50 protein-coding genes and 2 tRNA genes (1 of these 52 running past the window's edge) are annotated in these 57,671 nt (G+C 34.1%); 11 read left to right on the top strand and 41 right to left on the bottom strand.

Going from position 1 to position 57,671, the window contains the following annotated elements:
- The 6 genes from DW114_RS11450 to DW114_RS11430 all read right to left on the bottom strand — a co-directional run.
- Positions 1–341: the 5' portion of a DNA alkylation repair protein gene (locus DW114_RS11450; protein ID WP_233509456.1), read on the bottom strand. 733 nt of this gene lie to the left of the window's left edge; the window shows 341 of its 1,074 coding nt (coding positions 1–341); its start codon is at positions 339–341; its stop codon lies beyond the left edge, outside the window.
- 27 nt (positions 342–368) lie between these two features.
- Positions 369–698, bottom strand: a complete 330-nt coding sequence (locus tag DW114_RS11445) for a hypothetical protein (RefSeq protein WP_199483570.1) — start codon at positions 696–698, stop codon at positions 369–371.
- A 225-nt stretch (positions 699–923) separates the two neighbouring features.
- The gene (locus tag DW114_RS11440) at positions 924–1,430 is read right to left on the bottom strand and encodes a permease (RefSeq protein WP_199483572.1); all 507 of its coding nucleotides are present in this window, start codon (positions 1,428–1,430) and stop codon (positions 924–926) included.
- Between the two features lie 11 nt (positions 1,431–1,441).
- Positions 1,442–1,612: a hypothetical protein gene (locus DW114_RS21515; RefSeq protein WP_199483574.1), complete on the bottom strand. Its 171-nt coding sequence runs from the start codon at positions 1,610–1,612 to the stop codon at positions 1,442–1,444.
- 15 nt (positions 1,613–1,627) lie between these two features.
- Positions 1,628–1,939, bottom strand: coding sequence for a hypothetical protein (locus DW114_RS21510; RefSeq protein ID WP_199483576.1), 312 nt, complete (start codon positions 1,937–1,939; stop codon positions 1,628–1,630).
- A gap of 4 nt (positions 1,940–1,943) precedes the next feature.
- Entirely contained in the window at positions 1,944–2,471 is a 528-nt protein-coding gene (locus DW114_RS11430; protein WP_117453883.1) for an ECF transporter S component, read from the bottom strand.
- Positions 2,472–2,567: 96 nt separating this feature from the next.
- Between DW114_RS11430 and DW114_RS11425 the strand changes: the two genes are divergently transcribed.
- A complete protein-coding gene (locus DW114_RS11425) occupies positions 2,568–3,227 on the top strand; it encodes a Crp/Fnr family transcriptional regulator (RefSeq protein WP_117453882.1) in 660 nt (219 codons plus the stop codon).
- A gap of 8 nt (positions 3,228–3,235) precedes the next feature.
- Here the strand turns inward: DW114_RS11425 and DW114_RS11420 are convergent, their stop codons facing one another.
- From DW114_RS11420 to DW114_RS11380, 8 genes are all read right to left on the bottom strand, one after another.
- A complete protein-coding gene (locus DW114_RS11420; RefSeq protein WP_117453881.1) occupies positions 3,236–3,655 on the bottom strand; it encodes a DUF3788 domain-containing protein in 420 nt (139 codons plus the stop codon).
- Positions 3,656–3,681: 26 nt separating this feature from the next.
- Complete coding sequence (locus DW114_RS11415) at positions 3,682–3,996, bottom strand: hypothetical protein (RefSeq protein ID WP_117453880.1); 315 nt, start codon at positions 3,994–3,996, stop codon at positions 3,682–3,684.
- A gap of 17 nt (positions 3,997–4,013) precedes the next feature.
- Positions 4,014–4,487: a hypothetical protein gene (locus tag DW114_RS11410; RefSeq protein ID WP_199483578.1), complete on the bottom strand. Its 474-nt coding sequence runs from the start codon at positions 4,485–4,487 to the stop codon at positions 4,014–4,016.
- A gap of 18 nt (positions 4,488–4,505) precedes the next feature.
- The gene (locus DW114_RS21690; RefSeq protein ID WP_233509453.1) at positions 4,506–5,213 is read right to left on the bottom strand and encodes a hypothetical protein; all 708 of its coding nucleotides are present in this window, start codon (positions 5,211–5,213) and stop codon (positions 4,506–4,508) included.
- A gap of 51 nt (positions 5,214–5,264) precedes the next feature.
- Positions 5,265–5,624, bottom strand: coding sequence for a hypothetical protein (locus DW114_RS11395; protein WP_117453944.1), 360 nt, complete (start codon positions 5,622–5,624; stop codon positions 5,265–5,267).
- A 112-nt stretch (positions 5,625–5,736) separates the two neighbouring features.
- Positions 5,737–7,320: an ABC transporter permease subunit gene (locus DW114_RS11390; protein ID WP_117453879.1), complete on the bottom strand. Its 1,584-nt coding sequence runs from the start codon at positions 7,318–7,320 to the stop codon at positions 5,737–5,739.
- Complete coding sequence (locus DW114_RS11385) at positions 7,310–8,095, bottom strand: ABC transporter ATP-binding protein (protein ID WP_117453878.1); 786 nt, start codon at positions 8,093–8,095, stop codon at positions 7,310–7,312. The genes DW114_RS11390 and DW114_RS11385 overlap by 11 nt, the downstream gene beginning before the upstream one ends.
- Positions 8,083–9,060, bottom strand: coding sequence for an extracellular solute-binding protein (locus tag DW114_RS11380; protein WP_117453877.1), 978 nt, complete (start codon positions 9,058–9,060; stop codon positions 8,083–8,085). The genes DW114_RS11385 and DW114_RS11380 overlap by 13 nt, the downstream gene beginning before the upstream one ends.
- Before the next feature lie 189 nt (positions 9,061–9,249).
- On the opposite strand from DW114_RS11380, the gene DW114_RS11375 reads away from it, so the two are divergent.
- On the top strand, positions 9,250–9,792 hold the full coding sequence (locus DW114_RS11375) for a hypothetical protein (RefSeq protein ID WP_117453876.1): 543 nt from the start codon (positions 9,250–9,252) through the stop codon (positions 9,790–9,792).
- Here the strand turns inward: DW114_RS11375 and DW114_RS11370 are convergent.
- Both DW114_RS11370 and DW114_RS11365 read right to left on the bottom strand, forming a co-directional pair.
- Positions 9,781–10,494 carry an NTP transferase domain-containing protein gene (locus tag DW114_RS11370; protein WP_117453875.1) on the bottom strand — a complete coding sequence of 238 codons (714 nt, stop codon included), beginning with the start codon at positions 10,492–10,494 and terminating at the stop codon, positions 9,781–9,783. The genes DW114_RS11375 and DW114_RS11370 overlap by 12 nt on opposite strands.
- The gene (locus DW114_RS11365; RefSeq protein ID WP_117453874.1) at positions 10,491–11,549 is read right to left on the bottom strand and encodes a pyridoxal-phosphate-dependent aminotransferase family protein; all 1,059 of its coding nucleotides are present in this window, start codon (positions 11,547–11,549) and stop codon (positions 10,491–10,493) included. Before DW114_RS11365 ends, DW114_RS11370 begins: the two co-directional genes overlap by 4 nt.
- 261 nt (positions 11,550–11,810) lie before the next feature.
- Between DW114_RS11365 and DW114_RS11360 the strand changes: the two genes are divergently transcribed.
- Together DW114_RS11360 and DW114_RS11355 are read left to right on the top strand one after the other, a co-directional pair.
- A tRNA-Cys gene (locus tag DW114_RS11360) sits at positions 11,811–11,884 on the top strand.
- A gap of 8 nt (positions 11,885–11,892) precedes the next feature.
- Positions 11,893–11,980: transfer RNA gene (locus DW114_RS11355), tRNA-Leu, on the top strand.
- A gap of 107 nt (positions 11,981–12,087) precedes the next feature.
- Here the strand turns inward: DW114_RS11355 and DW114_RS11350 are convergent.
- The 7 genes from DW114_RS11350 to DW114_RS11320 form a co-directional block, all read right to left on the bottom strand.
- Positions 12,088–14,202 carry a hypothetical protein gene (locus DW114_RS11350; RefSeq protein WP_117453873.1) on the bottom strand — a complete coding sequence of 705 codons (2,115 nt, stop codon included), beginning with the start codon at positions 14,200–14,202 and terminating at the stop codon, positions 12,088–12,090.
- Positions 14,159–15,340: a hypothetical protein gene (locus DW114_RS11345; RefSeq protein ID WP_117453872.1), complete on the bottom strand. Its 1,182-nt coding sequence runs from the start codon at positions 15,338–15,340 to the stop codon at positions 14,159–14,161. Before DW114_RS11345 ends, DW114_RS11350 begins: the two co-directional genes overlap by 44 nt.
- Positions 15,337–16,200 (bottom strand): ATP-binding cassette domain-containing protein, encoded by an 864-nt coding sequence (locus tag DW114_RS11340; RefSeq protein WP_117453871.1) that lies wholly within the window; start codon positions 16,198–16,200, stop codon positions 15,337–15,339. The genes DW114_RS11345 and DW114_RS11340 overlap by 4 nt, the downstream gene beginning before the upstream one ends.
- Before the next feature lie 10 nt (positions 16,201–16,210).
- Positions 16,211–17,317 carry a hypothetical protein gene (locus DW114_RS11335; RefSeq protein WP_117453870.1) on the bottom strand — a complete coding sequence of 369 codons (1,107 nt, stop codon included), beginning with the start codon at positions 17,315–17,317 and terminating at the stop codon, positions 16,211–16,213.
- Positions 17,310–18,245, bottom strand: a complete 936-nt coding sequence (locus DW114_RS11330) for a membrane lipoprotein lipid attachment site-containing protein (protein WP_117453869.1) — start codon at positions 18,243–18,245, stop codon at positions 17,310–17,312. The genes DW114_RS11335 and DW114_RS11330 overlap by 8 nt, the downstream gene beginning before the upstream one ends.
- Before the next feature lie 531 nt (positions 18,246–18,776).
- On the bottom strand, positions 18,777–19,481 hold the full coding sequence (locus tag DW114_RS11325) for a LytR/AlgR family response regulator transcription factor (RefSeq protein WP_117453868.1): 705 nt from the start codon (positions 19,479–19,481) through the stop codon (positions 18,777–18,779).
- Between the two features lie 99 nt (positions 19,482–19,580).
- Complete coding sequence (locus DW114_RS11320) at positions 19,581–25,403, bottom strand: endo-alpha-N-acetylgalactosaminidase family protein (protein ID WP_117453867.1); 5,823 nt, start codon at positions 25,401–25,403, stop codon at positions 19,581–19,583.
- 562 nt (positions 25,404–25,965) lie between these two features.
- Here DW114_RS11320 and DW114_RS11315 point away from each other — a divergent pair.
- Positions 25,966–26,535, top strand: a complete 570-nt coding sequence (locus DW114_RS11315) for a DUF6434 domain-containing protein (protein WP_117453866.1) — start codon at positions 25,966–25,968, stop codon at positions 26,533–26,535.
- Positions 26,536–26,571: 36 nt separating this feature from the next.
- Here DW114_RS11315 and DW114_RS11310 read toward each other — a convergent pair whose 3' ends face one another.
- The 5 genes from DW114_RS11310 to DW114_RS11290 form a co-directional block, all read right to left on the bottom strand.
- Positions 26,572–27,549, bottom strand: coding sequence for a carbohydrate kinase family protein (locus DW114_RS11310; RefSeq protein WP_178695237.1), 978 nt, complete (start codon positions 27,547–27,549; stop codon positions 26,572–26,574).
- 10 nt (positions 27,550–27,559) lie between these two features.
- A complete protein-coding gene (locus DW114_RS11305; protein ID WP_233511365.1) occupies positions 27,560–29,041 on the bottom strand; it encodes a glycoside hydrolase family 32 protein in 1,482 nt (493 codons plus the stop codon).
- Positions 29,010–30,953, bottom strand: a complete 1,944-nt coding sequence (locus DW114_RS11300; RefSeq protein WP_117453864.1) for a sucrose-specific PTS transporter subunit IIBC — start codon at positions 30,951–30,953, stop codon at positions 29,010–29,012. Before DW114_RS11300 ends, DW114_RS11305 begins: the two co-directional genes overlap by 32 nt.
- A gap of 244 nt (positions 30,954–31,197) precedes the next feature.
- Entirely contained in the window at positions 31,198–32,757 is a 1,560-nt protein-coding gene (locus tag DW114_RS11295; RefSeq protein ID WP_117453863.1) for a GGDEF domain-containing protein, read from the bottom strand.
- A gap of 18 nt (positions 32,758–32,775) precedes the next feature.
- Positions 32,776–33,765: a LacI family DNA-binding transcriptional regulator gene (locus DW114_RS11290; protein ID WP_117453862.1), complete on the bottom strand. Its 990-nt coding sequence runs from the start codon at positions 33,763–33,765 to the stop codon at positions 32,776–32,778.
- Positions 33,766–33,886: 121 nt separating this feature from the next.
- Between DW114_RS11290 and DW114_RS11285 the strand changes: the two genes are divergently transcribed.
- Complete coding sequence (locus DW114_RS11285; RefSeq protein WP_158552242.1) at positions 33,887–34,372, top strand: GNAT family N-acetyltransferase; 486 nt, start codon at positions 33,887–33,889, stop codon at positions 34,370–34,372.
- A gap of 883 nt (positions 34,373–35,255) precedes the next feature.
- Here the strand turns inward: DW114_RS11285 and DW114_RS11275 are convergent.
- Positions 35,256–35,855 (bottom strand): TetR/AcrR family transcriptional regulator, encoded by a 600-nt coding sequence (locus tag DW114_RS11275; protein ID WP_117453860.1) that lies wholly within the window; start codon positions 35,853–35,855, stop codon positions 35,256–35,258.
- Between the two features lie 124 nt (positions 35,856–35,979).
- Here DW114_RS11275 and DW114_RS11270 point away from each other — a divergent pair, with 124 nt between their 5' ends.
- On the top strand, positions 35,980–37,974 hold the full coding sequence (locus DW114_RS11270; protein WP_117453859.1) for an FAD-dependent oxidoreductase: 1,995 nt from the start codon (positions 35,980–35,982) through the stop codon (positions 37,972–37,974).
- Between the two features lie 79 nt (positions 37,975–38,053).
- Entirely contained in the window at positions 38,054–39,148 is a 1,095-nt protein-coding gene (locus tag DW114_RS11265; RefSeq protein ID WP_117453858.1) for a DUF2974 domain-containing protein, read from the top strand.
- Positions 39,149–39,310: 162 nt separating this feature from the next.
- On the opposite strand, the gene DW114_RS11260 is transcribed toward DW114_RS11265, so the two are convergent.
- The 3 genes from DW114_RS11260 to DW114_RS11250 form a co-directional block, all read right to left on the bottom strand.
- Positions 39,311–39,865 (bottom strand): hypothetical protein, encoded by a 555-nt coding sequence (locus DW114_RS11260; protein WP_117453857.1) that lies wholly within the window; start codon positions 39,863–39,865, stop codon positions 39,311–39,313.
- 161 nt (positions 39,866–40,026) lie between these two features.
- Positions 40,027–40,788: a CPBP family intramembrane glutamic endopeptidase gene (locus tag DW114_RS11255; RefSeq protein ID WP_158552243.1), complete on the bottom strand. Its 762-nt coding sequence runs from the start codon at positions 40,786–40,788 to the stop codon at positions 40,027–40,029.
- A gap of 337 nt (positions 40,789–41,125) precedes the next feature.
- Entirely contained in the window at positions 41,126–42,190 is a 1,065-nt protein-coding gene (locus tag DW114_RS11250; protein ID WP_117453855.1) for a metallophosphoesterase, read from the bottom strand.
- 232 nt (positions 42,191–42,422) lie between these two features.
- Here DW114_RS11250 and DW114_RS11245 point away from each other — a divergent pair, with 232 nt between their 5' ends.
- Both DW114_RS11245 and DW114_RS11240 read left to right on the top strand, forming a co-directional pair.
- The gene (locus DW114_RS11245; RefSeq protein ID WP_117453854.1) at positions 42,423–43,562 is read left to right on the top strand and encodes an anaerobic ribonucleoside-triphosphate reductase activating protein; all 1,140 of its coding nucleotides are present in this window, start codon (positions 42,423–42,425) and stop codon (positions 43,560–43,562) included.
- 14 nt (positions 43,563–43,576) lie between these two features.
- A complete protein-coding gene (locus DW114_RS11240; protein ID WP_117453853.1) occupies positions 43,577–45,952 on the top strand; it encodes a ribonucleoside triphosphate reductase in 2,376 nt (791 codons plus the stop codon).
- A 54-nt stretch (positions 45,953–46,006) separates the two neighbouring features.
- Here the strand turns inward: DW114_RS11240 and DW114_RS11235 are convergent, their stop codons facing one another.
- The 9 genes from DW114_RS11235 to DW114_RS11195 form a co-directional block, all read right to left on the bottom strand.
- On the bottom strand, positions 46,007–46,645 hold the full coding sequence (locus tag DW114_RS11235; protein WP_117453852.1) for a Crp/Fnr family transcriptional regulator: 639 nt from the start codon (positions 46,643–46,645) through the stop codon (positions 46,007–46,009).
- 21 nt (positions 46,646–46,666) lie between these two features.
- Positions 46,667–48,478, bottom strand: a complete 1,812-nt coding sequence (locus tag DW114_RS11230) for an aryl-sulfate sulfotransferase (RefSeq protein ID WP_117453851.1) — start codon at positions 48,476–48,478, stop codon at positions 46,667–46,669.
- A 21-nt stretch (positions 48,479–48,499) separates the two neighbouring features.
- Complete coding sequence (locus DW114_RS11225) at positions 48,500–49,669, bottom strand: NAD(P)/FAD-dependent oxidoreductase (RefSeq protein ID WP_117453850.1); 1,170 nt, start codon at positions 49,667–49,669, stop codon at positions 48,500–48,502.
- 3 nt (positions 49,670–49,672) lie between these two features.
- Positions 49,673–51,133 carry a hypothetical protein gene (locus DW114_RS11220; RefSeq protein WP_117453849.1) on the bottom strand — a complete coding sequence of 487 codons (1,461 nt, stop codon included), beginning with the start codon at positions 51,131–51,133 and terminating at the stop codon, positions 49,673–49,675.
- 106 nt (positions 51,134–51,239) lie between these two features.
- On the bottom strand, positions 51,240–51,917 hold the full coding sequence (gene yunB / locus DW114_RS11215) for a sporulation protein YunB (RefSeq protein ID WP_117453848.1): 678 nt from the start codon (positions 51,915–51,917) through the stop codon (positions 51,240–51,242).
- A gap of 70 nt (positions 51,918–51,987) precedes the next feature.
- Complete coding sequence (locus DW114_RS11210; protein ID WP_117453847.1) at positions 51,988–52,662, bottom strand: potassium channel family protein; 675 nt, start codon at positions 52,660–52,662, stop codon at positions 51,988–51,990.
- Positions 52,663–52,680: 18 nt separating this feature from the next.
- A complete protein-coding gene (locus DW114_RS11205) occupies positions 52,681–54,084 on the bottom strand; it encodes a TrkH family potassium uptake protein (protein WP_233509448.1) in 1,404 nt (467 codons plus the stop codon).
- A 321-nt stretch (positions 54,085–54,405) separates the two neighbouring features.
- The gene (locus DW114_RS11200) at positions 54,406–55,008 is read right to left on the bottom strand and encodes a hypothetical protein (protein ID WP_147322628.1); all 603 of its coding nucleotides are present in this window, start codon (positions 55,006–55,008) and stop codon (positions 54,406–54,408) included.
- Positions 55,005–57,014 carry a hypothetical protein gene (locus DW114_RS11195; protein WP_117453845.1) on the bottom strand — a complete coding sequence of 670 codons (2,010 nt, stop codon included), beginning with the start codon at positions 57,012–57,014 and terminating at the stop codon, positions 55,005–55,007. Before DW114_RS11195 ends, DW114_RS11200 begins: the two co-directional genes overlap by 4 nt.
- 174 nt (positions 57,015–57,188) lie before the next feature.
- Between DW114_RS11195 and DW114_RS11190 the strand changes: the two genes are divergently transcribed.
- Positions 57,189–57,497: a hypothetical protein gene (locus DW114_RS11190; protein WP_117453844.1), complete on the top strand. Its 309-nt coding sequence runs from the start codon at positions 57,189–57,191 to the stop codon at positions 57,495–57,497.
- The last annotated feature ends 174 nt before the right edge of the window (positions 57,498–57,671 follow it).

Below are 57,671 nucleotides of genomic sequence, written 5' to 3'. Positions count from 1 at the left end.
TCCGATGACCAGTATTGGGTATTTCGCTCTAACACTTTAATAGATATATCCCAATCATCTAAGCCAAATACTTCTACAAAATCAGGAAAGAAAATCGCAAAAGAATAACCAGAAACCGCTTTTTCAAGGATATCTATCGCCATTTGATAGTTCGATGGCAGGCATTTTCCTAAACTTATACTTATCTTACGACATCTGGCTTTTAATTCTAATGTTTCCCATTCTTCATCAAAAACCAGTTTCAAAAATCTTTCTACTTGAAAATCTTCATCATAGGAATGCAGGGTATACGCAAATTTGCGCATGGTTTCTTCTTGAAACATATTCTTTAGTGGTTCCATCATGGTTCTCCTTTCCACAGTTTCTATTTACTGTGAAACAATGGATTCCTCCAAATAACTTATAAATTCCTCTATATTCTCAAACATCTGATATTTGGGGAATCCTTTTTCATTTTGCTTTGTATATGTTAAATGCACAATACAAAACATATCCACGCCTTCCATTTGCATTACATATAATACATCATCATTTGCATCACATTTCGCTATCGCATAGATGTCTTTCCCAAATAAGAAATGATCTTTTTGAATTTCTTTTTTTAATTCTTTATCAAATGAATTTTCAATTGGAAGAATATGCCAATTGAAATCCTCCCCATATTTCTGAATCAAACCATCAAATATTTTTTCATACATAATCGTACACCATATCCTATCATCCACATTGCAATATTAATCATATTTTATCAAAATTTCTATTCATTAAATCATGTTTTCAATATTGCAGTATGTTTTTCTTTTTCAAATGCACGCATACACTATCTCCTCATATATATCATTCATAAACTCATTATGACATCTTTCTTATGAATGCACAAGAAAAAAAAGTGTTCTACATGAACACCTGATATCATCTAAAACTTACAATTCTTCTATCCTTGTATACATTTCTTTTTTGTCTTTTCCCGTTAAAAGGAACTCTGTAAAGAATGCTATCGCTATGATGACAATGATATTCAATAACAATCGAATTAGTGTAAATTTTATTCCTAATGAAGATATCTCAAACAACAATAATGGAATACGAATACTTGCACTTGAGCATATAAAGAGTATAACATTGGATATCCCGCTTCCTTTTTTAAGTAAAACGCCTGTGACAGGCAACAACGCATATAAAGGAACTGCTGTCACCATTCCCAATAATAATGAAGTGATCATCCCTAATAAACCAGATTGTTTTCCCATTATTTTTACCATTGTTTTCTGTTTGATCCAAATATCCATAAGGCCTATGCATATAAAAACAGGAACAATCATAAATATAAAATTCAGAAAATTTTTACGTGTAAAATATAATATCGTATATTCTTTTTGTGGCTGATAAATCCATATACCAATATTGATAATCACTAATAGAATAAGCATCCCATACTTCTTTAAAAATTCCATGATAAACATAGCCCCATAATCCATGCGGTTAGAAAAGCAAACAAGAAGGATAATGTATTTCTAAGTATCGCTGTTTTTCTACCCAGATATTTGATTTCCATAGGTAAGCTTACGATTCCTACCATCGTTAACGTGGAAATAAACACTGCGATTTGCATGATACCTGCCCCATTTTATAATAATTGGGCAGTGATTGGAAATGCCACCAATACAGGAACTAAGGTAATCGCTCCTAATAATGCAGCCATAAGCATCCCCATAAAACCACTTTCTGTCCCAATGATAGAGCGTATCGTTTCTGGAGTAATCATCGCCAGCAGTAAGCCAACCACAAGTATGATGGATATAAACTGTGGGAGTACCTTCATGAACATTTTCCATGCTTTATGTATGGCTTGTTTTGTTTTTTTACGATCCTTTTGAAAAGATATCACAAGTAACATGGCACTTATCACATACATCAAAATCACAAATATCGTATTCATATCATCAATCGCCCCCCATCTTTGCTTTCTTTAATCTTGGATATACTATAAGCGCTAGAATACCACCAAGTAATGCCGTTATCAATTGAGATATAGAAAACATATTGGAAATGATAGATGCTTGTTTTTCAGGTAGTTGTAATAGCACAGGAACCGCAAATTTTACTATACTGATATATAAAACTAGATATTTCGCAAATGCCCCACTAAGCAATGTATACATGTCATGTTTTTTCTGATTTCCTAGGAAATACCAAATTAAAACCAATGTAAGATTTCCCAACGCAATCAATGGAATTATACTGATGAGTGGGCCAATGCCAAAAAATTTAGCTGCCACAGGAGAAAGTATCGCCACACATACACCTGATGACAATCCACAAACCATTACGGATATAATCAATAACATATTAACGATGGAACCTGTAATGAGGGGATTTCCTAAAGGCGTAGTGGCTGCCTGTAATACGATTAGTAAAGCTATAAAAACAGCTGTATTGCTAATCCAAAGAACACGATTGTTTGATTTCATAATTCTCACCTTATCCTTGCTTTTTATGTATCTACTATACTATAATTTAGCCAAATCTCTTGTTGCATACGCAACAAATGAAAGGCAAGGTGGCATATGAAAGACTATCTACATGATTTATCCAAGATGAAATTGTTCTCAGGTATGAAAACAAATGAAATAGAAAAACTGCTTGATTGCCTTCAAGCCAAACTTGTTCATTATGCAAGTGGTGAATTTATAATAGAAGAAGGCGATAATATCCATACATTTGGTATTATGTTATCGGGGCATGCACGTTCCATTAAATGGGATTCCTCTGATCGCATCATTATTTTAACATTGCTTGAAAAAGGTAGTGAAATTGGTATTATGCTTGCTGCACGACCTGAAAAAGAAAGTCCTGTATATGTTCAGGCACAAGAGGATGTCATAGTTCTACAGATTTCCTATGATATGATGTTCACAAATCCTGTGAAAGTCTGTTTAAAATATGAAATATTCCTACGAAATTATATTGCGATCGTCGCTGAAAAAGGCATTCTTTTACATGAGCGCATTACTTGTCTTACAAAAACAACCGTTCGTGAAAAGATATTAACTTATTTGTATGATATATCACATAAACAAAAAAACTCTGTCATCCAACTGCCACTCAATAGAAACGCGCTATCTGAATATCTTAATATTGAACGCAGCGCACTTTCAAGGGAATTATCCAATATGAAAAAAGATGGTCTGATTGACTATCATTTGAACACATTTAAATTGCTTTAAGTAGTAAATCAGCTATTCTTTCTGATTTCTATCAGACGAAATACATCATGATATATTTTGTCTTTATCTTCCATATTGATCATCAACCATCTTTGACCATTACCTTCTTTGGTTTCATGATAAATATCTTGCAGTTCCTGTGTACACATTGGTAATATAGTTTCCACTGATGCTTTTTCTCTTTGTCCCACTACTACCATCACTGTAAAATAATGTTCTCTTGGATAAATCGTACATAATGTCTTTCCTGATTTTTTAAATTTAATATTCCATCCTTTTTCCCAACTACAAGCGCTATATTCTATTTTTTCATTACATTTATATAAATTTTTCATTTCTGTACAAAATTGCATAAAACTTGCATTATTCACTAATTCTGCAATTTCATCTAACGCAGGACAGTAATTCCTATCTAATAAATCTATCATATAACTTCTCCTCATTTTTATAATTATTAAACGTTTGTTCGTGTAATATGCTGAACAAAATCTTTTTCATAACAATCCAGCTCGTCTATATTTTGAAATGTGATACCCGATCTTTGAAACATAACATCATAATCATAATTTCCACCTTCAAAATCAACCCAGTAATATCCATTGCTTTCATATAAAACAATATTTCCCAAACCTTGATCCGAATGCATTTTAATCCAATATTGATGTCCAAATTCACTTAATCCAGCTTTATCCACTTGTATTCCTAGTGTATCCCATTTTGCTTTTTTACTAAGAAACCATGTCTGGAATTGTTGAAACACTTCATCCATAAAAATCCCTCACTCCTTTACCTTTGGTTATACTTAACAAGGTCTTCACTCAATGGAAAATACGCTTTAAAGTTTTCCACCAATGCTTGTTGATCACTTATAAACAATGTCAAACAACTATCCCAGCAGACAATCTCAATACATGCTAATGGATGCTGAATAGAAACAGGATTCTCCCAAAAACCTCTGTAGCCATCGGCATATGGATGTGGATATTTTAAAACTTCTGATAGTGGGATACTTTTATCAAAACCAGATAGGACTGCCCAATCCCATTGCCAATCTTCTTCTTGAACGATTTTAGTTAATTCATCTCCTGATATCCAACAGTAATGTTTCTGATCATAAAGTGCTTCGATTTTTGAAGAGACATGATCCACATCGCTAATTAGCCAGTTATACGCACATTGTTTTTGATGGATTGCTTCAAATACTTTACTCATTCTTGTATAATAACGCTCACCTTTTTCATTAATTGCACCATATATCATAATCGTACCTCCCATCACCTACACCCTGATAAATCCATCACGCCATTTTAATTCCCCAATTTTCCATCTGGATACTGCCCATTCTGTTCGCTTATTCACCATTTTCATTTTTTCTAATTCTTGATTTGCTTTATCTTCTGTGAGAAAAAAAGAACTTTCTATGATATCTATCTCATCTAGATTATCATTCGTATTCCAGCCTTGTATAATCCAAACTGTATCTGGCTTATGATCAATACAATCAGATATTTTTTTGTATTCAATACGATATGTACAAGGATAATCACAGAATCCCTGAACATTCGCAAGATAATATTTAGCTGTTTCTATCGCTTGTTTTTCCGTTTCAAATACACCGATATCAAATTCTTCTTTATAATCATCATAAGATAATTCTGAATCTGTCATAATCAATCGATATAGCCAATATGGAAACGTATATCCATCTTCTGGTTCTCCAATCGGATAACCTAATACGACTGTGACTTTATCCTTAAATAACTGTAGCCATGTATCCCATTCTGATTGAGGCATTTCTGCATATAATTGTAAACCACTGGGTTCTAAAGAACCTTCAATGATTTTTCCACCATCTCCATACCACTTTGGACATCCATTTTCAAAACCAGTCCAACCTGGCATTTGCGTAAAGATTTCTTTTACTTTTACCCATAATTCCTGTGGTATAGTATAGTGAATATTTAAGTTAACACAAAAAGTTTCCATATTTTTCTCCTCACATAGATTTCTTACTTAGTTACACGACTCATTAAGGAATTATTCATCGTTTGCTTCAAAATCTTCATAGTATGCGATAAAAGAAGCGATGATATCCTTTCTTGAACGAACATACTCCCCTTCTATACCACCATTTTTTAAGCTATCAATCCATTCTATATCAATCATACAGTCAACATCCATATGGATATTGTATTTGGCTTTTTCAATAAGATCAATATCACTTTGATCTCCTATACAATATAAATAACCGCACAACACACGAATATATTCTGAACTGCCTTCTTGATAATGAGTAATCTCTTTTTCTATCAAGGCGCGTATTTCTTCTTTTGGTATTCTGTCAAAATCAAATCCATATGTACGTAAAAGCACTTGTGCCCTTTGTTCATTATTCATATAAACACCACTTTCCATCTATCATCTTCATTATACTATTTCCTGTACCATTTAAATATAAAAAATATAAAAAAGTGTCCATCCTTAATTCTAGGACAGACACTAGATGAAATTACATTTCTCTTGGCAGTACATATCGTTTTACTAAATAGATACCAAGTTTTAATAAGATATTGACAGCCAATATCGCAATAGAGATAAAAGCAGTTGCTTCAATTAATGATTGAGAGTCAAACTGTGGAATCAATAGGGATAATGGCATCGTTTTGAAGTTAGATAAGAAGCTGACTGCGGATATTGTTACCATACTGTTCACAAACATATAAGAGAACATTTCCACAATGGTTGCTTTCGTACAAGGGATATATACATCCTTTAACATATTTAGTTTAGATATCCCCAAAGTAATAGAAACATCTTCAAGATTTGAATTAAACTGCTGTAAAGAATTATATGCCATCAAGTATGGTGAAGCAAAGAAGTGCGTCATATTGACCAATACCAAGATTGCAATTCCACCATATAGAATGCTTCCTTTGAAAAACAAGACATAGCTTAAACCAAGTACAACACCTGGTATTGCTAAAGATACCATAGATATCAAATGTAATGCCATGGTAGAAAAACTGTTTTTACTGCGAGCTGTGATAAACGCTGTAAAATAAGTAACACAGATACCAATCAGACTTGTAAATAAGGCAATCGCCAAAGAGTTTAACAGATACATCCGCACACCTAAATCAAATGCCTGCTTGATATTATCTAATGAAAAACTCATATCACTTGGATAATGCTTCACAAATGATAAAAACGCAAAAGTCAATATAGGTAAAGAAATCATAATCACAACGGCAATACATACGATATATGCAATGCAATCACGTCTTTTGTTTTCCTGAATCACAAAGGCTTTTGTGACAGTAGATGAATTGCCTTTGTTTTCATTTTTCATATCCATAATAAATGCGATAAATGCAGGAATCAGTAAGATGATACCAATGATTGCACCTTTACTGAAATCTAACAGACCAATAACTTCACGATACATATATACAGGTAAAGTCATAGATTTTCCACCAACAACCAAAGGAACGCCATAGTCTGTAAAAATCATTGTAAAGGTCGCAAAGATTACAGAAATCAATGGTCCTTTGATATTAGGCAGCGTGATGGTCATAAATTGTTGACGTTTGGATAATCCCAAGACCGTGGCAACTTCATATGTTGTGTAATCTTCATAAGCAAAGATATCTGTCAACATTAGAAATGCTGCCGGGAATGAATACAGGATACTTCCCAGAATGATTCCATTATATCCATATAAATACATATTCACATGAAATAAATTGGTCAAAATACCATTATCTCCAAATAATAGTACCAATCCCATACCATGAGAAATACTTGGAATCAGCATGGGCAATGTAAATGCCAACGTAAATACAGAACGATAGCGAATCTTGGTACGATTCATAAACCATGCCAGCATGAGCGCTAAAGATACTGATAATATGGTGGCGATACTTGTACATACAAATGAATTTATCAGCATTGGCACAAACTGTGGTGATGCGATAATTTTACTGATATCCGCAACATCAATATTGATGAGCAATGCCACAAGCGGACAAAGCACAGATACAATCAGAAATACCGCAATCAGCAGCTTGGCTCCACGAAATCCTCTATTCTTCATAGACTTTCTTCCCTGTGCATACACAAAGACTTGCCAGCTTGCTGTCTAAATGCGCAATCACAAAATCTTTAATATACTGATTTGCCGGATGTTCATATATATTTCTTGGGGTATCAATCTGTTCGATATTTCCTTCACTCATAACCATAATACGATCAGATAAATAGAATGCTTCTTCTTGTTCATGGGTAATAAAAATCATGGTAGAATTAAATTTCTTCTGAATTTCTTTTAATTCTTTTTTCATAACTTCACGCATACTAACATCTAATGCAGAAATTGGTTCATCTAATAACACGATTTTAGGATTCAATGCCAATGTTCTTGCGATAGCTACACGCTGTTGTTGTCCACCAGATAACTGATTAGGACGCTTATTAATCTGATCATGCATACCAATGGCTTCTAATGTAGATAGTGCAATCTTTCTACTGTCTTTTTTCGTCTGTTCATGTAGTTTTAAAGCATATTCTACATTTTCAAGTACTGTCATATTTGGGAATAATGCATAGTTTTGAAAGATGATTCCCATTCCTCGTTCATCTGGTTTTAAATGTGAAATATCTTCCCCATCCATTAAAATCGTTCCACTTGTCTGTGTTTCAAGTCCAATCAGAATACGCAGCAAGGTTGTTTTTCCACAACCGCTTGGTCCCAGCACACTTAGAAATTCTCCTTCTTTTACATCAAAGGAAATCGTTTTTAATATATCTTTGTTGTCGAATTTTTTATATAGATCTTTTACAATCAATTTTGATTTATTTAATACTTCCACAAGTCCAGCAACCTTTCTTTTTCATTGATATCTTCGATTCCATGCATATCCGCATATGGAATTTCATCAGGATAATTTGGTATCGTAATCTTTTGATTTTTCAATATAATTTCTGGAGAGAAATGTTCTTTATCATATACCAGGAAATCATTGATGATAAAATCAAATACTTTGTTTACATCCTCCTTATCTGCACTATGTTTCATTAAAGCAGTTCCGGTCAGAGAATAAGGAGAACCTTCTGGTGGATAGATAATTTCAAATGGAGAGCCTTCATTGATTTGGTTCACAGCCTGAAATGTCAGTCCCAATCCAATACCGACTTCTCCCTGAATCAATAGTTTAATCGGTCCACTGCCAGATTCTGTGAATTGTTTTACATAATATTCCAGCTGATCAATATAATCCAATGCTTTTTCTTCTCCCATAGTATTCACCAGACTCTTATAGAAGAAGTATCCGGTACCACTAGATTTTGGATCTGGCATAGCGATCAGATTATAATATTCTTGTTTCAATAAATCCTGATACGTATGTGGAATCGGCAGATTATGTTTTTTCATAACATCTGTATTGATGATAAACGCTCCCGCCTGACGTTCCCATGTAACGTATTTATTTCCATGATCTTCCGGACGCAATCCATCTAAATAATCTAACGTGCTTCTGCCTTTGATATCTGCCAGCTGATCTTTGATTTTTTCCATATAGCTGCTTTCTAATCCAACAATGATATCCGCATCACTTTGATCTTTCTCCACAGATATCTTTGCGGCAGATTTTGCTGTTGGCACATACATAACCATGACATGCAAATCCGGAAATTTTTCATTCAATTGCTTCTGTAATTCTTCTCCACGAAACTGTTCCATAGAAGAATATATAATGATGGCATTTCCCTCTGAGCGTATCCCAACAAGTAATGCCATTGCCGCAACTATCAGTCCTATGACGATTTTCTTCATAGACTCACCCTCACAATCTTGTTCACTTGTTTTCCATTATAGCATTACTTGTGAACAAATAAAACCACTAATTTGATTTTTTTACTTACATTTTTGAAATATATATCCAAAATATGAACAAGTTTTATATTTTTGTATAAGAACATGAACACGCGTTATACTAAAAGCGATTAAGAAAAGGAGAAGCATATGAAAAAATATTGTATGATTATATTATGTTGTCTGATGTTATTTCTGACACCCGTTCATGCCCGTATGAAAAAAGATTTGATTTATATCACTAGTAAGGATCTTCCTTATATATACTTGATTGAAAAGGCTAATTCTAACCACCTGAATGTTTTTATTCTTCCTTCCAACCTTTATTTAAATACATTCTTGAAACAAAGTGATGTTGCCTCTGCTCGTAAATTAATAGAAGAAACTTTCCACCTGTCTACCTCAAAATACGTTTCTATTGATATGAATGCGATTGATCAAGACTTTCATATCAAGAAGAAAGATTATAACTTATCCACCATGGATGGCATTACTGCTTATTTTATGGACGCAAAAAAAGAAATCACCATATCTGATATCCTGAATTATCAGCGTTATATCGATAGTGATCTCTCTTTTTCAGATGATTATGAATTTTATAAAATGTTCTCGCATAAAGTAACGATTGATTATATTTATCTTCCTTATATGCAAGTTGATGGTATTAGTATTCCTTTGACCTTAGATATCTAAAGGATGTTTCTTTACATATGACAAAATACTTTCATAATCTTGTAAAACATCAATTTCGCTCCAATAATGACCTGCGATATCCTGAACATAAATATCACGTTCGCAAATCATAGAATATAATGTATTTTCCCACCAAAGCTGGTAATCCCCATCATGTACCAGCTTTTTTAAACGCTCATTCACCACTGGCAGCAGTTCTTTTCTAACCTTTGCTAATCCAACATATTCACTATCTCGCTCATCCTCGTGTAATTCTTTTCCATATGCCTGTAGACATTCATTTTCACATCGAAAGAAATAATCACCGCTTAACTTTCTAGAGCTGTCTGCCAATAAAACCACATCTCTTGTTTCCTGAATGAGTATATCCAGAATATCCTGTTGCCAGAATACATCCGCATTGGCAAGAATGAGATCTTCTCCCTTCAAAAGTTCTTCTCGTGCAAACCATAAAGACGCAATACTGTTTGTGACTTTATAAAACGGATTTTCATAAAAAGTAACTGGATAATCCTTTAAAGCTTCTTTGATGAGATATCCTTTAAATCCAAGACAGATGACAACATCTATATGATTTTTCAACAGTAATTCTACGGTATGTTTGATCAGTGGACCATTTCCAATATTCAGTAAACTCTTTGGTTCATTGGTTTTTGTGGATATTCTGGTGCCCATACCTGCTGCCATTAAGATTGCCTTCATGCAAGTGCCTCCTTTAGATATCGTAGTAAGATATCATAATCTTCTAAACAAAGATTTCCTAAATGCCCGATACGAAGCATTTTATATTTTAATTCTCCACCATTTGGCGTTACATAGATATTTGCCTTATCTTTTAGATATTGATAAACTTCTTCAGCATTATGATCTGGCAATATGATAGGCGTCAAGGTATGACTGAGTGGATATTTAGGAATATTCACAGGAAGTTCTTGGACTTGTTTTCGAAAATACATTGCTTTTTTCTTCGTATCTAATAACACTTGATCCACACCACATATATTTATTTGATGAATCCGTTGAGCCAGTTCCAATAATATGCCAACCGCAGGTGTATTGGGTGTCTGCCCGCGTTTCATATTTTCCACATGTGTTTTGATACTAAGATACATACATGTATCATCTTTGGGTTCTATCATTTTTTCATAAAATGTATCTGTGAATGCAAGCATAGAAATGCCAGGGCCACATGCCAGAGCTTTTTGTGAAGATAGTATGGCACAGTCAATACCATAACGTTCCATATCAAAAGGATCACTTAAGAAGGAAGATATCGCATCTACGATGAAGTATAGTCCATGTTTCTTCGCAAAAGCACTTAAGACATCTATAGGATATAACTGCCCTGTACTGGTTTCATGTATATTCACAAGCAAGGCATCATATTGTGTACCATCTATGTTTTTCAACATATCTTCAGAAAACGCCTGAGGAAATGGTACTTTGATTTCATCATATGGAATATGATAACACGCACAAAGCTTCACAAAGCGATCCCCAAAGGAGCCTCCATTGATGATCAATACTTTATGATGTGATTGAAAGCAGCATGCCACTACACTTTCCATTGCGGCACTACCACTGCCTGTCAAAAAGACAACCTTTCCCTGTTTCAGATGCAAAAGCATTTTTAACTCTTTTTCCATTAGTAACATCATATTTGAAAATTCTTGATCTCTAAAATATGGCAATTGTTTTGATGCAATATCTAAGGTTTCATCAAACATTTGAACTGGTCCAACCGTAAAAAGTTTCATAATAATCTCCTTTTTGTTCATTTTTAGTCATTATATACCCACCTTTGACACAATTCAACTATTGTTTTTATAATTTAATGTTCATTATTATAAAATTAAAAATAATTTTTGAACGATATATACACACATCAAAAAACTTTTTGCAAAAAAAATAAAAAAAATTTAAAAAATAGCTTGCATTTTTTTCAAAATGTAATATAATATCAGAGCAACAAGTTAGTGAGGACACTTGCTGGTGATGTTGGAATTAGTACTCTATATGGTTCCGTAGCCAAGTGGTAAGGCAATAGACTGCAACTCTGTGATCATCGGTTCAAGTCCGATCGGAACCTCCAAAAAATGTGGGGTCGTGGCGAAATAGGCAGACGCAACGGACTTAAAATCCGTTGGGAGTTAATCCCGTGTGGGTTCAAGTCCCACCGTCCCCACCATTGACAAATGAAAGTCTTTGAAAAAAGACTTTTTTTGTATGTTCTCTTGAACCCTAACAAAGGCATTCTCAATTTTATGAGGAATGCCTTTTACTTTAATTGTTGTATCATGCACCATCAATCGTATAACTTTTATGTTTCACATAATCGTATAAAGCTGCTTTATATTGATTGTTTTTATTTGGATACTTATAAAGAATATACTGATTATTCAAGATTTTAAATGTCGCATTATTCGATATATCTGGTATCTTAAACTTTTCATTTGTTTTCAAGTCTAAGATATACACACCTTTATTATCGTTATATGCTAATTTTTGTTCAAAAACACTAAATCGGTTTATTTTCTCATCAGATACTTTCTTCATTGATCCATCTTCAATGGAATAATAATATAGTTTCTCTTCATCATCTAAGTTTTTGAAAAACATCCCTGCAGAAGTCATTTGAAAATCATCAACCAGTTTCTTAAAAACGAAAGATGTTTTTCCCTTTACAATATCATATTTCATCATATTACTTTTAGCATCTGTATAATAAAGATTATCTCCTTGGATAGACACATTATAATAATCCTTTATGATTTTCTTTTTTGTATGGGTTCTTAAATTTACTTGATCAATAGATGAATCTCTTAGAATAAACAAATTTTCCTTATCTAAAAGAAAAGCTTCCGGATAATCCCCAGAATTCTTCATATTATATAATTTATTGAAAAACGGTACGATATTACTACTTTTTTCATGATAATCATTTTCCGAATATATCTCAGATTCATGATTTGTTTTCTTATCTCTTTTTATGATAGAAAAATTAAAATGTTCTTTCATTCTCAAATAATAAACATTTCCATTTACCGGCACCACAAATTTTATTTCACTATCATAGAAACTATGTAATATATCATGATCAAAACCTTCCATGCTATTTGTATCTATATGATAAGTATTATATGTTTGTAGCCTGCCGTTGTTTATAACTATTGGCATATATAATTCATTCTTATTGATTTCATCCTTTGTAACAGGAGTAAAATTATATAACTGCATAGCATCTGTATAATCCCCACGATTTGCCATACAACCAAACAGAGCAAAAACAATGATAAGAATAGATAATTTCTTAATCCTTGTTAAAACATTTATTCTTTTATTATTTAATAATCGTATAAACAACACAAACAATATAATTGCAAAAATGATAACTACGCATTGTTCAAAACTGGTAAATTTAGAAAACACTTGAATATCTCCGCTATTTATACTATCTCTTAGATAATTCTGTGGACATGTACTTCCCCACAAGGGAAAGAAATATATTCCTTTCTTCGCACTAAATAATACAGGAGGCAATAGAATGGCAAAAATGGATATGCCAAAAAGTGAAGATAATTTTTTAATTCTATTTGACAAAAATGAGAAAAATAAAGCAATTAAATAATAGCCTAATGTTTTCATCACAAATATAATCAGATACATTTGTCCTATATTGATGAATAAGTTACTTGAGGAAAAATCTTGTAGACTTTGGATAGGATACGAGAAATGCAATGCACCTATATCCACATGAATCAGCCACATCGTCATCAACTCACTAAGTACACTTAATCCACAAACAATGAAAAAAAGAATCCATAGTTTTGATTTTCGTGTATATGTTTTACCAAGACTGGTTGTATCAATAATGCAATCCATTTCTGTATCGTGATCAACAAAAAAAGTCGCAATGGATAAGATAATCAAAAAGAATATAAAAAGATAATCATCATCTTGCTCCAACAACATTTTATCCGATTTTTGATTATATAATATTCGATATGGCTCTTTCATACTATTTTGTGATATACATTGATTTTGGATAAGTCCGATTGCCGTTGACTCGTTCACCAAAGAGTCATTTAACTCCATCAAGTGTTGATACATTTGATAATCGATTTTTTTATCCACATAATCTTTTTTTGCATTTCCTACTTGATCTCTTAATTTTTCTATTTCAGCATTTTTCTGATCAATATATTTTTGTGTTTTATCTGTAATAGAACCTTCCACTTGTTCCATATACTGAAAATAATAATCCTTTGTTCCTGCATTATCAAATTTTCCAAGCGCTTCTATATTCGGCGATATTATAAAATAATGCAAGATTAAATAAGCAATCACAAATAAAATGACATGTTGTTTAGTGATAATTTTTTTGAATTCCCATTGGATAATGTGAAACATGTTTCTCACTTCCTCTCTTTTTCGCAATCTTATACATAATGATTGATATACATATAAACTCAATCAATATACCTATAAAATATACGATGATTGATGGTAAATAGGTATGAAAAATAGAAATCATTTGATAACTGTATAAGGTTTGTTTTAAATCAACAAAGTGAAACGGATTGAGAAACACTTGATTAAAATATAGCAAAGCAAAGATAATGACAAAAGATGTGACGATCGATATCAAAACTTTTTTATTTACCAAAGAGCATAAAGCAATGATATAGACAGTGATGAATAAACATATCAATTTTGTAAAAATAGATAGCATATCAAATGCAAGTATCGTACAGGAAATGGAAGAATATTGATAGTTTGGCAAACTGTATATAGGATTCAAAAAACCTTCTAAGATATCTATTTTATGATAAACTGCAAAATCTTCTAGATAGAACAATAAACAAAATAACATAGTCAAAACCATAGCTGCCATGATTCTTGCCAGAAACAACTGCCTCCCACCTAATTTTGTTGTATATAATATTTGATGATACTGATACTCCATATCTTCTGAAAATATGCCAGATACAAAAATCAACAGCAGCAAAATGATCATAAACGTAGAAAAATCATGAGCCAAATAATTTGTCATATTTGTCGTTTCATAGTATTCACTAACGCCTCTATTTGTAAAGGTATCTATAAATTTTTTATTCAATGAAATATCTTCAGGATTTTTATAATAAGAAAGATTATCCTTAGCTAGTTTTAATGCATTACCAATCTGATCATTATAATTTATGATATATTGATAATCTTTTAAAAATCGTTTAAACAAAGTTCTATCGCCAAAGACAAATCCTGTGAAATATTTGACATCCGGCTTTTCTGTTTCATAATTTCCCTTTTCGACAAGATCATTTACTTTTGTATAACAGTTAAAAATATAGTCATATTTTTCTTGTGTAATTTCACCTTTAATTTTCTGATATACTTTAAATTTACCATTCATATATTGATTTGAACTATTCATTTTATCATTTGTATATATCGCAAACGCATTTAATAATAATCCAAATATCAAAACCACCAGCATAACCTTGTTTCTAAATATTTTTTTGATTTCAAATTTTACAAGTGCTATCATTGAACATCACCAAAATAATACATATACAAATCTTCTAATCTTGGCTTGATTTGTATTGCAAAGGCGGCTGGTTTTTCATCACTTATAATTTTGATATGCACTTTATCTTCAATCCAATATGCTTCTAATACAGGATATTTGGTCAATAATTCATCAGTATTTTCTTTTACATCTTCAATTTCCCATATTTTATTTTCAATATATTGAAAAACAGTTTCTCTTTTTTCATCTAATATAACTTTGCCTGATTTCAACAATATGATATTCGTTGCGATTAATTCCACATCCGATACGATATGTGTCGCAAAAATCACAATCGTATTTAGCGATATATTTTTTATAACATCACGAAAACGTATTCGTTCTTTTGGATCTAAACCTGCCGTTGGCTCATCAACAATCAATATGCGGGGATGATTGATAATCGCCTGTGCAATTCCTAGTCTCTGTTTCATTCCCCCTGATAAAGCTTTAATTTTCATATTTTTATCATCCCATAAATTTACTTCATGTAATACTTCCGATATTCGCTCTTTTATTATATTTTTCTTTAAACCCTTTAATGTCGCAATATATAATAACATTTCATACACACTGAAATTTTTATAAAAACTAGGATATTGTGGTAAATATCCTAATATTTCATATAGCGATTCCATCTCCATATTTTGATCATCATAATATTTTATAGAACCTTGTTGATAGGTAATAAGTCCAATAATGGAATAAATCAATGTTGTTTTCCCTGCACCATTGGGTCCTAACAATGCATAAATACCATTCTCCATTGAAAGAGAAACATTATCTAAAGCTACTTTATTTTTATACTTCTTCGTAAGATTTTCTATTACAAGTTTCATATGTCCTACCTCACACGCTTTTTATGTTCAAGATGTTTTTTTGGTCAGATCTATCATAAACTGCTTGAAAATACAAACCATATTTATCTGAGTAAAAATCAGTCAAATAATCTAAATATTTATATTTCCCGGAATCATCAAAATCTTTGATATCTTTTCCATCTTTATATATCGAAGATATATAAGTTTTATACTTATTGTCCTCTGTTAGATAAATATCATGTGCAATAAAGATATGCTTACTGCATGGCTTTACATCATATGATGCCGACTTCACTTCATGTTTTTCAAATGTAGTACCATTTAACTCTAATACATAATTTTTAGGCTTATCCGTATCTCGGGTATCTTTTCTATCTGTGACCAAAGCAATATCATTCCCATATTTAAACTGAATATAGTTCAAGATATGATTATCAATCTTACCACTTGATATATTGATTGTCCCATAAGAGCCAACACTTCTTTCCTGCTTATTTGGTATCAGTGTTTGTCCTACGAATGCAATCGTATTATCATCTGTAACAGCCATAGCACTAATCATTGTCAATTCATCAGGTTTCTCATATTCTGTAATGACCTTTTTATCATTTGTTTGAACATCCATTTCCATCAGATTTTGCGTCATATTATTATTTATACTATAATACAGCTTTTTGCCATCTTTACTTAAAGCCATAGGGTTGTTGTAATAAGACTGCCTTTGATCTGCACTATTTGGCGCATCAATAGTTTGTTTTAAGTTTAAATCATCATCATAAATACTAATATCATCTGTCGTTGAAGTGTAAAACCCATCATTTAAGAAACCGATAAACCCATGAACTCCGTCATATTTTAACGGCGTTTTTGTTTCCGTAAATGTATTAGATTTAAAATCATACTTTCCTGCATAATAATCTCTGCCTTTATTTCCGATTACAAGCATGTCATCTGGGGTTAATTCATAAAATTCAATAATACTATCAAATCTATTTGCAAATTGTGATTGAATGGAAGATATATCGATTCCATCTTTTGACTTTACCGGTTTATCTGCATTTGTATTGATACTTGAACATGAACCAAGTAACAGCATAACAGCTACACAACACAGTACATTTATTTTCCTAAGCATTTGGATTACTTCCTATCATAAGTTTGTCTGATTGTTCAACTGAATTTGTTATATTTTTTGTATTTTTTGGCGCAAACACAACAAAAAAGTTTTTATATTTTTTTATTTGTTTAGGCAGATCTATTGTCATTGAACTGAAATAACCTTTCGTTGTTTCAAAAGAATAGTAACAGTTGTCTGAATCATATGGATGTCCATCCACAAATAAATACATATTATATTCACCATAACCTCCTGTTGCCTTAATCTCAACTTTTTGATCAGGATTTATATAATTTTGTATTTTCTTTCCATTTTGAAATAAACTAATTTGCATTCTAGGCCCCATATCATCTAAGCTCTTTATATTCATTTCCTTTAAATCCGCTTCTGTTACTTGTGTTTTCTTAATATTTTCCATTGCTTTATCTTCGATAGCCGTATACTTGTCATCATCTTTACTTACAACTTTCATTATTGAAGTTGGCAATATGGAATGGTTGACTTTATATTCTTTTAATTTATCTACAGGAATAGGATTTAACACTCCAGCAAATTCTATTGAATGCTCACTTCCTTTATTTATTTTAAATTCCGGAATCTGAATTTTAAAATCTTTTGTTTCTTTATCTTTTAAAGATAAAACATTCATATCCTTAATTTCATCTTCGATTTTATATTTTTGTAAATAACCATCCATAAATACTAAAATACCATAATCAAGATGATTTCCTTTACACTGTACTTCAAATGTAAAATCATGTAAATCTAATAAGTTAAAATCACCTTTATGATGATCTTTCATACCTAGACTAACATTATATAATAACTTTGTTTTATTTGAATCTTCCTGTTTTGTATTTATCTGATTAGGTTTAGAATCTGTTTTACTAGAACATCCTGTTAAAGCTAAAATAAGCGTAAATACCATTAATATAATTTTTTTCATTTTTTCCACACTCTTTCTATAAAATAATGAAAAGGCTGGATTTTATCCGGTCTTTTCAAATGATGTTTTAGGCTTGTGTTTCAGTGTAAAAGGCACCCGAATCGGTATCTCTAAATTCATGTGTACCGAAAGCTAAACATGTATTGTTGTAGATGCTAGCACGTTGTGATTGTAAGAAATCCCAATCATAGTGATAACTAGTACCACTATGTCCAAGACCTCCTGAGTTATAATACACGTTACCTGAATTAGCATCTTCAACAGTTAATCTTACGCCAACAAAATTGACATTAGCTTCAATCCACTCCTAACTTTATCATTATTCCAACATCACGACCTCTTTTTTAGAAAGTTAAACCTTCTTATGACTACCGCTTCCTTTCCAGTAGAAATCGTTTTATACTTGTACTATAATTGCCAAAACAGCATTTAGCAATAAAATCTACATATGATGCAAAAACCTTACACAAGTGGTAATAGGAAACTATTAAAAAAGCTTATTTTGTGTTATAAAATAAGCTTTTTTATATATTATTGCTTCTGTTGATGTGCTAGATTTTCCTGCATAAAAGTCTTTTTATATCCTCTGGATAAAGGGATGTGCTCATTATTTGTTAAGATGATATCATTTTCCTGAAAACCAGCTACATAATTTAAATCAACAAGAATCGACTTATATGATTGACAAAATGGAAGTCCTTTTAATTCATTCATCCAATATTTCAAAGGATAATTCATTGATATTATTTTACCGTTTTCTAAGTGTAACTGTGTTTTTCTAGGGGATGATATAAATTCTATATAGAGAATATCTTTATAATATATTTTTTTAGTTATATTTCCTTCTGTATAAAGAAAGCCACCACTGAAAAAAATAAAGTCTTTTATGAGTTGTTCTAATTCCATATCAAATTGGTTTTGATTCAATGGATTTAAAAGATATCTATCCATATAAGCTTGATATCCATCAATTTTGTAATGTGAGTAATTCGTGATGAAAGTTAATATGATGTTATGATTTAAATGATGAATCATAGTGCCTATATCAATACTACTTATTTGTTTCAGCTTTATATCAAGAAAAATAATATCTGAATCATATATTTCATTACATAAATCTTCGGTTTTTGAAACTAAGATAATGTTACATTTGACATTTTTTCTCATGAAAAAATTTTCAATATTCTGTTTTAAGTTATTGAAATCATCCTTCTCGTTATAAATCACTATTTTCATTTATATATCACCTTTATTTTTATCGGTTTCATTTGCATTTTAATACTTTTTTTGATATATGTCAAAAAGATGAATCTTTATCGATTCATCTTTCTAATATTATTTCTTCTCTGCTTTTCTTTTTCTATTCACCATGATAACGATAGCACCACCTGATAATATTGCAAGTGTAAACAACATACCAGCTTGTGTATGATCTCCTGTTTCTACATTTTCTGTTTTGTTTCCAGAAGTACCATTTGTACCGTTTTGTCCATTTGTGCCGTTTTGTCCATTTTGTCCATTAGATCCATTCTGACCATTATTATCTGGTTTTTTATTTACTGTCACAAGTTGACGAATTGCCTGATCAAGTTTTGTATATGCTTCATCAATTTCTTTTTGTGTTGCATCTTTTTGATCCATAATCGTCTGTGCGTTTTCAATGGCATTTGCCAGAGCCTTCCAGCTTTCTGCTGTATATGCATTCTTATCTTTGGCGATTGCTTCATTTAATTTTTTAATAAGGGCATCTTTATCAACAGAAACTTCTTCTTTCATGGATAACTTATTCATTGCATCTTGTAATGTTTTTAATGCTTCATCTACTTCAGCCTGGGTAGCATCTTCATTGTTTAATACAGCTTGTGCTGCAGCAAGTGCTTTTTCAAAAGTTTCTACACTTTCTTTTGTATAAATAGAAGTGTCTAATACTTTTGCGTCCAGGATTGCTAAATGTAATGCTGTTTTATTTTCAGCTTTTAATGTTAAGGAAGCTATTGCATCCTGTAAATTTGCAAGTGCTAAATCTACATCATATTGTGTAGCATCTTTATCATCTAATACTGCATTTGCTTTTTCAAGTTTCTTCATCACATTTGCATAGCTTTCAGATGTATAAATATCTTTATTTAAATCTTTTGCGATTGTAACTTCTTTTTCAAGTGAAGCCTTGATTACAGTTACTTCTTCAGGTGCAATTTCTCTTGGTGTTGTTAAACGAAGTTCTGCCGCAGAAGCAAATTGATTTGGTTGCTTTCCACCAGATGATTCTACCTTCAAACGTACATTAGTTACATTTTTGATTGCATCAAATGAGAACTTCTGCCATCCTTCTTTTGTTTCAAATACACCAGATTTTTCCACAACATTCTTTGTGCCATCTTCTTGTGTAATGATTAATTTAAAGTCTTTGATTGCGCCGTTGCCAGTTCCACCAGGTCTTGCCATATAGCGTAAACCATCAATTGTTGTTGGTTCTTTAAAGTCAAACTGCATCCATGCATTATCCAGATTAGTTTCACCCCAATTGGTATGCCAGTAAGTACTTGGATCATTATCACTTGCGTATTCTTTTGGTCCTTCACTGCCTTGATCTGGCTGTTCACTACCAACACTTACCTCATATGCATTTGTGTCAATATCATAAGCATCTGTGAATTCATTTCCAGGTGCACTTTGCATATAATTGTCTAATGCGCGAAGCATCATATATGCTTTCGCATAATCTTCTTCTGTCACAACATCTTTATTTAACAGTACTTTTGCCTGTGTTAATGTTGTTTGATAAATCTTCCATGCTTCATTACTGAAATCTTTTTGCTGATATTTATGTTCAACTTCATCAAGCTTATTTTGTGCTTCTTCTTTGGTAAACGTTTCTTTTACTTTTTCTACGCTTAGATTATCCAGAATAAAGTCTTTATATCCACCGAAATTTTCTTCTGCACTAGAGCTTACATTTTGTGTATCTGCTGCTTTATCAGTAGAATAGATACCAAACCAGGAAGTTCCATCTAATGCTCCTGTTAATTCAAATTCATAAGTAGAAGTTGTTCCTAATGCTTTCTTTAATGGCTGTAAATCAATATTTCCAGTGCCAAATTCTCCATGACCGATTGCGACAGCATATGTACCATCACTACCTGCCTGATAATCAAAGCTAATCTTATAGGTAACACCTGGTTCAAAACGTACGTTTTGTGGAATTGTCTGATAAATCAAAGTATTATATTCAGATAACCCATTGATCTTTACAGACCAGTTGCCATCTAATACATCATCTATCTTCTTTACATCCCAGCCAGCTTGTGTATATGGTGCATTTTTTTCAGATAAGTGAATATGATTGTCCTCTACATTTTCACTACCTCCAATTACAAATGGATAAATACCCTGTGCGTTGTTTTCAAAATCATTTGTAAAGGATACAAGTTTTCCATTTTCATCTACTTTAATATTCTTTGAAGAATTTTCTACGACACGAATATCATCAAAATATGTATCGCCTTCACTGCCTGCATGTTGAAGTGTCAATTCTACCTTACTGCCATCTTTTGGTGCTGTAAAGAATACATACATGTTCTGGAAATAGCTGTTTCCATCAACAGTTGAAGAATTCGTATTATGCGTATATGCTTTTACATAGTTTTTCGCAATACTTTCTTCTGTATAGTTGCTGGTTAGTACTTTGCCGTTTGCGGTAATCGTTGCACTTGCTTTTCCTGCGCTACGATTATCTACACCAACATATAATGCGTAATCTTTGCCAGGTTCTAAATCTGTTAATGTCTGTGTAGTAGAAACTTCACCAGATAGCTTTAACATTGGATTGCTGTGCTGGCTCTTTGCGATTGTTGCTTCTCCATCACCTGTAATCTTCCAGTTTTCTTTCAAGCTTTCTAAGCCACCATTGAAGCTAGCATCTACGATATGCATGCCTTCACTCCACTTCACATTGATTTGGCTTTCTTCGCCTTTACATACAACATAAGGTGTCTGTGCTTGGGCTTCAAGTGTGATTTTGCCATCAATGACATCAACTTGTTTTTCTTCCTGTTTCCCTTGATCAGTTAATTTATAAACTGTTACATTGCTTAAAGATTTCCAGTTTTCTGGTAATTCCCAACTTGTTGTACCACCTTTGGTATTCCAGTGATATAGTTTTTCATTATTGCTTTCCACAAATTCACCGCTTTGTGCATCCCATAGCCATGGTAATAAATAGCTTTCATTTCCACTATTCTGATTTCTACCATCACCTGGTGTTACACTTCCCTGTGCCACAACTTTACCATTGAATGTCATGGTACGATAACGATAATCTGCACTGCTTTGATCATTTGATTTTCTAGCTAATACAAGTGTATTCCCTTTATCATCCTGTAAGGTGATTTGTTCATTTCCATTGTTAATATCCCGATCTTGTACAGATGTATGATCTAATGGATTATTCACCCAGCTGGATACTTTAAAGTGCTGGATAAATTTTGTGGATAAATCATGGGTATATAGATTTTTGATATATGCATCATAATCATTTCTTCCCTGCCATCCTTCAAAATCTTTCATATTGTAGCCACCAAGAAGTGGAGCATTTGCGGCACCGCCATAACTTGGGAAATCACCAACCCAGCTATCCTTTTGATGGTTTCTTAAGAAACGCATTACCTGAGAGTTTTCACCTTTTGATGTAGAATCACCATATGTTAAATCGGCAGCCCAGTGCTGGAATGTAGAATCATATTCATTACCTGATCCCCATTCAGTTGTCATACGCCATCCATTATCATTGATCATTTTTGACATCTTACGTGTTTCCCATGAATCTTCAACATCACCTGATGTCAGGTTTCCCCATACATCCAGATAGATAAAGTCCATGTTATCGCCGACTTTTGATTTAAGATCCGCAAAACGTTTTTCTCTTGAACCACTTGCTAAATCGTAAATACCATCAATACCGATACCCTGATCTAACCAGTTCCAGCCATATCTTAAACTGCCATCGCTCTTTCTTCTTACCAGATTTTCATTAAAGGCTTTCGCTTCCGGATACATTTCAGAAGCATTCACATGAACACCAAAACGTGCACCATATGCTTTTCCTTTTTCCATCAGGGTGTTCATATCTTGAGCACCACCTATACGTTTTCCAATATCGCCATAATCAGGATGTCCAGAATCATGTCCTTCATTACCATAACCTTTTAATAAGACAGACTGTCCTAATCCATCAGTATGTAAAGCAACACGTTTTACATTATCCAATGTTGTAAGGAATGGGTTTTGTGCCTGTCCACCAAAGTTCATCGCAATACGCCATGCCACAAGTTCTGGTACTTCTTCACTCTTGTATGGATTATTCATGATTTCTCTGAATGCAATGGCACCATCCTGCCAGTTTACTTTTTGATCATTATTTGAATCACCAGTAATGGTAATTGCCATCTTTGGCATTTCTGTTTCATTTACCTGATAATTGTTTCCTTTAGAATCAGATACAACACGATGATAATACCAAGGTGCACTAGCTAGTCCCAATGATTTATATGTACCTTCATCACTTGTTGTTGCTAAGATTCTTGTATTCTGACTGCCACCATATACTGGTGCTGCCACAGCACGGCCTTCATGTTCTGAATTACTCCACATGCCGGCACTTAATTCATTATTTGATATGAATGCATACATATAATCACGATTTTTAATATCCTCCATATCACTTGTGATATTAAAGTTTTCATCTCCGGTTTTATTAGTATTACTAGACATAACTGCGCCAGTAAAGTTTGCGCCCTCTTGATTGCTGCGCATAGATACTAAGCTGTGATCTGGAATTGCGATCGTTTGTATAGGATAATCTGCTTCACTTAAATTGTTTTGAATATCTGTGATTTCAAAGAATAATTTATTAGCTTCTACACGTATTTTTGCGCTCACAACTGCATCGATATGTTTTTCTTCATTCTTTACATTCATTGTATATGTAGCGGAAACATCACCTTTTACTAGCGTAACATCTTTATCTGATAATGCCACATCCACACCATTGATCGTAACAGTATTGATTCTTTGTGTCTGTCCATACATCACTTTATCCTTCATGGATCCTGAAGTCATGGTATATTTACGAACAGCTGGGAAGTTTTCATACAATTCTACAGCCATATCTCCAGTTTCTAACTGGAATGTTTTAGCGGCTACTTCTTTTGCGACCTGAATAGGGGCGCTGAATGTATAATTTTCATCTTTGATTTCAATTGTTCTGATTTCTTTCTGATAATCTTCTTTAGTGACAACCACATCATATTTTCCATTGATAAATTTATCTTCAAATACAAATTCACCATTTTCGTTGGTTGTTTGTTTTTCTTTACCAATTGTAACACTTGCATTTTCAATTGGCTGATTATCTTCATCTACAACTTTTCCTGAAATCGCATAAGTATTAATCACTACACTTTGTCCAGTATATTCCATATTCTGCATATAGATATCACTTACTTGACTTCCAAAAGAACCAGCTTTGATTCCAATTTTCCCTGACAAGTCCATGTCAGAATAATCTACTGCTTCAGGAAATACTTCATTGTTATTTACGATTAAACTTACTTTTTTATCAGCTGTCCATTCCATTTTCACAGTAACTTCTTCACCTTTATTAGGTGCAGCAACACGTCCACCTGTATACCAGGCGCCATCGCCATCTTTATATTTTTGCCAGAACCATCCACCAGCATCATACCCTAAGAATAAGCCATTGCCTGGATCTTTGTATCCAAGATAAAAACCAAAACGAGTACTTCCTGCATCACTGCCAGCTTTTAACTTTGTGCTAAAATAGCCTGGTTTTGAAAAATCAAAAGTTTCCCCATTAACAAATACAGCTGGATAACCATTTTTATCGCCTGCACTATTTCCATTCTTTTCAGATGAAACCATGTGCAGCCAACCATCATTTATTTCACATGTTTCTCCACCTTTTTGAGTCGCCTCATCAATTTTCCAATTTGCGTAAATCCCGTCTTTTTCCTCCGCAGTCAGATTTCCCTGCGCTTTTGTTTCCTGTAAACCTTCTGCCATAATGTTGACCAATGAATTTGGCACAACAGATGTCATGGTAACACCCAGCGAAACAATCACTTTCATTCCTTTTTTCACTACGAAATATCCTCCTTGTTTCTTAACTTATGAAAAACATGGATATCATAAGTTCACTACGTTCATAATTTTCATGTTTCTCATGCATACGTTTCGTACGCCAACTATGATACATTGAAAGCGCTTAATCTGTACATATTGATTATTGCTTTCGTTTTTATACATATTGTTATGAAAATTGCGTCATATACATAGCAAGATATATAAAAAATAAATAAACATTTCACTAAAACAGCAATATATGTGATATTTTATTTTGCTTTCTTTTCTTCGATGATAATTAGCATATAAGCCTTTAATATAGACTTTACCAATTCATTATCATAGTGAAGCAAACACATAAAAAAACGATGATATATCATCATCGCAAGATATAAATAATTTTACTTTAGATATCTAAAAAACGTAATATATAAAATATATTAATAATACAAAATACTATAAAATATTCACAATATTTATAAAACCATTTAAAGGACTTTTTTATTTTTTTTGATAAATATGACACAGGATGTCAGTAAAACTATGATATCGTAAAGTCAAAAGAAAGGATAACTTACCTATGAAACGTCCAAAACTAACAAAAGATATGGATAGCACTGTATTTTTAAACTATTATTACCTGAAAGATGAGCTGGTTGCTTTTTGTCGTAGTCAAAAACTATCTACATCAGGAAATAAAACAGAACTAACAAATCGCATTGTATACTACCTTCATACTGGAAAAAATCTCTCTTCACAAAGTGAGAAAAAAAGGAAAATATCAAATGATCCCATCTCCTTGGATACCCTAATTGAAACAGATTTTGTTTGTTCACAGAAACACAGAGCATTTTTTAAACGATATATTCCCTCATTTTCTTTCAATGTACCTTTTCAAAATTGGTTAAAAACAAATGCCGGTAAAACGTATCAGGACGCTCTTCTTGCTTATGATGCGATTCTCTATGATAAGAAGCATCATAAAAGCAAGATTGATTCTCAATTTGAATATAACACCTATATCCGTGATTTCTTTGCGAATCAAAATGATAAAACATTAAAAGATGCTATCACATGTTGGAACTATAAGAAATCATTACCTGGACATCACCGCTATGAAGCTGATGATTTAAAGGCTTTAAATGATTAAAAAACTGCACTTTATATGCAGTTTTTTAATTGGATATTATTGATTGATAACTTCATTCTTGAAGGCTGTTAATTCTTCCATGGTTGCCATGGCATCAATTGCGCCTTCTTTCGTTGTGGTATGTGCAGCGTAGAGATTCGCAAACATTAAAAAACTTTCTAACTGATTGGCAGATACTTTTGTTAAATCCATACAGTCATTGGCTAACAATTGATATAAGAATGCCCCAATAAAGGAATCTCCGGCACCTGTTGTATCAAATACATTGACCTTATATCCACCAGCCATTACCTTAGATCCATCTTTACGATACATTGCGGCACCATCTTTTCCCATTGTATAAATTAAGTACTGACAACGATCCTTAAAGAAGAAATCCAAAGCATCTTCTATGTTGGTATAGCCACTGATAAATTCTAATTCCTCATCAGATATCTTGATGATATCCGCATATGGCAGAAATTCTAATATAGCGTTTCTACAGTTTTCTTCACTGTCCCAAAGATTCAAACGAACATTTGGATCAAAGCTTACCAGTACATTCTGGGATAATGCCATATTGATTAATTTTTTATGACTTTCCTTCATTGGACTTTCCACAAGATCCACACTACAGAAATGCAAGATTCCACAATCTTTTAATGCATCTTCTTTCACATCTTCCGGCTTTAAGTTCTTATCTGCACAATCTCTACGATAGAATAAGAAATCACGGTTACCATCAGATGCAAGAGATACAAAGGCAAGTGCTGTATCCGCATCATTTGTACGCATGATATCACTTGTATCTAATCCAACATTCTGAAATACCTCCATAATATGATCACCAAAGGCATCATTACCAAGCTGTGTTATAAATTTTGCTTTTCCACCAAGTCTGGCGACACTTGCGGCTACATTTGCCGGTGCACCACCAGCTACCCGTTTAAAACGTACGACGTCTTTTAAACGCTGGCCTTTTTTTTCAGGAATAAAATCAATCAATGCTTCTCCGATTGCACATAACTTTTTCATCTTCATACCCTCATTTCGTTTCGATTTGAATTTTGCCTAATTCATAGAAATGTACATTTCCATCCATGGCAGTTTCCATAAAGCGGATCTGATTATCCTCATGTGTGGTATAAACACGGGAAGTAAAGACAATTGCCCCATCATTCACAAAGATTTCAAGTGAAGATGTATCTGCATATACCAATATATTTTTGATATCCTCCACTTCCACATATCGTTTATCTCTGCCATATCCACAGGCATCAAATGATAAACATAACAGGTGTTTTTCTATATCGTAGGATAAACAGGCTCCTTTTCTTAATTGTAGCACAAAGTTATCCTGCTTCTCAATATCGATTGCCATTTCATAGCGATCAGCTAATAATTCTAAATCATTAAATGCTTTTACAGTAGATGTATAAGAAGAAGTGCGTAACTGATGCAGTTCTTCAACTGGTGTCTGATAGATTACACCATTTTTGCTTGTAAGTACACGTGGCAGTGTTAAGGCATGCTGCCAGCCATTTTCTGTTGTTGGATTGGTATAATCAATATCTGGTAAACCCATCCACCCAATCAGTATTCTTCTCCCTTTTTCATCCTCAAAACTTTGAGGCGCATAGAAATCAAATCCATAATCTAATTCACAGAAATCTTTCATGGTATATGTTTCATTTTCAAAATCAACATGCATTGGAAAATATCCACACTGATATATATTTTGATAATGATAACCCTTTTGTGACAGTCCCTGTGGACAGGTGATCAGAAACTGATCTCCATCTAAATCAAATAAATCCGGACATTCCCACATATAACCAAAGTTTTCTTTTTCAAAACGCATTTTATAAGACCAGTCTTTTAAATTCCTGCTTTCAAATACAAGGACACATCCATGAGATGCTAGATCTCTTGCGCCTAATACCATATAATATGCATCCTTTTGTTTATAGATTTTAGGATCACGTACATGGCAGCTCATATCTTGAGGATAATCGCTGTTTGTCATCAGCCATTCTTTATCTGATAAATGAATGCCATCTTTACTTTCCACATGAATCAGATTCTGTTCTCTTCCTGCATTTATAAAATCATAATCCTGATCCATTAATTTTACATTACCGGTATAAAAATAGTGAATGGTATCATCTTCGATGAAAGCAGAGCCGGAATAGGCTCCACGTTCATCACATCTGCTGTCTGGAAACAGAACTGGCTCTTCCTGTTTAAAGTGCAACAGATCTTTGCTTGTCATATGTCCCCAAAGCTTTGTTTTTCCTTCCACATCAAAGGGGGAGTATTGATAATAGATATGATAGGTACCATGATATTGGCATAAACCATTAGGATCATTTACCCATCCACTATCTGGCATGATATGATAACCCAGATGCCATGGATCATTTGCGACCTTATTTCTTAATGCTTCATGTTGTTTATATAACGCTTCATATTCAGCTTTATTCATTGCTAAATCTTTATTTAACAATTCTGAATGCTTCCTCTCCATGTTCTACATTTCCTTTCGCATTAATTTCTATATGCTGCCCTTCGCTTAGATTAGTCACAACCACTGGTGTTTCTACAGAGAAACCTTCATTCTTTACTGCTTCAATATCAAAGGATAACATCAATGTACCTTTTGTAATTTCACTACCTTGTTCTACATAAGTTGTAAAATGTTTTCCATCTAATTGTACAGTATCAATACCACAGTGAATCAATAGAGATACACCAGATGTTGTTGTAATACCGATTGCATGTTTTGTTGGGAATACGAATTCTACTTTACAATCTTCAGGTGCGTATACTTTTCCATCTTTTGGTGTCACAACGATACCATCACCCATGGTTTTCTGAGCAAATACAGGATCACTGCTTTCACTCACTGGTTTTACATCACCATCTAATGGTAAAGCAACACTTACGTTTTCCATAGATACTTCTTTTACTTCTTCTTTTGTTTCTTCTTCAGGCAGGCTGATCTGTTCATTTGTTCCTGCGATTGCTGCCTGTTTTGCGGCATCACGTTTTCCTAATACCAATGTTAATACAAATGCAATGACCATAGAAATAATCAAACCGATAGCAAAATCTAACCAGTGACTTGGATGTACGGAAATAAAGCCTGGAATACCAGCAGCACCTAATGCAATTGCCAACGTTTTTGTAAATGCAATCCATGCACTACCACATGCACTACCGATACATGCTGCGATAAATGGATAACGAAGTTTTAAGTTTACACCGAACATAGCTGGTTCTGTAATACCTAATAATGCAGAGATACCAGATGCAGAACATAATGATTTAATTTTTTCGTTCTTAGTAATCAATAATACGGCAAGTACTGCAGCACCCTGTGCAACATTACTCATAGATGCTGTTACGAAGATAAAGCTTCCACCAGTTGTAGCAGCGTCAGCAATCAACTGTGTTTCTATTGCGATAAAGCTGTGGTGCATACCTGTAATAACGATAGGTGCATAGAAGCCACCAAAGATGGCACCACCAACAAAGCCCAATGTATTATATACCCATGTAATACCAGCTGAGATTCCATCACCTAAACTACGCATTGCAGGACCTACAAATAAGAATGTTAAGAAGCCTGTGATAATGATAGCAAGTAATGGTGTTGTTAAGTTATCTAACCAGCTTGGTGTAATCTTGTGTAATTTCTTTTCAATGGTAGCTAAAATCCAAGATACTAATAATACTGGAAGTACTGTTCCCTGATAACCAATTGCCGGAATACTTAATCCAAACAGATCCCATACAGGCGCTGTAAATTCAGGTTTACCTAAGTTATAAGCATTTAACAGATCAGGATGAACCATGATCATACCCATAGCAGCACCTAGGAATGGATTTCCTCCAAATTTCTTTGTAGCACTAAATCCAATCAATACTGGCAAGAATGTAAATGGTGCATTAGAGAATGTATTTAACATAGTAGCTAATCCACTAAATTGAGGATACATCTGAATCAAAGATGTTTCTCCGCCATTAAAGAATGGAGCACTTAATACATTGTATAATCCCATCAATAAACCACCGGCAACAATTGCTGGAATAATTGGTACGAAAATATCACTTAACAGTTTTACAGCACGCTGTACATAGTGTCCGCTTTGTTTTGGTTCTTCTTTCGCTGGACCCTCCTGTCCACTGTTTCCAAGTACGTTGTTAACTTCATCGCATACCTGATTTACAGTTCCTGCGCCAATAATGATTTGATACTGTCCATTAGTTGAGAATGTTCCCTTTACAATATCCATAGCATCTAAAGCTTTTTCATCGACTTTAGATTCATCCTGTAATACGAAACGTAGACGAGTAGCACAGTGTGCAACAGAGTTGATGTTAGATTTCCCTCCAACCGCTTGAACGATTGCTTTGGCATCATTTGTGTAATTCATAAGAAATTCCTCCTTTTTTCTTTGTGGTACCGGTTCCTTACAATTAGAGTATAAAGCGGTTACAGTCATTTGTCAACACTTTGTTTAAAATATTTTAATAAAAGGTTTATTCGTTATGATATACATTGTGGTATCGGTATTACAAATTATTTCATATTTGTTTAAAACATAAAAAAAAACACTGATGGTATGCATCAGCCATACTTTATCCAGTGCTTTTCTATAATAATTATAAAAAGCATCCTTAAGATGCTTTCTTTCTTGCTTTCTTTACTTTATACAACTGATAATCTGCTTCTTTCAATAAGGCTTCAACATCCTTTTGTGGCGTAGCCTGATAGGCATGCCCATAAGAAACGCTGAGAATATCTTCGATTGGAGAAGCGTGGTGTGCAATTTGTTTACCTCTGAAATCTGTTTTGACATGATTCAAGAAGTCTAGTACAGTATCTTCACTTACATTGATAAAGATTACCACAAATTCATCTCCACCATAGCGAAATGGCAAGATATCTTCTTGCGCATATCGAATCAAAGTCTTGCCAAATTCAATCAGTGCCTGATCTCCCATCTGATGACCATAGCGATCATTATATTCTTTAAAATAATCGATATCCAACATCGCAAATGCTAAAGATTTTGCTTTTTGCACTCTTTCATTCTTTAACATATGATTGAAACTTCGTCGATTGGCAGTACTTGTTAAATCATCGATATTCATCATATATTCTAACTGTTCGTTTTCTTTCTTTAGATCATTTTGTTTTTCCTTTGCACGATGTAATTCAATTTTCGTATATAAACCTGCACTGTATGTTGCCTGCTCCATATCTTCTATCGCCATGGTGATATGATAAAAACGCTCATAGGCCTCAATCAGTTCATCATGCAAATCAAATATTTTACAATACTTGATCATCAGCTTATGTATTTCCCTTAATGCCTTTACATCCTCATCTTCATTTACTTCTAAGAGAATTTCCAGACATCTTGCAGCATAGTCTTTATTTTTCAATACAAGGAAGTCCATACAGATATTTATAAAAAGTTGATATACCAGCAACAGATCTTCCATTTCTTTTTCCATTTCAAATAAAGCATCACTTTTCTGATAGAATATATCCAACTGATGATCAGAAAGCGCCCCAACAGCTTCACTGTATAAACGCATAAACTGCATACCTGGTGTGTAGTACTGTTGATCAATTTCATCAAATGCTTTTAAATAATTATGTAAATCATCTATGCGATGACTTCGATGACAACAATGGCACAGATTGGTTAATGCGACTGCTTTGGAATATCCATTCTTATCACTGCCTTTTAAAACAGCATAACTCTTTTTATAATAATGCAGCGCTTTTTCAAAATCTTTCTTTCCTTCAAAACAATCCGCAATATTGTTATAGGCGGCTGCCATAAATGCTATATTTTGTTGCTCCTCTGCCATCGTTAAAGATTTCAGATAATCATCCATTGCGCTAAATTCATCATTGATAGAACAATAAAACATTCCTAGATAATTATATATTCTGACAAGCAGGTCCTGATAATTCATCGTTTCACCTAAGGTTTTGGCACGATTCAGATATAAGATACAGGAATCATTATTACGCATTGCCAGATAATAATCGCCTAAAAAGGTATAAGAAAACGCCAGCGCATAGCTGTCATTTTCTAATTTGGCTTTCTCTGTCAAGGTATAGCATAACTCCTTTTCAAGTTTTAAATCATACATGCGCACCTTTAGTATCATTTGCTCGATTTCTTCTATGCTTTTTTGTTCATATTGTACATCTGCCATGTTATCCCCCCTATCCTTTTACATTTCTTTAATACTATCTCCCTGTAATAGCTCATAACCAACAATTTGTACCTTTGGTACAGGTTCTTCTTTTAAAAGCTTACTCATGGTTTCTGCTGCGATATAACCGGCTGTATCACTGTCATAACGTATTGTGGTAAGTTTTGGTGTTAATAATGAACTGATTTCATATCCACCAAATCCCACTAGTGATATATCTTCGGGTATTCGTAAACCTTTTTCCTGTATTGCTTTATATGCGCCAAATGCCAGACGATCTGTCGCCGCAATGATCATATCTGGAATGCGTTTCATCAATAATTTTTTTACTTTTTCATAAGCAACATCAAAGCTGAAATCTGCATGCAGCAATTCTATTTTTGTAACACCTTTATGCTTTAATCCATCTAAAATGCCGTTTTTTCTTTCTACACCAACTGCCTGATCACTTTCCATCACACCAATATACACAATATCTCGATGCCCTTTTTCAGCTGCTAATTCGCCAACTTTAATACCAGCATGATAATCATCATATAGAATAGAGATACCATCTTTAAATTTTTGTCCAACAAACACAACAGGCAGATCCATTTTTTTCACTAGCGCACAATGTGCTTCACTTACCTGTGTCGCAATCAAAATGATACCATCTACATTCATACGCCATAGACTTTCCATATATTTCAGTTCCAGCTTTTCATCATGATCCGTATTGATCACCAGGGACATATAATTTTCTTTGCGTAGATAATCGTCAATTGCCATCATTGTACGGGAAGTAACTGTTGAATCAAGACATGGCGCTATCACACCGATGATACGGCTTTGTTTCGCTTTTAAACTTTGCGCAAAAGCATTAGGTTCATAATTATATTTTTCAATAATGCTTTTTATTTTTTCTCTTGTTTCATCCTTTACATATCCGCCGTTAAAATAACGGGAAACGGTGCTTTTTGTAACACCGCTCATATCAGCGATATCCTGCATCGTCATTTTTTTCTTCATACTAAAACCATCCTTCTCACGTAAGTTCATTATATGACAACTCTGCAACTTTTACAAACCTATTTTTGTAGCATATCCTACAAAATCGTGTTACACTATGAATCATATGGAGGTCATATCTATGTATACTTTTGAATTTCTTAAAGAACATGAATTATCTAATGTTATTGATATTATCAGCCAGCGTATTCAATGGATGGATGAAAAAGGTATGAAACAGTGGAATCAGGGAGATTATCTGTCTTTTTATTCTTCAGACTATTTTTTGAAGCATCTTCAGAAGCAAGAAATACTGGGTATGAAAGAGGATGGACAAATTATTGGCATCGTTGGCTTTTTTCATGATGATGAGCGCTGGGATCATGATGATGCCTATATGTATTTACATCATCTTGCGACTTTACCATCTTATCATGGTGTCGGTGCCTTATTTGTGAAAGCTTGTGAAGATATCGCAAAACAGATGGGAAAAAGAGGTATACGCTTAGATTGTCAGAAAGGCAATGATGCTATTCATCGCTTTTATGATGATATGGGATATATTAGCAAAGGTGAATTCACCTCGGGTGAATATATCGGTATTCGTAAAGAAAAATTATTAGGATAGTGAACTACTTCCAGCTATAGAGCAGGGAGCTTCTGACTTATCCATTATTTGTACAAGCTAGAATTTTTTGTATCTATATCTACTCGTGTTTACGATTAGATACACATAACTGGTATGTTCACTGTACCTCTATACCATCGATCTCTGAGTTTTGGCTTACATGGATATACTTTTCTTATGATATTGCTTGCGCCATTGATATCTGCATTCATTAAGATACCTTCTTTACTTCTGTACAAGCTTCGTTTTATTCGTTTCCCACTAAATGTATATTCTTTTTTTCTTCGCCATAACAAGGCATATCAACGATCTTTCTTGATTTCTTATGCATGAAATCATCCATTTAATTGTTGCATCTTCTTGTTTCTCGTTTCATTCTTTTCGTTCTGATATGAGTATCACTTGGAAATCCATACTACTTTACTATTTTAGGGTATTGGACATAACAACCTTTCTTATCTTTCTTCTTTTATGTCTTTTTATCATATTTTCGTATTTCATTTAATTAAACAATCAATGACACCATTAAGATCATTGATTACTTCTACTTCATTAGGAAACCTATCCTGCGGAGATTTGATAGCACCACTATAAGCATTACGGATATAATATATTCCAATAGATGAGTCACATACAGAAATGATTCATAGAACGCATGATTAGGCTTTATAATACAGTGAAAGACACGGTAATTCTTATCATCATCTTTATTCATATAGCCACTTCCTTTCTATTTCATAATTAAGCTAATAATAGTACAAAAAAGGGGGAAATGCTTACAAAAATTAGTGGAATATTGTGATAAAAACAAGTAGAAAGAAAAGACAAGAACTTTTCATATTGCTGCATTCACGCCCAAAGGGTGCACAGCGTGTATTCCAACTTACTTGTTGTCGTTGAAGTCGGAGTCTTCTGCCTGTTTTTGGATAAATAAAAATTTTGTATACTGCATCAGTTCGCTGATGCTTTTTTCATACCAGTTATCATGAATATTCGCTTCATCGATGCAACAAACATGATAAATAAGCCCTCTTGCCATCGTTAATATTTTCATTGCCATATTTTTACTTTTATTAATGTCCAATATTATTTTATCAATTTCTTCATATAAACGAATGAAAACAGGGCGTTCTTCACTAAAGAAATATGGGTCATAATATTTAATATGACAGATATATAATTGTTTAATAGAACGTATATCATGTAATGTTACCATATGTACATATATATCCATGATTTTTTCAATATTAGATATTGCATCTTCTTTTAACTCTAAAGATTCAAAAATTTCATCTGCCTTTCGATAACAATATAACACAGCTGCTTCTTTACATGGAAAATACAGGTAAAAGGTCCCAATAGATATTTGGGCATTTTTACATATCTCTCTAATATTGATATCTGTGATATCTTTTTGTTTCATAAGTTCTTCTATTGTATATAGAATTTTTTCCTTAGTCCGTTCTGATTTCTTTTTATCCATATGTTTTCCTCGTTTCAATACTGTTATTTTACACGCAGATACTTTACAAAGCAAGTGTTGACAACTATCCGTGTAAGCGGTATCATATATTTATGAACACGTTCATTTTTTAGGAGGACATGAAATGAAAAAAGAGTATGAAGCGTTATTCACACCTTTACGTATTGGCAATGTAGAAATACGTAATCGTTTTGCTATGGGTCCAATGGCTATGGGACAGTTGACAGAGCATTGGGCATATGCTCAGGAATCTATTGATTACTTCAAAGAAAGAGCAAAAGGTGGTACAGGTCTGATCATTACTGGCGCAAACTTTATTGAAAATCGAATTGAAAAGCATCGTAAAGCCAGCTTTCCTTGCCCATTAGAAGATCCAGGCGAATACATGACACAATTGAAAAAGATGAGTGATGGTATTCATAGCTATGGTTCTAAACTATTTGTGCAGTTAACAGCTGGGTTAGGCAGAAGTGCAATTCCTGCCATGATTTTGGATAATACATTTGTAGCACCTAGTGAAACCACAAATCGCTGGGATCCATCTATTAAACATCGAGCATTAACAACAGAAGAAGTTTATGAATTAATCAAAGACTTTGCGACTTGCGCAATGCTTGCGAAAATGGGTGGTGCTGATGGCATTGAAGTTCATGCAGTACACGAAGGATATCTTCTGGATAATTTCACAATGGAAATGTTTAATCAGCGTAATGATGAGTTTGGAAAGGATATGATGGGCAGACTTCGTTTCCCACTGGCTATTTTAAAAGCTGTAAAGAAAGCCTGTGGAGAAGATTTTCCTGTCATTTTGCGTTTCTCTTTAAAAAGTTTTATCCGTTCAGAGCGTCATGGTATTTTACCTGGTGAAGATTATCCGGAAATGGGTAGAGATATTAAAGAAGGACTCCAATTTGCAAAAATCTTAACTGAAGCAGGTTATGATGCATTAAATGTTGACGCAGGAAGTTATGATGCCTGGTATTGGGCACATCCACCATTTTTCCATGAAAGAGGATTATATCTACCATTTGCCCAAAAGGTAAAAGAAGTCGTGGATGTACCTGTATTAACAGCTGGACGTATGGGATATCCAGAATTAGCTGCAAAGGCAGTTAATGAAAATTTATGTGATATGGTTGTATTGGGTAGACCTTTATTAGCAGATCCAGATTTTGTCAATAAGATGCGTTTAGATAAAGAAGCAGATATCCGTCCTTGTTTATCTTGTCATGATGGATGTTTTGGCAGAGCACATCAGATGCGTTTAATGTCATGTGCTGTCAATCCTAGATGCAATCGTGAACGTGAAACAGCATTTACAAAAGCAGAAGAGAAGAAATCCATATTAATCATTGGTGGAGGTCCAGCTGGAATGGAAGCTGCACGTGTCAGTGCCCTTCGTGGACATGATGTTACCCTTGTGGAAAAAGAAGATCATTTAGGTGGCATGTATACATGGGCAAGTGTACCAGAGTTTAAGGATGATGGAAAATTGTTGATTAAATGGTATGAACATCAAATGAAAGAATTGAATGTTCATGTCAGCTTAAAAGATGAAATCAAAGCAGATGATTTACGTATCAAAGATGTAGATGTGGTGATATGTGCTACTGGAAGTCATGCTTTCCTGCCTCCAATAGAAGGCTTGAATAATGCATATACAGCAGTTGATGTATTAAAAGGTGAAAAGCATATTGACAAACATGCAGTTATCATTGGTGGAGGTCTTGTTGGCTGTGAATTAGCCATCTGGCTTGCACAGCAAGGCAAGAAAACAACCATCGTGGAAATGGCAGATAAACTAATGTCTACAGGTGCTCCTGCAGATATGAATATTCAAATGATTATGGAACTGTTAGAACACTATCATACAGATATCCATCTAAATGCAAAATTAACAAAAGTAGAAGAAGGTAAAATATTCGTGAATGAAAATGGTGAAACAAAGGAAATTGAGGCACCTTCTGTAATTATTGCTCTGGGTTATCGCAGTGAAAATTCTTTGTATCATAACATTATGACAATAGCCAAAGATATTTATAATATCGGGGACAGCTCTCATCCGAAAGATATCATGGAAGGTATCTGGGATGCCTATGAGCTTTGTTCACACCTATAAAACACATTCTATTGAATGTGTTTTTTCTTGCTTTTCCTTATAGAAACACTTATCATAAAAGAAATGAGGTGGAAAACATATGGAAAATATTCATACTTATATCAAATGGCGTGGGGATCTGCCATTTTCTAAAGTCCCTTTCAATGAAGCAGATAATCTTGCTTTCTGCTGTTTATCCTATATACGATTTCAAGGTGTCTTTGCATTGACGCATAAAAAATCAATAACGATCAGGGAAGCATATGAAAAATTTATGACATTAGAAAATCAGATGTATCGAACAGAAGATGATTTGGTTTTATTTGAGTTAATGGCACATAGTGTTCGTTACCAAAATGTAAAAATACATGCCTATGTTGATCATATTGATGAACAACTGCAAAAGCAGTTCTCTGCATTGACTTTACAATTCTATGGACCACATTGCTATGTGGCATTTCGAGGTACGGATAATACATTAGTTGGATGGAAAGAAGATTTCAATATGACCTTTATGGAAACTGTTCCCAGTCAAAAAGAAGCTGTGGAATATTTGAATATGGTCGCTAGTAAACATAAAGGTAAGCTTTATATCGGCGGTCATAGTAAGGGTGGAAATCTTGCGGTATTTGCCAGTGCATTCTGTGAACCTGAGATAAAGGAGCGTATCGTTTCGGTTTATAATAATGATGGTCCGGGTTTTAGTGAACAAGTGCTCAAAAGTGATGGATATCGTCATATGAAAGAACGTGTACAAACATATGTGCCACAATCCAGCGTAGTAGGTATGTTGTTGAATCATGAAGAAATGATTCATGTTGTAAAAAGTACACAGATATCTTTGTGGCAGCATGATCCCTACTCATGGCAGATTATGGGACCTGATTTTCAATACTTGGAAACCATTGATACCTCTAGTCAATTGATGGATAAAACAATGAAAAACTGGTTATCTGGATTAACTGTTGAACAACGTGCTGCTTTTGTGGATACGATGTATGATATCTTTCATTCTACCAATGCGAAAAGTTTAAAAGAACTAAAAGAAAATAAGATTAAGAATATCGCTATATTATTAAAAGCCTTCTCTAATACAGATGCAAATACACGTAAAATGATGAATGATACCCTTTCTGCTTTCTTTTCCAGCATGAAAGATGCGGTGGAGGAAATGTTGCCAAAAGAAGATAAATAGATATTTAAAACAAAAATGGACAGAATTCTGCCCATTTTTTTACTCTAATATTCCTCCATGAAAAATACGTTTTTTCATTTTCATATAGTATGATTTCTTTCCCCTGAAAATAATTAATCGCCTTTGGCTTAAACATTATTAAATTTAACAAACTATAATTTATTACTTGTCCTTAATTTTAAAATTTTCATAAAGAAATTTTATATATTCATTTCTTTCTTCTGTTGTTAATTCTCTGCTAAAGGAATTTATCCCATTTTCTTTTCTTTTTTCTCCATCTGTATAAACAGTTATCCACGCTAATAATTTTTGATCATTAAGTGCTTCTAACTCTTCCATTGTAACTTTTATATCATTTCTTTTTTTCTTATGTTTTTTTATATAGTATAAGTCACCATCTACGAAACCATAAGATATTTCTTTTAAGTTATTTAATTTATTGTGATTTTCTAAATAAAATTTCTCTAATCTTGTTTTGAACGATTCAAGGATAATAGTGTAATTTATATCGTTATTAGCAATGAAGTATGGTTTTTCTCTTCCAATTATAAAAGCATCATCATCAAATACTGCTTCTACAGTATAACAATCTTCATCCTCATATAAGTTAAAAAGTAATGTAGAAAATTTTGATGAATTGTTTTCAAGAATTTGATTATACAAATCCTCTAATGTTTCTTTTCTTTCTTTACCTTTAAGCATATTCAATAATCCCATTTTCATCTCTCCATTCTTAATCACTAATTCTAATTTTTTCGATTTTTATTTTTACCATGTGAAACCCTTATATTCCATATATATTTTTTTCAAACAATCTGCCGGTAAAATCACCATACTTCTAAACTATCTTCCACATGAATTCAACAAACTGGAAGTTGTCACTTACACTTAATAGTAAACAAACTATATCCACTTAATACAATATACATGGGAACCACTATATATAATGTTATGTCTGCATATCCATTGAAACTTGAAAAACAGTATGGTAACGCACAAACATTTATAAAAAAATGAATGATAATAGGAATCCATATGTTATTCGACTTCTTATAAACCGTACCAAGAAAAATCCCCATTCCAATCATCCAAATAACTTTACTTACTATTATAATCATTGGTTGATTCATAACTTCTAAAATATGCCCCAATCCAAAAATAACGGACGATAGAACAACAGCAATCAATGTTTGATTTTTGTTATTATAAAATATCTTTTCAATCAGATTTAATAACAGACCTCGTATATATAATTCTTCAACTATCGCCACACCAATATAATATATCACTCCTTCTACAAGAACCTTTATTATTGAAGGATGTTTATCAAATGGTCTTAGACCTACATAAAATGCAACAAATCCAATAAAAGCCACTACAATACCAATAACTCCATATTTCTTCAAGCCATTAACTAATCCCACTTTTGTAAATCCTAATTTCCATTGCGGACATAACTTTTTTAAATATACAAAACTTATGATACCAATAATAATGAAATTCATCATCATTGTAAAGTAATAGGGTTCAATATCTGCAATTTCAACATGAACAAAAAATACACTTGGAATTCCTGTAATTTCCATCAACGCAATTAATATCGTCAATATTGCAATCAACACATTTTGTTTTGCTTTCATAAATCTATCATATCCCCCTACAACTTTTAATTTGTTCTTGACTTCATTATACTTCATTCACCCATGAAAATATAGCACAAATTTTTGAAATATCTCGTCTATAACAACTTTGAAATCGTATAATAGCAGCATTTTGAGGGTAGCTTAAATATCTCTGCAATATATAAGAAACATTCCCATTATATTATTGGACGTTCTGATGCACATGGGAACAGCAGACGAAAAACGGGCATTTACGACCTAACGGATACTCGGTATCTTTCGCTTATGTATATTCTTTTTTTTCTTCGCCATAACAAGTTATTTTCAAGCAAGTAACTCTCGTTTATAAGTCTTGCTACTTTTGGGTTTTTAAATGCAAGAGTACCACTTCACTTTGACTGCCAATACGCATAGGAAATCCCCATGTGCCATAGCCTGAGGAAACAATCATCGGATAAGGTGATGAATACCTTCCATAGATATGTGGAAATGCGATACTGGTAAAAAGATTGTTGGGGAAAATTTGTCCATTATGGGTATGTCCACTAAACTGGATATCCACTAGATGTTCCTCATCGGTTAAAGGACGATGATCCATTAACAAAACAGGTAAGGTGGTTTGCGGTATAATTTGCGATAAAGGTTTTCTTCCGACTTTTTTATCATTACGACCTGTAATGATCAGCTGTTGATCAAAGACAACACTTAGATCCTGTAAGAGTATTACACCGCTTTCTTTCATTTGATTTAAAAAGAATGCCTTTTTGGAAGATAGCTGTTCATGATTTCCTTCAATGTAATATATTGGTATTTGATAAGTTTTTACCAGTTGATAAAGTGCCTCCATATCTTGTACTCTGGTAGATTCATCAAATAAATCACCTCCAATCAGGATGGCGTCCACATGTTTTTCTTTCGCGATATCAAACAACGCTTTTAGTTCTGGCTGTTTCACACTGGTAGATATATGTAAATCACTCACTGCTAGAAAATCAACATCTTTTTGTAAAGCGGGGATCATCTGGATATATTCTTTTATAGAAATCGTTTTTCCTTGATAGATGCCATAACTGCCAGTGATTATAGCTAAGATTAAGGCTATGATAAAGCTTGTTTTATAGGCGAAGCGCTTATGAAAATGTATGTACAAACGTTCAATCAGTGAGGTAATGAATAAGAAGATAACACCTAAAAAAAAGTAGGTACAAAGATATAATATCCCATCAAATAAAAAGGTATTGGTAATTTGATAAAAATGAAAAGAAAAACGAAGGATCATGAGTAGCGATATGATTGTTGCGCATATTAAAAAGATTGCCTTTTTATGTGCATGAGAAAAGCAACGCATACAGAATGTATATAATATATAAAAAATCAACATCATCAAACAAAGACACATGATGAGAAACAAAACCATCATAAAACGACCCCCTTTAGCCTTATCATCATATCATAAAACAAGTAAGTTTCAGCTTACAAATTTGTCATTTCTGGTTAAGAAACACTTTGGAAATCGACATATTTAAATGTATGTAAAATATACAAAAATGAAAATCATGAAAGTGCACGTCATTGGTTGAATTGTATGTCAATGCGTGATATCATACTAATAGTTGAAAATTCAACTAATTGAATAACGAGGAACAAAAACTATGGAAAGTAGCAATTATTTATTGATGAACAATTCAATTCTGTATCGTTGTGCCCAGAAGTTTTATGATAAACAACTGGAGCATTATCAGATAGGTGCAGGACAGATTCTGTTTCTGATCATGATCTATGAAAATGAAGGTATCACAATGCAAAATCTTGCATGTAAAGGTGCATTTGATAAAGGAACGATCACAAAAGGGATACAGAAGCTTGAAGAATTAGGCTATGTAAAAAGTGTTCCCGGCAAAGATGATAAACGTGTTCGCCAGTTATATACAAGCGATAAAACGAAGAATATCATCTCTGAATTATACCTGATCAGAAGACAATGGTGGGAACGTTTAACAAAAAATCTGAGCCAGGAAGAAATTGATTTATTTGAAGAAGTTCAAGCAAAAATCACACAGAACGCAATGCAATATGATGTTGAAGAAGATGAAAACAGTTTAAAAATCTTTGGTATGCAGAAGTTAACACTACTTGATTATCCAGGAAAAATGGCATGTACGATTTTTACAGGGGGATGCAATTTCCGATGCCCATTCTGTCATAATGGCGATCTGGTATTTTTACCAGAAAATATGGCAGAAATGAATGTCGAGGATATTCTATCATTCTTAAAACGTCGTGTTTCTATATTAGAAGGTGTTTGTATCAGTGGTGGAGAACCGCTTCTTCAGGCACAGTTAACGCCGTTTCTAAGAAAAGTGAAAGCACTTGGATATCAGATCAAGCTTGATAGCAATGGCACCAATCCTGATAAGCTGAAAGAGCTTGTGGATGAAGGATTGATTGACTATGTGGCCATGGATATTAAAAACGATCCTGAGCATTATGCAGAAACAGCCGGTATTCATTCTATTGACATGACTCAAATTGAAAAGAGTGTGCAATATTTGATGCAGGGAAACATCCCTTATGAGTTTAGAACGACAATCGTAAAGGAGTACCACACAAAGGAAACAATGGAAGCGATTGGAAAATGGTTAAAGGGAGCAAACGCATATTATCTTCAAAATTTTGAAGATGGCGAATGTGTGATCAAGAAAGGGCTGCATGCCTGTGAAAAAGAAGAATTAGAAACTTTTGCACAGATTGTGAGAGCCTATATACCAAATACAGCGATACGCGGGATATGAAAGGAAGCATGACTATGTACAATGTAATTAAAAGAGATGGAAAAGTTGCAGACTTCAATATTACGAAGATTGCAAGTGCAATCACGAAAGCATTTGAAGCACAGGGAAAACAGTTTCATCCAAGTGTGATCGATATGATGGCACTACGTGTCACAAGTGATTTTGAGCCAAAAATTAAAAATGATAAAATCGCAGTCGAAGATATTCAGGACAGTGTAGAATCTGTATTGATTCAATCTGGATACAGCGATGTTGCGAAAGCATATATTTTATATCGTAAACAGCGTGAAAAAATCCGTAATATGAAGTCTACGATTTTAGATTATAAAGATTTAGTGGACAGCTATGTAAAAGCTACAGACTGGCGTGTAAAAGAAAACTCCACAGTTACTTATTCTGTTGGCGGTTTGATTTTAAATAACTCTGGTGCAATTACCGCAAACTACTGGTTATCTGAAATCTATGATGATGAAGTTGCACAGGCACACAAAAACGGCGATATGCATATCCATGATTTAAGCATGTTAACTGGATATTGTGCAGGCTGGAGTTTAAAACAGCTGATTCAGGAAGGCTTAGGCGGTGTTGTTGGCAAGATTACCAGCAAACCAGCAAGTCATTTGGCTACTTTATGTAATCAGATGGTAAACTTTTTAGGTATCATGCAGAATGAATGGGCTGGTGCACAGGCGTTCTCATCTTTTGATACATATCTTGCGCCATTTGTGAAAGTAGATAATCTAAGTTATGATCAGGTCAAAAAATGCATAGAGTCTTTTGTCTATGGTGTTAATACACCAAGTCGCTGGGGTACACAGGCACCTTTCTCAAATATTACATTAGATTGGACCGTACCTAATGATTTAGCTGAATTAAACTGTATCGTTGGTGGAAAAGAAGTTGACTTTAAATATAAAGATTGTAAAAAAGAAATGGATATGATCAACAAAGCATTCATCGAAATTATGATTGAAGGCGATGCACATGGACGTGGTTTCCAATATCCAATTCCAACATATTCTATTACCAGTGATTTTGACTGGTCAGAAACAGAAAACAACAAACTGTTGTTTGAGATGACTGCAAAATATGGTACTCCTTATTTTTCAAACTATGTAAACAGTGATATGGAGCCAAGTGATGTTCGTAGTATGTGCTGTCGTTTACGTTTAGATCTTCGTGAATTAAGAAGAAAATCTGGTGGTTTCTTTGGTAGTGGTGAAAGCACAGGCAGCGTTGGTGTTGTAACTATCAATATGCCAAGAATTGCCTACTTGTCAGAAAGCAAAGAAGATTTCTATAAACGTTTAGATCATTTGATGGATGTTGCTGCACGTTCCTTGAAGGTAAAACGTAGTGTAATTACAAAACTGTTAGATGAAGGTTTATATCCTTATACAAAACGTTATTTGGGAACCTTTAACAATCACTTCTCTACTTTAGGGTTAATTGGTATGAATGAAGTTGGTTTAAATGCGAAATGGCTGCGTAAAGATCTGACACATACAGAAACACAGGAATTCGCAAAAGAAGTCTTAAATCACATGCGTGAGCGCCTAGTGATTTATCAGGAAGAATACGGTGATTTATATAACCTGGAGGCAACACCTGCAGAATCTACAACATATCGTTTAGCAAAACATGATAAAGAACGTTATCCGGATATTATTACAGCTACAGAAGAAGGCAATACCCCATACTATACCAATAGTTCTCACTTGCCAGTTGGTTATACAGAAGATATCTTTGACGCTTTAGATGTTCAGGATGAGTTACAGACACTTTATACATCAGGTACGGTATTCCATGCCTTCTTAGGTGAAAAGCTTCCAGACTGGAAAGCAGCAGCTTCTTTAGTTCGTAAGATTGCACAGAATTATAAACTGCCTTATTATACATTATCCCCAACATACTCTATTTGTAAGAGCCATGGATATATCAATGGTGAACAATATACCTGCCCAATCTGTGGAGGTAAAACGGAAGTATGGAGCCGTATTACAGGATACTATCGTCCAGTACAGAACTGGAATGAAGGTAAATCCCAGGAATATAAAGAACGTAAAGTATATGATATCGGACATTCTGTATTAAAAGGCAGAGATGCATTAGCTGGAGAACCACAGGTAGAAGATACAAATAAACCAGCAATCAAGGATGGTAAAATTCTGTTATTTACTACCAAGACATGTCCAAACTGCAAGATTGCCACAACATGGTTATCCAATGCCAATATCGCTTATGAAAAGATTGACGCAGAAGAAAATCGTGAATTAACACAAAAGTTTGCTGTCATGCAGGCACCTACACTTGTCGTTGTTAACAATGAAGATTATGAAGTGTATGCCAATGCAAGTAATATTCGTAAATTCATCGATCAGCAAATGTAATCAAAACATAATAAAACCGTGTATCTAATGTGGGATGCACGGTTTTTTTCATCTCTATAACAACTGTTCTAGTCCTTCTTTATCCAATAAGATCAGTGTATGTCCTTCAATACGGAAATAACCTTCCTTTTCCATACGTTTGATTTCCTGATTTAAAGAAGATCGGGATACATGCAATGTATTAGCCCATATCGTTTGTGATTTAGGCAATGGAATACGTTCATTTTGTCCCAGATTATTCATACTGACCAACCAGAAAGCAACACGCTGGGCAATGGTTTGATAATACAAACAGTTCAATAATGCTTGGTTCTTCATTCCCCGTTTGGATATATAAAGCATAAACGCATACATCATATCATGATCTTCTTCCAGCATACGCTCAAAAACAGAAGTTGAAATCCAAGCAACTTCTGTTTTTTTCACAGCCACTAAAGAGTAGGTATATAATTTTTTTCCAGTAAAATAAAGGAACTCAGGAAATACATCATTGTTTTCAAAGTATGCACAGCATACCTCATTTCCATTTACGGTATATTTCTCCGCCTTTAAACACCCATCCACAACAATTCCAAATTCATCTATGGTTGAGCCAATGGGATGAATCACATGTGCTGTTTTATAGGTTTCAAAGCGCAGATATTTTGCATAGGTCTTATGATGCAGACATTGATAAGCAAATGTTGTTTTCAATAGAGTTCCTCCTTACGTTTATTAAGCTAGCGTCTGATCTAAGAAATCACAGACATCATCGTAATCCCGTTCTCCATTGAAACGCTGTACTTCTTTACCACCTTTATATACTGCCACAACAGGAATACCCTGTACATGACAAGCTTCTACGATATCTTTATTTTCATCTACATTGACATAACAGATATGGAAGGCATCATCAAATTCTTCTTTCAATGCTTCTTCCAATACCGGGTGAAGAGCTTTACAGTGAACACAGCGTTCTGCGCCAAATAATACCAATACTGGTTTATCTGTTGCTTTCAATACCTTTTCATTCCAATCAGAAATAGAATTTACTGGTTTAAATACATCTGTATCTACGGTAAATACTTTTTCACGTTTGCTCATATCTTCTTCATCATCTGTCGCAACACATAATGCAACATCTGCATAATATGGAAGTGTGCCTTCTACATCAATGACTTTTTTCGCACCAAATGCGCCAGCACCTGGTACACGATATGTCGTATTATCAATGCGTTCAATTGCTACTTCTGTAGGTTTTGGTTCTTGTGGTACATAGTCGTATGGATAACGGTATGCACGATAGATCATATTATTCTTTGGTCCGGTTTCATTGTGAGTATAATATGGTGAAATCCATTCCCAGACGATTTCATGATCTTTCGTTACTTCTATTATACGACCATCGCTTCCCTCTGTCACTAGGGTATTTCCATTTGGCAAACGCTGAGCGCTTGATACATATGGACTATAGAACTTGCTGGCATCTGTTGGAATGGCATTGCCCAGTTCTTTTGGTGTTAATTTCCATACGATTTCTAATGTAACCGGATTGAATTCCAATACACGGCTGTAGTCACGAAGTGCATTCTTTGAACCATTTTTTGATCCAGGGTTTGGCGTACCATAGCCTCCCCATCCACCATTATCAAATACCAATAAGTTTCCTTCACCAGGCAAGCCTTTTGGAATCATGTGGAAGTGGTGCTGTCCAATAATCCATCCAAGTTTCTTCAATTCTGGAGTTGCGTTGAAATCTGGACCGATTTTCCATACGATCTTACCTGTTTCTTTATCCAAAATTGCCAAGATGTTTGCCTCACGGCAGTCAAAGATGATATTGTCTGGTTTAAAACGAAGATCGCCTTGATCATACCATTTATTTGGTCCTAAATAACTCATACAGTTTACATGCAGATAATCACCGACACCACCATCAGATGAACGCATATTTGGATCACGTGATAAAATATTCAATGCGGCTTCGTCAAATCCTAATTCATCAAAGTGATCAGTAATAGACCATTTCCATAAGATATTGCCTTCCCAGTCAACTTCAATCATGCAATCATCCAATAATTTTTTATCTGAAATTTTTGGATTATGCAATGTCTGATGTACCAGAATTAATGTATTGCCTTCTAATGGTTTCGCGTCCATACCAGGTACATAATATCCAACAGGATTGCCTTCACGCTGATAATCGTGGTGCTGACGAGCCATCCAGCGATGATCTCTGCCTGGGTCATTGATTTCTTCAAATTTATCGAATTCCCATACGATGTTTCCATCATAATCAATTTCAATCAGATTGACACCATCCTGCATACCATAGTCTGGATGACGATATCCACTTAATCCCATGACATATCCACCAGGTAATAATTTTGGTGGCATTGCATGCATATTCCATCTTCTGATTTCATTTCCATTCATGTCAAACAACAATACACCATCATTGATCAATGGTACGATTGTGTACCCATTCCAGCATTTATCTGGATTATAAACTGTAACTCCGTGTGGGAAAACTGTAGGCTGTCCCATAATTCATTCCTCCATTCTTTCCTATTTTTCAATCTTTATTAATTTACCGTTTTCATAATATGCATAAGCAGGTGATGTCGTTAAGCCAATGCGATCAAACAACAATGTCTGGCGTGTAACATCCTGACGAATGATACGGTATTCATCTTTTAACTGTTCTTCCATCTTGCTAAGTGCATCAATTTGTGCTGATTCATATGGATTGTAGAACATGAATACAACTTTACCACTGTCTGGTGTTAAAATCGCATCGATCTGTTTCTTTTCTTTTACATATCGCTCACTTGCTGTTGCGGCGATGGCTCCATCTGCTGCAGATGTAACAACCTGGCGTAAGAAGGTCTGTGTACAATCTCCGATTGCATAAATGCCCGCTACATTGGTTTCTTTCTTTTCATTGACCTCGATATAGCCTTTTTTATCACATGCTACAAGGTCTTTGACAAAATCTGTCTGTGGTACCATTCCTACAAAGAAGAAGATACCATCTGCTTTAACTTCTTCACTTGTATTGGTCACAACGTTTTTAATAACCAATGATTCCACTTCATCTTTACCTTTAATTTCCTGTAACGTGGAGTTCCATACAAATTCGATCTTCGGATTATGGAATGCTGTTTCTGCAGCTACTTCGTTACAATCTAGATGACCTTCTTCATGTAAAACGATAATTGTTACTTTATTCGCAAAGTTGGTCAGATAATCAGCTTCTTCAATCGCCTGATCACCTGCACCTAAGACGTAAATATTTTTACCTTTGAAGAACTCAGCATCACATGTTGCACAATAAGCAACACCATGTCCTGCAAATTCTATTTCTCCTGGAATACCTAAGATTCTAGGCTTTGTGCCCATATCCAGTAATACACAGTTTGCTTCAAAATCGCCACGACGTTTTGTATGAATCAGAAAGTTTCCATTTTCCATTTTTTCAATACTCGTTACAGTTGTACGTTTAAATTCATTGGTTGCATAGCTTTGTGCATGTGCTCTGAATTTCTCCATCAACCCAGCTCCACTATCAGATATCGTACCGGGATAGTTACGGATTTCTCTTGTATCATTGATACGTCCACCATAACTTCCTTTTTCAATTAACAGCGTTTTTCGCTGTGCTCTGCCTGCATAGATTGCTGCTGCTAAACCAGCAGGGCCTCCACCAATAATAATAACATCATACATCTCGTTCATTTTTCACCACTCCTTTGCATGCGCTAAATGTTTCAGATGTCTTGACTTTTCCTTTTTTCTGCCCAGACCACATACCCAGGCAATACATATTACTGTCAAAATCAAACAGTAAGATGAGGAAATAAAGATTTGAAATGGTGTTACAAGCGGCAATATGCTGTTTTTCGCGGCCATTTCCTGTATTACTGTAACAGCACCCATCACGAATGCGGAATTGATTGGAATAATCGCAGTCACATTGGTTGCCATAGCAGTCAAAAGAATACTTCGTCTACTGGCTGGTATATCTGCTTTCTGTCCTACTTCATCCGCTACATCTTTAAACATCAGGATAGAAGGTAGTACACAGCCTGCCAAAAGAATATTTACGATACCAACACCAGCTGCAATGATAGCTTCTGCACCAGTTGCACTTTGAATCAGTTTCCTTGATGATAAGAAATCACAGCATTTACGCATCATACCACCTTCTACTGCAATCTGAATCAGACCATACAGCAGAATCGTCGACAGAATGATATCTGTCATACTGGATACCCCATCAAAGAATACCCCATGTACCTGTTGTGCCTGGCTATCAATCATAATCAAATCCTGTAACTGGAATACACCAGTCACAAGTCCAATAACGATACCAGTTAAAATCCCACCAGATACACCAACAAACAGATCACTTGTTTTAAAGCAGATAATCAGCATAACAAGAATCGGTATCAGCATAAACAAACCTTTTACATTGGATAATGCCTGTGCCTGTGCGATATCTCCATTGCCTCCACCATTTCCTCCAGTTAACAGGAAGATCACAGCTGACAAAATACCTGCTGCCGCAATATAAGGAAGACGTTCTTTCATCGTTTCAAGCAGATCGGCACTTTTATGTGTTTTCGCATCATGCTGGGAAGCAATCGTGGTATGAATGACCTGAGAACTTGGAGATAATGCATCCCCAAAGAAGATACCACTCATCATACTACCGATTAGAATTGCTGGATTTGCGCCCATCATAATCCCTGCGGGATAAAAGATAGGAATGACTGCAAGTAATGCCGCAATCGGTGCACCAGCTCCCATGGATATAATGGAACAGCCAATAAAGCAGAATACTACAAAGCTGCCGCCATGTAATCCAAGATTGGTACTCAGCCAAATAAATCCACCACCGATTCCCCCGGTAACTAAAAGCTTGGAAAAGATTCCAATAACCATGAATATCAGAATCAGTCGCGCATTTCCATACTGGCCAAGCCCTCTAACAACAGAGCACCAGAACTCCCGTTTATTTTTACAAAAGATAAACCCTGTAAAAATAGATAAAACTGCCGCAAGTATTAAAACTTTCATGGAATAACAATGCGTGATAATCATGATGGCACCGCCTAAAATGACGTACAAAACAATCGGCAGGATTGCGAATTCCTGTCTGCCATAAAACTTTAAAATATCTTCATGATCTGTTTTCATTTATTGCACCAGCTCTCTTTTTGACACTCTAATGATAGCACCACTGTTTTTATAAAACTTGTTGGATATCCAACACTTTTGCACATTTTGTGAATAAAATATCAAGTTATTGTGAAAGCGCATACGGACTCATATCAGGAACTGTCCCATTGACCACTTGAACGATTAAAGGAAGCTCCATGGATGTCTTATATTCATTAGAACTCATGAACGTAATCACCTGTGCATCCACATGAACGACTAAAGAAATACGTATCATTGTATTATTGATACCATAGGCCTTTGCCTCAGTTTTTATTTCACCGGTAACATCGTTTAACATCTTCATACGCACCTTGATTCTTGGTCCATGATCATATAAAAGATACGATTTTGTGAAGTATCCTAAAGGAATTTCATATAGAATGCCATCCTCATAAAACACCTCTTTGGTCTTAGGATCCTTTTTGCCATCCTGTGCTGCCAATAAAGATTCATCAATGGTATTTAACGCTGAATACAATATCTGATTCAATCGTTTGGAATCATATTCAATACTGGTCACCTCTTGTGCTTCGTTGCGTTCTACCTTTAATAATTCATCACTTTCATATTCCATATCTGCCAATACCTCCTTTACAATATTATTAATCGCAAAGCCTGTATGCTGTTTAGCGATTGCCTGAAGCTGTGGCTCCACAAAAGCATTAAAGGAATGTACCAGATACCATATTGTAAGGACAATGACCATAATCAAAAGTACCAGCTTGGTTTTTTTTGCTTTTATTTTCTTGATTTTTTTCAAGCTATCCTCTTCTTTCTGTATACACATATCCCTACAGTATATGAAAAAAGGAGATACAAATGTGCATCTCCTAATCAATCATATTATCAAATTTATTAATAGCATCTCCATCAGCAATCAACACGATGTGATCATCTTTTTCAATGGTACATTCAGGTTCCGGACAGACATTTAAGTCCCCAGTCACATGATTTCTAATACCAATGACATTGATACCATATTTTCTTCTTAAATTCAAATCAATCAGTGTTTTTCCTGTCCATTCTTTTGGCGCAGGTATTTCCACAACACTGTATTCACTGTCCAGATCGATGATATCAATGATATTTTTACCAAGAATACCTTTTGCGACCTGTTCGCCCATTTCTTTTTCCGGACGTACAACTTTATTCGCACCAATCTTTGAAAAGATTTGCATATAACGCTTATTTTTTGCTTTCGCCACTATATAAGGAATACCCAGCTCTTTTAAGTTGATGATTGCCATCACACTTTGTTCCAGATGATTTCCCATACTGACGACTGCCACATCACAATCCTGAATACCAGCAGCTCTTAACTGGTCGATATCTGTGATATCACACTGCATTGCTTGCGTTACCACATCTGCCATACGATTGACACATTTCTGGTCAATATCCACAGCAATTACTTCTGCGTTATATTTACTCAGTGTTTTCGCTACTGTGGAACCAAAAATTCCTAGTCCTAACACCGCATACTGACGATTCTGATATTTTTTCATACAAACCTTCCTCTTTTCCTATCCTACGATAATTGTGCCATCCGGATAATTGATCTTATCCTTTGCATCCCCATGATGCCTTGATTTTACCAGCGAAATAATCAACGTAGAAATACCAATTCTACCTACATACATCAACAATATAATAATCACTTTTCCACCAAAATTCAACAAAGATGTTAAACCTAAGGAGCTTCCAACAGTTGCCATCGCACTGACTGCCTCAAAACTTATCATATTAAAGGCTTCCGGCTGTACAATACTTAATAGAAAAATACCCGTTAATAAAGTGACAATATTAATAAAGAATATCCCCATTGCACGAATAATTGTACTATTGGCAATATGCCTTCTCAATACAACGATGTTATCTCTGCCTTTCAGCATATTGATCATATAAATAACTAGCATAGCAAATGTAGTTGTCTTAATACCACCAGCAGTACCACCAGGTGATCCTCCGATAAACATAACAACCATCATCAGCATCTGTGTTCCTGCGGTAATATTCGCATAATTAATGGTTGTAAAGCCCGCTGTACGAAGAGCAATAGACTCAAATGTAGAGGACATTACCTTTTCAGGGAATGTAAATCCTGCCATTGTTTGAGGATTGTTGTATTCTAAAATCAAAATCAAAGCTGATGGAATCGTAATCAACAGCGCAGTAACAACCAAAACAATTTTGGTGTGCAGCGTTAATGACTTATAGAACTTCTTAAATGTGATCGTACGATGGAATAACGTATCCAGTTTATCCCTGACATCAAACCATACCGCAAAACCAAGACCACCTAACACAATCAAAGACATAATTGTGATACAAATCAAAGGATCATGTACATAGCCTTGCAGGCTGGTAGAGCCTAATGTATCAAAACCTGCATTACAGAATGCCGAAACGGATAAAAAAGCCGCTTTCATGATTCCGTCAATTGGTCCATAATCATCAATCATACGAAAACTTAAAATAATCGTACCGATTGCTTCAAAAAATAAAGTATAACGAAGAATGTCCAGCAAAAACTTCTTCATATCAAATACTTTATCCTGATTCAGCATCTCTTTCATAACAATTTTTTCATTTAATGACAAACGATTCTTTAGTATCAGAATCAAAACCGCCATAAATGTCATTAATCCAAGTCCGCCGATCTGAATCAATAATACAATAACCAAATGTCCAAACCAGTTATACTGATCTGCTATCGTTACTGTAGATAAACCGGTCACACAGGTTGCACTTGTTGCTGTAAACAATGCATCAATTGGAGAAAAAAACTGTCCATCACGATTACTGATGGGAAGCATCAGTAAAATCGTACCTGCAAGAATTACAAATAAAAAGCTTGTCGCAATCTTTTGTGCCGGTGAAAGTTTTTTAAAATCCAATACTGTATGAACAAAATTCACCATTTTCATCCTATACCTTCTTACCTTTCATCTATACCCATAATTTATACGCTTTCGAATACATCTTCACGATGTATATACATTTTACACACTTGCTTTGGAATTTACAACCGCTATTATTAAAATAGAGCTCATTTTTGTTAAGATACTGTTAAAATCGTATATAGAATGTATCATCTATATCACAAATTTGTTAGTTACATGTTATTTACATACATATATTCTATCATAAAACTTGTCACAAATGAAAAGAGTACCCATAGTCACATGCTACACGGGTACTCAAAATCTTTTGCATAATATAATAACGATATAACATATCCTACACTTTTATAGCTTATTAGAATTATGCCGACTGTGCTTCATAAAGGAAAGATAAGTTTTCACCTGTTGCTGACTTAATCCTTTATGGTAAGAAAATACCTGATGGTTTCTTTGTCGGATAGAAAACATTTCAAGTAATAATCCAATACTGCATAAAATAAACAACAGGATACGATCACTGTCTTTAATATCATATACAGGAATGGTGATCCATATAGATAACAGAGATGGCAGAATATGCCATATCATAATATATAAAAGGATAAAAAGCTTGATATAATCCACAAGGATCATTCCTGTATCTTGAAAATGGATATTCCATTTTTTTGATATCAAAAGCCATATACCAAATATCACAATACATATAATGCCAATACAGAAAGCAAATCCAAATGCCTGTAGCGAACGCCAAACATCATTTTGAGGAAGAATCGCCTGAATCAAAAACATCATGCTGGCAAAGAAAATCAACGCATAGGCACCATCCATCAAGATCAATGATAAAGAAGATGCCACAAGTTTTCTTTTTGCCAACAGTTTAAACAACCCAATTGTCACAAGGGCGGTAACGATAACACTCATGATATTATAAATCAAGGCATCCATCATGCTGCCTCCCGCATGCTTTTTTGATAAGCATATGCTTCATTTTGTTTCAACCAGATAACCAGTTTGGTTTTCATCAGATAAACATTTGCATTTCCCATTGCTTCAAGACCTGCTTCTTTACGTAGTATCTGTAAGGTATCATTGGTTGTATAATCCAGATAGCCGCAATGTTGAAGGAACAATACACAATCCCGCATATCTTTTCCATCTTCTTTCAAATAGGTATGTAACACCTCTTCTTCACACATCATCGCATACCCTTTTGACTGTAAATATGGAGCCAATGTAAAATTAGATAAAAGAGCATCCATCTTTTGATAAGCGATGATTGGATCATCTGATATCTGCATCATCAAATCAGACAGGATATCTTCTTCTTCAAAACGCAAATCTTTACGTTTATTCGCATATAAAATCGTCTTCTTCGTTTTATTCATGAAGAATGGCATCAAAACGGTTGTCCCATCAACAAAGATTGCCAACAGTAATAGGAACAGCGCTGTAGGAAAGTCCTTGTGAGAAGGATGTAAACGTGCCAATGCGACTAAGTTGATATCTTCAAAATGAAGTGCTTCTTCACTGCGTTTCATGGCAGGTGCATAATACTGTGATTCTGAAGCAATTGTTTCATCAGATAAATCAGTATTTATAAATTTATCTGTTATTTCCCTGGTAATTAATGATTGCATTACTAAAATATCGGATACATTTGTCATATCTGTTTTGCGTGTTGTGACTTGCGCACGCAAGCTGTCATAATCTAAGCATTTTTCACTTTGCAGTTTTTTCTGTAAGGCAAAGCTTCGATAATAGTTACCTAATGTTTCTGGCAGTGCCTTGATATTTAAGGATGAATCAATGGATTTCATATATTGTGCCAGCTGATCATATGCTTGTTTTACTTCCGCATACCCTGTAGAAGGATCATTTAACAGTTTCATTTTTTCTTCCAAAGCTTTTTGTTCAAAAGCTTTATCACGCAACGCATCTAGTTTGATCTGTCCTGGTTTTAACTGTTTGTTTAATTCTGATAACCGATTAATTTGCTGAGTTTCCTTATCAATCATTGTGAGTAAGTTTCCATCTTTCTGTGTAGTATCATAAACAGGATACCCGTTTTCATCATAAGAAATCTTTACAGAAGAATCTAATTGTGATTGATGAGCAGCAAGGCTTTGCTCAATGGAAGAACGCATACTTTCTGCATTGTTTTTAAGGCTTTTGATATCAGAATCAATAGAAGTAATAGAAAACGTATCTCCACTTTGTGTAGATTTGGATAATACATCATTTCTAAGGTTTTCATAGTCTTTATAGAAAGCACTATAATTTTTCCGAATATCAATTTCCGGCGATATTTCCTGATTTACGATACCAGTAAATGAAAAAAACATAGAAGTAAACATAAAATACAACATCATTAATGTACGCCCTGCCGTAAAACGCTGTCGATGTACAATTGCATTTGCTAATACTAACAAGGAGCATTGAATGACCAGCGTGATAAAAACAGCAGCTCCAGGTGCCATTTCCTGAAAATAAAAACTAATACCACGATAGGTTGTCGCAAAGGATACATATTGAAGAAAGATCGTACCAAGTAAAACCACAGTCTGAATAGAAAGATTCACAAAGCTTTGTTTATCCTTCATAAGCGCTTCCTTATATAATTGAATGCCTTCCTTTATACGTTTTGCGGCACTCTCCTGTTTCATTTTTTCCTTTAAACCTTCATCAAATCGTTCATCGATATGCGTAATCAATGTATTACAAGATTTAAATGGCAACAAAAGCAGAGAAAGTAGTTTCAATAAAAAGTTTGTCGCAACTTTTATAAAGTCAAAGCAGAATTGTATAATGGCCAGAAATGGTGCTGATAAGATATATGCAATCTTTTTCATGTATTCCTGTGTTGTTTCCAGAGTTTGTCTGCGTGTTTTCTGATTCCATACGAAATAGGCAAATAGTAAAATCATCAACACGCCAAAAGTCCATAGATATTCCATAAAATATCCCCCTTTCCATGTTCATTATAGTAGAAATATTTTAGGATTCATGAAAGAAATTCTAAAGTATTTCTAAAGGTCGCTTTAAAATTATTAAGATTTCTTCACTATTTTACAATTGCATTATTTATAAAGGATATGTTACGATTAAGATATAAAAAAGGGAGTGATTTTATGCGTTTCATTATTGAAATCGTATGCATTGCGGCAAGCGTCTTCATTCCAATCAGTGGAATTATCTTCAAAAAACTGGATTATAAATTACTAATAATTGCCAGTCTTCTCTTCTGCACAATTGCAATCATCGCAGATATTCATCTAATTCAACACTTCATTACCAACATGGATACAGCTGCTTTAGAGGATGTAAATCCTGTTTCCAGTATTCCTACATCCATATTTGCGCTTTGCCTATTCTCTAATGCTGCTTTGATCATTTCTAAAATCATCAGGCATTATCGTCCCCGCCTATTAAATGCATAACATATAAAAAACCTGCAATATCATGATCCTTACATTGATATCGCAGGTTTTTTATTCTGATTCTATTATTTCTTTTACATTTTTTTCTTCTTTTACTATGTAAAAAGCACTATCTATTGTTTTCATTAGACAATGCTTATCATTCCTATTTATATTTTTCGATAATACAATCAT

Source organism: Absiella sp. AM09-50 (assembly GCF_003433845.1).
Taxonomy (GTDB): domain Bacteria; phylum Bacillota_I; class Bacilli_A; order Erysipelotrichales; family Erysipelotrichaceae; genus Hoskinsella; species Hoskinsella hominis.
The sequence above is the reverse complement of the archived record's forward strand: the minus strand, read 5'-3'. Positions and strand labels throughout refer to the sequence as shown.

Excerpts from the sequence above, each read along its gene's own strand:
- DW114_RS11445 (WP_199483570.1), bottom strand. The coding sequence starts at position 698 with ATGTATGAAAAAATATTTGATGGTTTGATTCAGAAATATGGGGAGGAT.
- DW114_RS11440 (WP_199483572.1), bottom strand. The coding sequence starts at position 1,430 with ATGCTTATTCTATTAGTGATTATCAATATTGGTATATGGATTTATCAG.
- DW114_RS21515 (WP_199483574.1), bottom strand. The coding sequence starts at position 1,612 with ATGCAAATCGCAGTGTTTATTTCCACGTTAACGATGGTAGGAATCGTA.
- DW114_RS21510 (WP_199483576.1), bottom strand. The coding sequence starts at position 1,939 with ATGAATACGATATTTGTGATTTTGATGTATGTGATAAGTGCCATGTTA.
- DW114_RS11430 (WP_117453883.1), bottom strand. The coding sequence starts at position 2,471 with ATGAAATCAAACAATCGTGTTCTTTGGATTAGCAATACAGCTGTTTTT.
- DW114_RS11425 (WP_117453882.1), top strand. The coding sequence starts at position 2,568 with ATGAAAGACTATCTACATGATTTATCCAAGATGAAATTGTTCTCAGGT.
- DW114_RS11420 (WP_117453881.1), bottom strand. The coding sequence starts at position 3,655 with ATGATAGATTTATTAGATAGGAATTACTGTCCTGCGTTAGATGAAATT.
- DW114_RS11415 (WP_117453880.1), bottom strand. The coding sequence starts at position 3,996 with ATGGATGAAGTGTTTCAACAATTCCAGACATGGTTTCTTAGTAAAAAA.
- DW114_RS11410 (WP_199483578.1), bottom strand. The coding sequence starts at position 4,487 with ATGATATATGGTGCAATTAATGAAAAAGGTGAGCGTTATTATACAAGA.
- DW114_RS21690 (WP_233509453.1), bottom strand. The coding sequence starts at position 5,213 with ATGGAAACTTTTTGTGTTAACTTAAATATTCACTATACTATACCACAG.
- DW114_RS11395 (WP_117453944.1), bottom strand. The coding sequence starts at position 5,624 with ATGAATAATGAACAAAGGGCACAAGTGCTTTTACGTACATATGGATTT.
- DW114_RS11390 (WP_117453879.1), bottom strand. The coding sequence starts at position 7,320 with ATGAAGAATAGAGGATTTCGTGGAGCCAAGCTGCTGATTGCGGTATTT.
- DW114_RS11380 (WP_117453877.1), bottom strand. The coding sequence starts at position 9,060 with ATGAAGAAAATCGTCATAGGACTGATAGTTGCGGCAATGGCATTACTT.
- DW114_RS11375 (WP_117453876.1), top strand. The coding sequence starts at position 9,250 with ATGAAAAAATATTGTATGATTATATTATGTTGTCTGATGTTATTTCTG.
- DW114_RS11370 (WP_117453875.1), bottom strand. The coding sequence starts at position 10,494 with ATGAAGGCAATCTTAATGGCAGCAGGTATGGGCACCAGAATATCCACA.
- DW114_RS11365 (WP_117453874.1), bottom strand. The coding sequence starts at position 11,549 with ATGAAACTTTTTACGGTTGGACCAGTTCAAATGTTTGATGAAACCTTA.
- DW114_RS11350 (WP_117453873.1), bottom strand. The coding sequence starts at position 14,202 with ATGTTTCACATTATCCAATGGGAATTCAAAAAAATTATCACTAAACAA.
- DW114_RS11345 (WP_117453872.1), bottom strand. The coding sequence starts at position 15,340 with ATGATAGCACTTGTAAAATTTGAAATCAAAAAAATATTTAGAAACAAG.
- DW114_RS11340 (WP_117453871.1), bottom strand. The coding sequence starts at position 16,200 with ATGAAACTTGTAATAGAAAATCTTACGAAGAAGTATAAAAATAAAGTA.
- DW114_RS11335 (WP_117453870.1), bottom strand. The coding sequence starts at position 17,317 with ATGCTTAGGAAAATAAATGTACTGTGTTGTGTAGCTGTTATGCTGTTA.
- DW114_RS11330 (WP_117453869.1), bottom strand. The coding sequence starts at position 18,245 with ATGAAAAAAATTATATTAATGGTATTTACGCTTATTTTAGCTTTAACA.
- DW114_RS11325 (WP_117453868.1), bottom strand. The coding sequence starts at position 19,481 with ATGAAAATAGTGATTTATAACGAGAAGGATGATTTCAATAACTTAAAA.
- DW114_RS11315 (WP_117453866.1), top strand. The coding sequence starts at position 25,966 with ATGAAACGTCCAAAACTAACAAAAGATATGGATAGCACTGTATTTTTA.
- DW114_RS11310 (WP_178695237.1), bottom strand. The coding sequence starts at position 27,549 with ATGAAAAAGTTATGTGCAATCGGAGAAGCATTGATTGATTTTATTCCT.
- DW114_RS11305 (WP_233511365.1), bottom strand. The coding sequence starts at position 29,041 with ATGGAGAGGAAGCATTCAGAATTGTTAAATAAAGATTTAGCAATGAAT.
- DW114_RS11300 (WP_117453864.1), bottom strand. The coding sequence starts at position 30,953 with ATGAATTACACAAATGATGCCAAAGCAATCGTTCAAGCGGTTGGAGGG.
- DW114_RS11295 (WP_117453863.1), bottom strand. The coding sequence starts at position 32,757 with ATGGCAGATGTACAATATGAACAAAAAAGCATAGAAGAAATCGAGCAA.
- DW114_RS11290 (WP_117453862.1), bottom strand. The coding sequence starts at position 33,765 with ATGAAGAAAAAAATGACGATGCAGGATATCGCTGATATGAGCGGTGTT.
- DW114_RS11285 (WP_158552242.1), top strand. The coding sequence starts at position 33,887 with ATGTATACTTTTGAATTTCTTAAAGAACATGAATTATCTAATGTTATT.
- DW114_RS11275 (WP_117453860.1), bottom strand. The coding sequence starts at position 35,855 with ATGGATAAAAAGAAATCAGAACGGACTAAGGAAAAAATTCTATATACA.
- DW114_RS11270 (WP_117453859.1), top strand. The coding sequence starts at position 35,980 with ATGAAAAAAGAGTATGAAGCGTTATTCACACCTTTACGTATTGGCAAT.
- DW114_RS11265 (WP_117453858.1), top strand. The coding sequence starts at position 38,054 with ATGGAAAATATTCATACTTATATCAAATGGCGTGGGGATCTGCCATTT.
- DW114_RS11260 (WP_117453857.1), bottom strand. The coding sequence starts at position 39,865 with ATGGGATTATTGAATATGCTTAAAGGTAAAGAAAGAAAAGAAACATTA.
- DW114_RS11255 (WP_158552243.1), bottom strand. The coding sequence starts at position 40,788 with ATGAAAGCAAAACAAAATGTGTTGATTGCAATATTGACGATATTAATT.
- DW114_RS11250 (WP_117453855.1), bottom strand. The coding sequence starts at position 42,190 with ATGATGGTTTTGTTTCTCATCATGTGTCTTTGTTTGATGATGTTGATT.
- DW114_RS11245 (WP_117453854.1), top strand. The coding sequence starts at position 42,423 with ATGGAAAGTAGCAATTATTTATTGATGAACAATTCAATTCTGTATCGT.
- DW114_RS11240 (WP_117453853.1), top strand. The coding sequence starts at position 43,577 with ATGTACAATGTAATTAAAAGAGATGGAAAAGTTGCAGACTTCAATATT.
- DW114_RS11230 (WP_117453851.1), bottom strand. The coding sequence starts at position 48,478 with ATGGGACAGCCTACAGTTTTCCCACACGGAGTTACAGTTTATAATCCA.
- DW114_RS11225 (WP_117453850.1), bottom strand. The coding sequence starts at position 49,669 with ATGAACGAGATGTATGATGTTATTATTATTGGTGGAGGCCCTGCTGGT.
- DW114_RS11220 (WP_117453849.1), bottom strand. The coding sequence starts at position 51,133 with ATGAAAACAGATCATGAAGATATTTTAAAGTTTTATGGCAGACAGGAA.
- DW114_RS11210 (WP_117453847.1), bottom strand. The coding sequence starts at position 52,662 with ATGAAAAAATATCAGAATCGTCAGTATGCGGTGTTAGGACTAGGAATT.
- DW114_RS11205 (WP_233509448.1), bottom strand. The coding sequence starts at position 54,084 with ATGAAAATGGTGAATTTTGTTCATACAGTATTGGATTTTAAAAAACTT.
- DW114_RS11200 (WP_147322628.1), bottom strand. The coding sequence starts at position 55,008 with ATGATGGATGCCTTGATTTATAATATCATGAGTGTTATCGTTACCGCC.
- DW114_RS11195 (WP_117453845.1), bottom strand. The coding sequence starts at position 57,014 with ATGGAATATCTATGGACTTTTGGCGTGTTGATGATTTTACTATTTGCC.
- DW114_RS11190 (WP_117453844.1), top strand. The coding sequence starts at position 57,189 with ATGCGTTTCATTATTGAAATCGTATGCATTGCGGCAAGCGTCTTCATT.